At 33.7% G+C, this 48,630-nt stretch carries 53 protein-coding genes and 1 tRNA gene; 33 read left to right on the plus strand and 21 right to left on the minus strand.

Annotated elements, in window-relative coordinates; all coding sequences use genetic code 11:
- The first annotated feature begins 286 nt into the window (after positions 1-286).
- Together ACTF54_RS12390 and ACTF54_RS12395 are read left to right on the plus strand one after the other, a co-directional pair.
- Positions 287-883, plus strand: coding sequence for a hypothetical protein (locus tag ACTF54_RS12390; RefSeq protein WP_438969490.1), 597 nt, complete (start codon positions 287-289; stop codon positions 881-883).
- An 81-nt stretch (positions 884-964) separates the two neighbouring features.
- Positions 965-1,132, plus strand: a complete 168-nt coding sequence (locus ACTF54_RS12395; RefSeq protein WP_438969491.1) for a hypothetical protein — start codon at positions 965-967, stop codon at positions 1,130-1,132.
- Between the two features lie 291 nt (positions 1,133-1,423).
- Here ACTF54_RS12395 and panB read toward each other — a convergent pair whose 3' ends face one another.
- Positions 1,424-2,242: a 3-methyl-2-oxobutanoate hydroxymethyltransferase gene (panB, locus tag ACTF54_RS12400; protein WP_347197539.1), complete on the minus strand. Its 819-nt coding sequence runs from the start codon at positions 2,240-2,242 to the stop codon at positions 1,424-1,426.
- Positions 2,243-2,302: 60 nt separating this feature from the next.
- Between panB and ACTF54_RS12405 the strand changes: the two genes are divergently transcribed.
- Entirely contained in the window at positions 2,303-2,824 is a 522-nt protein-coding gene (locus tag ACTF54_RS12405; RefSeq protein WP_438969492.1) for a nuclear transport factor 2 family protein, read from the plus strand.
- A 477-nt stretch (positions 2,825-3,301) separates the two neighbouring features.
- Here the strand turns inward: ACTF54_RS12405 and ACTF54_RS12410 are convergent, their stop codons facing one another.
- The 11 genes from ACTF54_RS12410 to ACTF54_RS12460 form a co-directional block, all read right to left on the minus strand.
- Positions 3,302-4,117, minus strand: a complete 816-nt coding sequence (locus tag ACTF54_RS12410) for a prohibitin family protein (protein WP_347197537.1) — start codon at positions 4,115-4,117, stop codon at positions 3,302-3,304.
- Between the two features lie 11 nt (positions 4,118-4,128).
- Positions 4,129-6,147, minus strand: coding sequence for a hypothetical protein (locus ACTF54_RS12415; protein WP_438969493.1), 2,019 nt, complete (start codon positions 6,145-6,147; stop codon positions 4,129-4,131).
- A 15-nt stretch (positions 6,148-6,162) separates the two neighbouring features.
- On the minus strand, positions 6,163-6,909 hold the full coding sequence (gene fabG / locus ACTF54_RS12420) for a 3-oxoacyl-[acyl-carrier-protein] reductase (protein WP_347197536.1): 747 nt from the start codon (positions 6,907-6,909) through the stop codon (positions 6,163-6,165).
- Between the two features lie 70 nt (positions 6,910-6,979).
- Complete coding sequence (gene sucD, locus ACTF54_RS12425) at positions 6,980-7,852, minus strand: succinate--CoA ligase subunit alpha (protein ID WP_438969494.1); 873 nt, start codon at positions 7,850-7,852, stop codon at positions 6,980-6,982.
- 29 nt (positions 7,853-7,881) lie between these two features.
- Positions 7,882-8,256 (minus strand): nuclear transport factor 2 family protein, encoded by a 375-nt coding sequence (locus ACTF54_RS12430; RefSeq protein ID WP_347197534.1) that lies wholly within the window; start codon positions 8,254-8,256, stop codon positions 7,882-7,884.
- A gap of 90 nt (positions 8,257-8,346) precedes the next feature.
- Positions 8,347-9,285: a UDP-3-O-(3-hydroxymyristoyl)glucosamine N-acyltransferase gene (locus ACTF54_RS12435; protein WP_347197533.1), complete on the minus strand. Its 939-nt coding sequence runs from the start codon at positions 9,283-9,285 to the stop codon at positions 8,347-8,349.
- Positions 9,286-9,852, minus strand: coding sequence for an elongation factor P (gene efp, locus ACTF54_RS12440; RefSeq protein ID WP_347197532.1), 567 nt, complete (start codon positions 9,850-9,852; stop codon positions 9,286-9,288).
- A gap of 3 nt (positions 9,853-9,855) precedes the next feature.
- Entirely contained in the window at positions 9,856-10,641 is a 786-nt protein-coding gene (lpxA, locus tag ACTF54_RS12445) for an acyl-ACP--UDP-N-acetylglucosamine O-acyltransferase (protein ID WP_347197531.1), read from the minus strand.
- Complete coding sequence (locus tag ACTF54_RS12450; RefSeq protein WP_347197530.1) at positions 10,641-12,041, minus strand: bifunctional UDP-3-O-[3-hydroxymyristoyl] N-acetylglucosamine deacetylase/3-hydroxyacyl-ACP dehydratase; 1,401 nt, start codon at positions 12,039-12,041, stop codon at positions 10,641-10,643. The genes lpxA and ACTF54_RS12450 overlap by 1 nt, the downstream gene beginning before the upstream one ends.
- 6 nt (positions 12,042-12,047) lie before the next feature.
- The gene (lpxD, locus tag ACTF54_RS12455) at positions 12,048-13,061 is read right to left on the minus strand and encodes a UDP-3-O-(3-hydroxymyristoyl)glucosamine N-acyltransferase (protein WP_438969495.1); all 1,014 of its coding nucleotides are present in this window, start codon (positions 13,059-13,061) and stop codon (positions 12,048-12,050) included.
- Between the two features lie 23 nt (positions 13,062-13,084).
- Positions 13,085-14,311 (minus strand): HD domain-containing protein, encoded by a 1,227-nt coding sequence (locus ACTF54_RS12460; protein WP_347197528.1) that lies wholly within the window; start codon positions 14,309-14,311, stop codon positions 13,085-13,087.
- Positions 14,312-14,342: 31 nt separating this feature from the next.
- Here ACTF54_RS12460 and ACTF54_RS12465 point away from each other — a divergent pair, with 31 nt between their 5' ends.
- From ACTF54_RS12465 to ACTF54_RS12485, 5 genes are all read left to right on the plus strand, one after another.
- A complete protein-coding gene (locus tag ACTF54_RS12465) occupies positions 14,343-15,893 on the plus strand; it encodes a bifunctional response regulator/alkaline phosphatase family protein (protein ID WP_347197527.1) in 1,551 nt (516 codons plus the stop codon).
- Positions 15,893-16,303, plus strand: coding sequence for a tRNA (adenosine(37)-N6)-threonylcarbamoyltransferase complex ATPase subunit type 1 TsaE (gene tsaE / locus ACTF54_RS12470; RefSeq protein WP_347197526.1), 411 nt, complete (start codon positions 15,893-15,895; stop codon positions 16,301-16,303). Before ACTF54_RS12465 ends, tsaE begins: the two co-directional genes overlap by 1 nt.
- A 279-nt stretch (positions 16,304-16,582) precedes the next feature.
- Complete coding sequence (locus ACTF54_RS12475) at positions 16,583-17,137, plus strand: hypothetical protein (RefSeq protein WP_438969496.1); 555 nt, start codon at positions 16,583-16,585, stop codon at positions 17,135-17,137.
- Between the two features lie 28 nt (positions 17,138-17,165).
- Complete coding sequence (locus ACTF54_RS12480; protein ID WP_347197524.1) at positions 17,166-18,368, plus strand: alanine dehydrogenase; 1,203 nt, start codon at positions 17,166-17,168, stop codon at positions 18,366-18,368.
- Positions 18,369-18,374: 6 nt separating this feature from the next.
- Complete coding sequence (locus tag ACTF54_RS12485; RefSeq protein WP_347197523.1) at positions 18,375-18,749, plus strand: DUF4258 domain-containing protein; 375 nt, start codon at positions 18,375-18,377, stop codon at positions 18,747-18,749.
- An 11-nt stretch (positions 18,750-18,760) separates the two neighbouring features.
- On the opposite strand, the gene ACTF54_RS12490 is transcribed toward ACTF54_RS12485, so the two are convergent.
- The gene (locus ACTF54_RS12490) at positions 18,761-19,930 is read right to left on the minus strand and encodes a proline dehydrogenase family protein (RefSeq protein ID WP_347197522.1); all 1,170 of its coding nucleotides are present in this window, start codon (positions 19,928-19,930) and stop codon (positions 18,761-18,763) included.
- A gap of 137 nt (positions 19,931-20,067) precedes the next feature.
- On the opposite strand from ACTF54_RS12490, the gene aroB reads away from it, so the two are divergent.
- From aroB to ACTF54_RS12505, 3 genes are all read left to right on the plus strand, one after another.
- On the plus strand, positions 20,068-21,132 hold the full coding sequence (gene aroB, locus ACTF54_RS12495) for a 3-dehydroquinate synthase (RefSeq protein ID WP_347201978.1): 1,065 nt from the start codon (positions 20,068-20,070) through the stop codon (positions 21,130-21,132).
- 79 nt (positions 21,133-21,211) lie between these two features.
- Positions 21,212-21,559, plus strand: coding sequence for a hypothetical protein (locus tag ACTF54_RS12500; RefSeq protein ID WP_438969497.1), 348 nt, complete (start codon positions 21,212-21,214; stop codon positions 21,557-21,559).
- Between the two features lie 32 nt (positions 21,560-21,591).
- The gene (locus ACTF54_RS12505; protein WP_347197519.1) at positions 21,592-21,900 is read left to right on the plus strand and encodes a hypothetical protein; all 309 of its coding nucleotides are present in this window, start codon (positions 21,592-21,594) and stop codon (positions 21,898-21,900) included.
- Between the two features lie 395 nt (positions 21,901-22,295).
- Here ACTF54_RS12505 and sucC read toward each other — a convergent pair whose 3' ends face one another.
- On the minus strand, positions 22,296-23,489 hold the full coding sequence (sucC, locus tag ACTF54_RS12510) for an ADP-forming succinate--CoA ligase subunit beta (RefSeq protein WP_347197518.1): 1,194 nt from the start codon (positions 23,487-23,489) through the stop codon (positions 22,296-22,298).
- 202 nt (positions 23,490-23,691) lie between these two features.
- On the opposite strand from sucC, the gene lysA reads away from it, so the two are divergent.
- From lysA to ACTF54_RS12525, 3 genes are all read left to right on the plus strand, one after another.
- Entirely contained in the window at positions 23,692-24,924 is a 1,233-nt protein-coding gene (gene lysA / locus ACTF54_RS12515) for a diaminopimelate decarboxylase (RefSeq protein WP_438969498.1), read from the plus strand.
- A gap of 211 nt (positions 24,925-25,135) precedes the next feature.
- Complete coding sequence (locus tag ACTF54_RS12520; protein ID WP_438969499.1) at positions 25,136-25,786, plus strand: DsbA family oxidoreductase; 651 nt, start codon at positions 25,136-25,138, stop codon at positions 25,784-25,786.
- A 161-nt stretch (positions 25,787-25,947) separates the two neighbouring features.
- Positions 25,948-26,826 (plus strand): DUF808 domain-containing protein, encoded by an 879-nt coding sequence (locus tag ACTF54_RS12525; RefSeq protein WP_347197515.1) that lies wholly within the window; start codon positions 25,948-25,950, stop codon positions 26,824-26,826.
- 19 nt (positions 26,827-26,845) lie between these two features.
- Here ACTF54_RS12525 and ACTF54_RS12530 read toward each other — a convergent pair whose 3' ends face one another.
- Positions 26,846-28,084 carry a glycosyltransferase family 4 protein gene (locus ACTF54_RS12530; protein WP_438969500.1) on the minus strand — a complete coding sequence of 413 codons (1,239 nt, stop codon included), beginning with the start codon at positions 28,082-28,084 and terminating at the stop codon, positions 26,846-26,848.
- A 175-nt stretch (positions 28,085-28,259) separates the two neighbouring features.
- Between ACTF54_RS12530 and ACTF54_RS12535 the strand changes: the two genes are divergently transcribed.
- The 9 genes from ACTF54_RS12535 to ACTF54_RS12575 all read left to right on the plus strand — a co-directional run bounded on the left by ACTF54_RS12535 (position 28,260) and on the right by ACTF54_RS12575 (position 35,119).
- Positions 28,260-29,024 carry a ParA family protein gene (locus tag ACTF54_RS12535; protein WP_347197306.1) on the plus strand — a complete coding sequence of 255 codons (765 nt, stop codon included), beginning with the start codon at positions 28,260-28,262 and terminating at the stop codon, positions 29,022-29,024.
- A 5-nt stretch (positions 29,025-29,029) separates the two neighbouring features.
- The gene (locus ACTF54_RS12540; protein ID WP_347197307.1) at positions 29,030-29,926 is read left to right on the plus strand and encodes a ParB/RepB/Spo0J family partition protein; all 897 of its coding nucleotides are present in this window, start codon (positions 29,030-29,032) and stop codon (positions 29,924-29,926) included.
- On the plus strand, positions 29,919-30,503 hold the full coding sequence (locus ACTF54_RS12545) for a DUF5683 domain-containing protein (RefSeq protein WP_347197308.1): 585 nt from the start codon (positions 29,919-29,921) through the stop codon (positions 30,501-30,503). The genes ACTF54_RS12540 and ACTF54_RS12545 overlap by 8 nt, the downstream gene beginning before the upstream one ends.
- Before the next feature lies 1 nt (position 30,504).
- Positions 30,505-31,206 (plus strand): 4-hydroxy-tetrahydrodipicolinate reductase, encoded by a 702-nt coding sequence (dapB, locus tag ACTF54_RS12550; RefSeq protein ID WP_438969501.1) that lies wholly within the window; start codon positions 30,505-30,507, stop codon positions 31,204-31,206.
- 38 nt (positions 31,207-31,244) lie between these two features.
- Positions 31,245-32,885, plus strand: a complete 1,641-nt coding sequence (gene lepB, locus ACTF54_RS12555; protein WP_438969502.1) for a signal peptidase I — start codon at positions 31,245-31,247, stop codon at positions 32,883-32,885.
- Positions 32,886-32,890: 5 nt separating this feature from the next.
- A complete protein-coding gene (locus ACTF54_RS12560; protein WP_438969503.1) occupies positions 32,891-33,502 on the plus strand; it encodes a WbqC family protein in 612 nt (203 codons plus the stop codon).
- 5 nt (positions 33,503-33,507) lie between these two features.
- Entirely contained in the window at positions 33,508-34,359 is an 852-nt protein-coding gene (locus ACTF54_RS12565; RefSeq protein ID WP_438969504.1) for a DUF1853 family protein, read from the plus strand.
- Positions 34,360-34,494: 135 nt separating this feature from the next.
- Positions 34,495-34,623: a hypothetical protein gene (locus ACTF54_RS12570; protein WP_347197313.1), complete on the plus strand. Its 129-nt coding sequence runs from the start codon at positions 34,495-34,497 to the stop codon at positions 34,621-34,623.
- Positions 34,624-34,627: 4 nt separating this feature from the next.
- A complete protein-coding gene (locus tag ACTF54_RS12575) occupies positions 34,628-35,119 on the plus strand; it encodes a Dps family protein (protein ID WP_347201974.1) in 492 nt (163 codons plus the stop codon).
- A gap of 76 nt (positions 35,120-35,195) precedes the next feature.
- Here the strand turns inward: ACTF54_RS12575 and ACTF54_RS12580 are convergent, their stop codons facing one another.
- Both ACTF54_RS12580 and ACTF54_RS12585 read right to left on the minus strand, forming a co-directional pair.
- The gene (locus ACTF54_RS12580) at positions 35,196-35,870 is read right to left on the minus strand and encodes a DUF4290 domain-containing protein (RefSeq protein ID WP_347197662.1); all 675 of its coding nucleotides are present in this window, start codon (positions 35,868-35,870) and stop codon (positions 35,196-35,198) included.
- Between the two features lie 89 nt (positions 35,871-35,959).
- Positions 35,960-36,247: a DUF493 family protein gene (locus ACTF54_RS12585; protein WP_347197661.1), complete on the minus strand. Its 288-nt coding sequence runs from the start codon at positions 36,245-36,247 to the stop codon at positions 35,960-35,962.
- A gap of 69 nt (positions 36,248-36,316) precedes the next feature.
- Between ACTF54_RS12585 and ACTF54_RS12590 the strand changes: the two genes are divergently transcribed.
- The 5 genes from ACTF54_RS12590 to ACTF54_RS12610 all read left to right on the plus strand — a co-directional run bounded on the left by ACTF54_RS12590 (position 36,317) and on the right by ACTF54_RS12610 (position 40,825).
- Positions 36,317-36,844: an AAA family ATPase gene (locus tag ACTF54_RS12590; protein ID WP_438969505.1), complete on the plus strand. Its 528-nt coding sequence runs from the start codon at positions 36,317-36,319 to the stop codon at positions 36,842-36,844.
- 2 nt (positions 36,845-36,846) lie between these two features.
- Positions 36,847-38,733 (plus strand): RecQ family ATP-dependent DNA helicase, encoded by a 1,887-nt coding sequence (locus tag ACTF54_RS12595; protein ID WP_347201973.1) that lies wholly within the window; start codon positions 36,847-36,849, stop codon positions 38,731-38,733.
- Positions 38,726-39,679, plus strand: coding sequence for a methionyl-tRNA formyltransferase (fmt, locus tag ACTF54_RS12600; RefSeq protein WP_347203496.1), 954 nt, complete (start codon positions 38,726-38,728; stop codon positions 39,677-39,679). Before ACTF54_RS12595 ends, fmt begins: the two co-directional genes overlap by 8 nt.
- Positions 39,680-39,831: 152 nt before the next feature.
- Positions 39,832-40,104, plus strand: a complete 273-nt coding sequence (locus ACTF54_RS12605) for an HU family DNA-binding protein (protein ID WP_015363467.1) — start codon at positions 39,832-39,834, stop codon at positions 40,102-40,104.
- A gap of 160 nt (positions 40,105-40,264) precedes the next feature.
- Positions 40,265-40,825 (plus strand): YqgE/AlgH family protein, encoded by a 561-nt coding sequence (locus tag ACTF54_RS12610; protein WP_438969506.1) that lies wholly within the window; start codon positions 40,265-40,267, stop codon positions 40,823-40,825.
- Here ACTF54_RS12610 and ACTF54_RS12615 read toward each other — a convergent pair.
- Both ACTF54_RS12615 and ACTF54_RS12620 read right to left on the minus strand, forming a co-directional pair.
- The gene (locus ACTF54_RS12615) at positions 40,822-41,658 is read right to left on the minus strand and encodes an aminotransferase class IV (RefSeq protein ID WP_347197656.1); all 837 of its coding nucleotides are present in this window, start codon (positions 41,656-41,658) and stop codon (positions 40,822-40,824) included. The two genes, ACTF54_RS12610 and ACTF54_RS12615, sit on opposite strands and share 4 nt — an antisense overlap.
- A 50-nt stretch (positions 41,659-41,708) precedes the next feature.
- Positions 41,709-42,098: an START-like domain-containing protein gene (locus ACTF54_RS12620; RefSeq protein ID WP_347197664.1), complete on the minus strand. Its 390-nt coding sequence runs from the start codon at positions 42,096-42,098 to the stop codon at positions 41,709-41,711.
- A 147-nt stretch (positions 42,099-42,245) separates the two neighbouring features.
- Here ACTF54_RS12620 and ACTF54_RS12625 point away from each other — a divergent pair.
- Positions 42,246-42,319 (plus strand) — tRNA-Met (locus tag ACTF54_RS12625).
- A gap of 355 nt (positions 42,320-42,674) precedes the next feature.
- Here ACTF54_RS12625 and hisS read toward each other — a convergent pair.
- Positions 42,675-44,045 carry a histidine--tRNA ligase gene (hisS, locus tag ACTF54_RS12630; RefSeq protein ID WP_347197655.1) on the minus strand — a complete coding sequence of 457 codons (1,371 nt, stop codon included), beginning with the start codon at positions 44,043-44,045 and terminating at the stop codon, positions 42,675-42,677.
- Positions 44,046-44,168: 123 nt separating this feature from the next.
- Between hisS and ACTF54_RS12635 the strand changes: the two genes are divergently transcribed.
- A complete protein-coding gene (locus tag ACTF54_RS12635) occupies positions 44,169-45,410 on the plus strand; it encodes an ABC transporter permease (protein WP_347197654.1) in 1,242 nt (413 codons plus the stop codon).
- Positions 45,403-45,978 (plus strand): methylated-DNA--[protein]-cysteine S-methyltransferase, encoded by a 576-nt coding sequence (locus ACTF54_RS12640; RefSeq protein WP_438969507.1) that lies wholly within the window; start codon positions 45,403-45,405, stop codon positions 45,976-45,978. The genes ACTF54_RS12635 and ACTF54_RS12640 overlap by 8 nt, the downstream gene beginning before the upstream one ends.
- On the opposite strand, the gene ACTF54_RS12645 is transcribed toward ACTF54_RS12640, so the two are convergent.
- Complete coding sequence (locus ACTF54_RS12645; protein ID WP_438969508.1) at positions 45,965-46,567, minus strand: PhnA domain-containing protein; 603 nt, start codon at positions 46,565-46,567, stop codon at positions 45,965-45,967. The two genes, ACTF54_RS12640 and ACTF54_RS12645, sit on opposite strands and share 14 nt — an antisense overlap.
- Positions 46,568-46,762: 195 nt before the next feature.
- Between ACTF54_RS12645 and ACTF54_RS12650 the strand changes: the two genes are divergently transcribed.
- A complete protein-coding gene (locus ACTF54_RS12650; protein ID WP_438969509.1) occupies positions 46,763-47,296 on the plus strand; it encodes a hypothetical protein in 534 nt (177 codons plus the stop codon).
- Positions 47,297-47,347: 51 nt separating this feature from the next.
- On the plus strand, positions 47,348-48,388 hold the full coding sequence (locus ACTF54_RS12655; RefSeq protein ID WP_347197650.1) for a hypothetical protein: 1,041 nt from the start codon (positions 47,348-47,350) through the stop codon (positions 48,386-48,388).
- The last annotated feature ends 242 nt before the right edge of the window (positions 48,389-48,630 follow it).

Below are 48,630 nucleotides of genomic sequence, written 5' to 3' on the forward strand. Positions count from 1 at the left end.
TAACCTTATTCCTCTCTTTTGTTCTTTCTTATTTATATCTAAATGTAATAAGATTCAAACTTAAGACGTATATAGCTCATATCTAGCTAGTTGCTTAATCGAAGTTAAGGCATATTTGCGAGTCCGCCAAATTTTTTAATTTGGCTTATTGAGAAAAAAGGTAATAAGAAAATTAAAAAATTCGGCTCGTGCTTCATCCGAAAAGTATCGCTTACAACTGCCCTACTTTTCATATACTAGACCGTTGTAAGCAACCCTACGAACGAAAAACATAAAAACAAAACTTATGAAAAACATACTATTATCTACCGTAATGCTACTGTTATTCTCATGTAGCACTGATGATGCGCCATCACAAGAAAGCCTATTACCACCCATTACCACCACGGGCGAAAATACCTTTGGGTGTCTTGTTGATGGAAAATACTTTAGACCACGAGATGGACGTATTACTGTTAATAGTGATAATAAAGGTTTAAGGGTTTTGAGAACTGAAAATGACAATTGGGAAATACATGTTTATGATCGTAAAAGCGATAAAACAGGTTCATTGATTATACATTTAGAAGATTTAGAAATTTTAGAAGCAAGTCAATATGTTGTTTATGAGTCTAATGGATTAAGAGGAATTGATGGTGAAAATCATAATTATATTCATGGTAACTTTTTTAAAAATGGATCTTATAATGATTACTTGTCTTTTGACAATTCAGGCGAAATAATAATAACGAAAAAAGAATATGAACCTTTTCAATATCATATTTTTTCTGGACAATTTAATGCCAAATTGATTAACCGTTTAGATCCGTTGGACACTTTAAAAGTCGAATTAGGACGATTTGATCTTCAATTAGGAAGCTTACCAAATACCAACTTTGACTAACAAAAAAGACCACTGCGGCAACAGTGGTCTATAAACATTTAACAGTAAAACTTATTTATTAACCATTAAATCTTCAAACTTATGAAAAAATTACTTCTAAGTATAGGGATGCTATTATCTCTATATCAACTATCAGCACAAGAGATCACTAGTCCTCTAGATGATGCCTTGCAACAAGTAGATCAAACTAGTGTAACTAGTGGGGTTATTTATGAACGAGTAACCCAATTTGCTAACCTCTACAACTAAATAAAAACTTTTTGTCTAATTTTAAAGTGTCCTAAAAAGGGGAAGCCTACACATATCTTTGATAGTATCAAATGAGAGTATCAACATTAAAAGGATATTGCAAAATAATAGCTATCATTTGAAAGTTAGTAACTTCTATGTTAGAGAAATCAGGAGTGAAAAATAAAGTAACGTGCAGTTTGAAATGAGATCGTTTAATTTCTAAAAACTCGCTTTCGCGCAAGCGAAACTACCATACATAAAAAAACGCCTCATTTAAAGAGGCGTTTTGAAATTTATAAGTAATTCAGTTTAATACTGTTCTTCTTCATTAGGAAAATCGACTGCTTTGACGTCTTTTACAAAACTAGCAACGGCATTACCCATATCTTCATAAAGGTTTAAATAACGACGTAAAAATCGCGGATTGAACTCGTGTGTCATTCCAAACATATCATGAGAAACCAATACCTGACCATCCACACCAGCGCCTGCTCCTATTCCTATTACAGGAATCGTTAGTTGGTCGGCTACTTTTTTTGCAAGTGCTGCTGGTACTTTTTCAAGAACCAGTGCAAAACAACCCCATCGCTGTAATGCCAGAGCATCTTCAATAAGTTTTGCCGCTTCTTCTTCTTCTTTTGCCCTTACTGTATAGGTACCAAATTTATAAATGGATTGAGGTGTCAATCCTAGATGTCCCATAACTGGTATTCCTGCATGAAGAATACGTTTAATAGAATCCTTTACTTCACTTCCACCTTCTAGTTTTACAGAATGTCCACCACTTTCTTTCATGATACGTATGGCGCTGCGCAAGGCTTCCTTAGGATCACTTTGATAACTACCAAAGGGTAAATCTACCACCACAAGCGCACGATCTACAGCACGCACCACACTACTGGCATGATAAATCATCTGGTCTAACGTTATCGGTAAAGTTGTCTCATGACCAGCCATTACATTACTCGCGCTATCACCTACAAGAATGACGTCTATACCAGCACTGTCGATAATTTTTGCCATGGTGTAGTCATAAGCCGTTAACATCGATATTTTTTCATGATTACCCTTCATTTCTACAAGGGTTTTAACGGTTACTCTTTTGTATTGCTTTTTTGCGGTTGACATAAAACTTATTTTAAGTCCAGCAAAAGTACTAATATTACAGCTCAATTTAATGGATACGATATGAGACTTCTATTTACTGCTTTTTGTGTTCTCGCTTTCATTGCTTTTTCCAGCAATGAAGTTTATGCCGTGCAACGACACGGTACGAAAACTTACTCACAACAACCTATCCCGCAAGATTCTACCATTGTAACTATTGAAAAGCCTAATCCTGTGGATGCTGTAAAGACCTTTTTTAAGAATTTTCATGCACAAGATACGCTAGCCTTAAAAGAAATGATCCTGCCAGAAATCATGCTTACCTCAATGTCTATCAAAGGTGAACAACGCAGGATCAATAAAACAAAAATAGACGGTTTTTTAAAAGGAATCGCAAGTATTCCAGATAGTATTTCATTTGAAGAACGCCTTATTGAAATCAGTTATAGTAGCGATACTCAGGTAGCAACAGTTTCTACCACTTATGAATTCTATTACAATAATTTGTTATCGCATATAGGAACAAATAAATTCACGCTTTTCTTTATAGACGATAAATGGATCATCGTAGGTATTGCCGACACGCGTATTTATGGGTCTTAATTTAAATTTAAGTTGAAACTTAAGTTGAAGTTGAAAATTGCTGAGTAAACAGATTTAAGGCTTCATTACTTAAAACATTTTAAAAGCTCTTTTATAACTTTCAACAATGCGCATTGCAAATGCTCAGATAGTTCATACGCATCAAAGATGCGCTGGATATGGATAAATTAAAAAACTCCTTTCCTTAGATCCTGCATCTGACGATTGCAGCTTGCGTAATGAGAGGAATGCGCAAATGGCCAAATTGTACCGCATTGTAATTTTGCCCGGTTAGGTTGAACAATGATGTAAACTAAAAAACTCCTTTCCTTTTAAAGGAAAGGTGGGCAAATTGGAGCGCAGCGCAAATTTGGTCGGAAAGGATGGAGAATGCTATAAACCTTTCGATATTGTCAGTTCGTTATCTAGATTTCTAAAACAAAAAAACTCCTAATTCAAATCTGATTTAGGAGTTTTTTTTAATAATTGAAGTGGTATTTACTGATTACCAAGAATAATTGGTAAACCACCACTCTCGCCGCCACCTACTACGATGACTTTAGAGTTAGGAGATTCGGCTAACTTTAAAGTTGCCTCAATTCCTTTTTCAGTAAGAATTTTATCCGTTAGTGAAGCGCTCAAAATCTTGTTAGCAACCGCTTTACCTTCAGCATCAATTTTTTGTCTTTGTGCTTCCTTAGTCGCTCTAGCAAGCCTAAATTCATATTCTAATGCTTCTTGCTCTTGCTCTAATTTACGCTCGATAGCCGACTTAATTTTAGGAGGTAAAGTCACGTCTTCTACAAGAACTCTGTTTACCTGTATGTATTGAGAGGATAATTCTTTTTGAACCTCGTCTAGAATTTCGTTTTGAATAACATCACGTTTACTAGAATACAATTGTTCTGGTGTGTAACGACCTACAACGCTTCTCGCTGCCGCGCTTATTGCTGGTGCAAGAATTTGAGATTCATATTCACGACCTTTTTCTTGGTGTAAATATGGTAATTTATCATATTCTGGCTGGTACCATACCGTTCCATCAACAGTTACTTCAAGACCATTTACAGAAAGTACTCTCATTTTATCGCTAACAGAAAGTTGTCTTACTGGATAAATGATCATGTCATTCCATGGTGCAATGATATGAAAACCTTCTCCATAGGTATTTTCTCTATCCACACCATTGTCTAGTGTTTTAAATAAAACTCCAGCTTGTCCAGATTCGATAACAACTGAACTTTTGATAATAACAATAGCAAGTATTACTAAACCTATCAAGGTAAATACTGCTGCTTTAGGTAATTTTTCCATAATTTTCTTTTTTATACTAATCCGTTATACTTTCTTAAAAACCATTCTAGACCCAACAATACTAAAATAATGCCTAAAAGATATTTCCAGTCTATTAAACTACTTTGCTGAATCGTTGCTCTTTCTACCGTTTGTAGTAATGGGTCGTTATTTAATTTTTCTATTAAATTATCTGTTTGTCCTTGATAAAGAACAGTTGACTTTCCTACTAGTTTCTTCATACCTGCATCACTCGCATTGACCTGCTGTTTTTCAATATCGTATTCTAAAATACTGAAAGATCCAGAACGAGACAGTTGATCATTTTCTACTTTAACTAAAAAAGTGTAATCTCCATGTTCTAAGCCACTTAAATCAACCACATAAGAATTACCATTAAGTACAAAAGGCCTTGTTATCACTGTCTTAGTCTCTTTATTTCTTATATTCAAATTTAAGATACCGTTATCTTCAAATTCATAATTTTTATCTAAATATTGAGCATTTATTAGAATACTTTGATTCTGATAATAAAAGGTTTCATAATCAACCTCCAATCGATTACGTTTCTTATTACTGGCTAGATATTGTACCTGACTACTTACTAGGTCATCAAAATTTTTAAAATCTTTATTATTTAAAAAGCTTTGTGCTCTCCATCTCCATAGACCGCTAGCTAAAGTTACCGCGTGTTTAGAATCTGCATTTTCATAAGTGAACCATATGGGCTGTGTAGTCTTAATATTCCCTATTTTCTTATAAAAAAGAACGTTTGCGTTATTATTAAAAGTTAATTCGCCGAATGGTACAGAAACCGGAGGATAATCTTCAAAATTAAGCTCCTCTAGATTAAAGGTTGAATATGATTCATTTAATAAAGGTTGTGCCTCATCAAACTCATTATCGTTATCAATTTCAAATGCAGAATGGTTGGCATTCAAATAATTTAGATCAGGATCTGCACCTGTAATGATCCAGGTGTTTTTGTTTAATTGTGCTTTTTGGGAGTACGCTTTCGCGAAAGCGGAACTAACCCCATACATCACCACTAGATTATACTCATTCAAATCATATGCATCTGATGTATTCTTAATAGTGACTTTGCGTTGCTGATTAGATTCAATAGCTTTTTTAAGCGCACCAATATCGGGATGTAATTGATCGCTAAGAATCAAGACATTAGTCTGTTGATCAATCACCTCTACAGCAAAACTGCGGTAATTGTTCTTAGTATTCTTTTCTTCAGATAAGGTTTCAATCGTGGCAATCATAGACTGTGTTCCCACAGCCGTGCTAGTAATATTAAAACTAGCAATAGCAGATTTCTTATTATCATCAAAGGAAAAAGACTCTTTATACAAAGTATTCTTGCCTTGCGTTACTCTAAAACTGCGATTGACGCTTTCAGATCCTTGATACGAAATAAAAACTTCTACTGGAAATTCATTATTCAGATAGCTGTAGCGATTGACATTTATATTGGTAATCTGTAAGTCTGAATATTGCGTGGTATCACCGTAAATAAGAGGATAAAGACTCGTTTTATCATCTAATTTTGAGTAGTTGTAACTGTTACCTGTAGTTTGATTACCATCTGTAAGCACAACAATAGCTTTATTTCTATTTTTAAAAAGCTCCTGTGGCTCCATGATAGCTTTACTTAGATCTGTATCTGTTTTATTAAAACCAAGAGAATCTATAGGTTTGATCTGGTCTGAAAATTGAAAAGTTTGAATTTCGAATTTTGAATTCAAATTTTCATTTTCTAATAATAATTGCAAATCGTTTTGTAGTGTTTCTGTTGATTCTAAATAATCAATAGACTTAGAATCATCTACCATTATCACTAATTGAGGTAATAGTGATTCATATGATTTTGATTCAAAACGTGGAGCAACAAATAGAAGTAAAATACAAAAAACCGTGAGAAAGCGTAATAACGCAAACCACGGTTTTTTTTTGATATTCTTAGATGTATCTAAATAACCGTATTGAAAAAGAGCTATTAACGCAGCGACAGCAGCAGCAATAATCATCAAAATTACGGTCATCAATCTTTAGTTTTACTAGGTTAGCATTCCGCCATCCACATTAAGTGTCTGTCCTGTCACATAGGTTGAAAGATCGCTAGCAAGAAATACACAAGCGTTTGCCACATCTTCTGGCGTACCACCACGTTTCAATGGAATAGCGTCTCTCCATCCTTGAACTGTAGCTTCATTAAGTGCTCCTGTCATTTCAGTTTCTATAAAACCTGGTGCTATAGAATTGCAACGTATGTTACGAGAACCTAGTTCTAGTGCTACGGATTTACTGAAACCTATAATACCAGCCTTACTTGCTGCATAATTAGTCTGACCTGCATTTCCTTTAACACCTACAACACTACTCATGTTGATAATACTACCACTGCGTTGTTTTAACATCGTGCGTTGTACCGCTTTTGTCATGTTAAAAACAGACTTTAAATTTACCTCAATAACTTTATCAAAATCTTCTTCACTAATTCTCATCAAAAGGTTGTCTTTTGTGATACCAGCGTTATTGATTAAAACATCAATGCTGTCAAAGTCTTTGCTTACCTGGTCAATTAATTCTTGAGATTGCTTAAAATCTGCTGCATTACTTTTATAAGCTTTGGCCTTAACGCCTAAAGCCATAAGTTCTTTCTCTAATTCTAGAGCTGGACCTTCAGAGCTAGCATAAGTAAATGCAACATTTGCACCATGTTTTGCAAAAACCTCTGCAATTCCTTTACCTATCCCACGGCTACCACCAGTAATGATGACATTTTTACCTTCTAATAATTTCATAAGTAGTTGGTTTATATAAAAAACCAGAATAAGCACTTATGAAAAAGCACTTATTCTGGTTTGAAAAAATTTATCCTAAAACTTCAGCAACTTTTTTACCGATTTCAGCTGGAGAGTCCACAACGTGAATCCCGCATTCTTTCATGATTGCTTTTTTAGCTTGAGCAGTATCTTCAGTTCCACCAACGATTGCACCTGCGTGACCCATTGTACGACCAGCTGGAGCAGTTTCACCTGCGATAAAACCTATTACAGGTTTTTTGTTTCCAGTTTCTTGAATCCATTTTGCAGCATCTGCTTCTAACTGACCACCTATTTCTCCTATCATAACGATAGCTTCAGTTTCTGGATCATTCATGAAAAGCTCTACCGCTTCTTTAGTGGTTGTTCCTATGATTGGGTCACCACCTATTCCTATTGCTGTAGAAATACCATAACCTTGCTTAACCACTTGGTCAGAAGCCTCATAAGTAAGTGTTCCAGATTTAGAAACGATACCTACTTTTCCTTTTTTGAATACAAAACCTGGCATGATACCTACTTTTGCTTCACCTGGAGTAATCACACCTGGACAGTTAGGACCTACGAGACGGCAATCTTTATATTTAATATAATCTGCAGCTTTAACCATGTCTGCAACTGGAATACCTTCTGTAATAGTAATAATTACTTTGATTCCTGCATCTGCAGCTTCCTTTATTGCATCTGCAGCAAATGCTGGTGGCACAAAAATGATAGTTACATCTGCACCTGCTTTTTCTACTGCTTCTTGTACTGTATTAAAAACTGGTTTTCCTAAATGCTCCTGACCACCTTTTCCTGGAGTAACACCACCTACCACATTTGTACCGTAGTCGATCATTTGACTTGCATGGAAGGTACCTTCACTACCGGTAAAACCTTGTACTATAATTTTAGAATCTTTGTTTACTAAAACGCTCATTGTTTATTATTTATATGAAGTATTCTTAATTAATCTTGTGATGGATGGCTAGATTGATGAACTTCAATAATCTTATCATCCTGTATTTTAAATATGGAAATAAAGTATCCTACTGGTACTTCTTCTCTTGGGTTTTCATTAGTTCTTACATAAACTGTAAATCTAGCTGCAACCTCTTTTTTGTCACTTATGATATGAGTAACGTCCGTCCTCATACTTTCATATGAAGCAGCTGTAGATTGACACAATCTACGATAGTCTTCAAAGCTAAATTCCCTATAACCGGAACTTGCATGCCAATGCATTTTTAAATCCTTATGGAGGTAGTTTTCAAACTCTTGCAAGTTCACAAACACGTCTGAATCTAAAAAACCTTTTACTATTTTCTTTGCTGATAAGGACATTTATACTCTTATTAAATCTTTTGCTAAACTAGGTAAGAATCAAACGTTAACCTAGAATTAAAATCTATCTTTTCGTTAAAATATTAACTTTTACTTATTTGTATTTTTAAGAAGTTCTAGAACTTCTGGAATTCGTTTAATAGCCGCAATTTCCTTGTACTTACTTCTAAAATCATCTGCTGGTATCCCAAAATAATGTTTATTACCTTCTAATGATTTACTGACACCAGACTTAGCAGAAATTATGGCTTTTTCCCCAATGGTAATTCCGCTGGTGATTCCTACTTGTCCCCAAATAGTAACCTCATCTTTAACAATTACACAGCCTGCAATACCTGTTTGACTCGCAATAAGTACATGTTTACCCAAAACAGTATCATGTCCTATCTGTACTTGATTATCCAGCTTACTGCCGTAACCTATTCTTGTATCTCCAGTCACACCACGGTCAATAGTAGCATTACATCCTATTTCTACATGATCTTCAATGACTACACGTCCACCGCTCAATAATTTATCATAACCTTCAGGTCTTCTTTTGTAATAAAAAGCATCACCACCTAAAACGGCTCCAGAATTGATAATTACGTTATTACCTACAATACATCTATCTCCTATAGAAACATTTGCATGGATAATCGTATTACTTCCTATTTCAACATCTTTACCAATTACAGCACTAGGATGAATGTGTGTATTCTCACCCATGCTTATAGGAGATTCCGCTTTCGCGAAAGCGGAAAAAGGGTTAAAAAAATTCGTCAATTTATTGAAATCCCTAAACGGATCATCAGAAATTAATAGCGCTTTTCCTTCTGGGCAATCAACTTCCTTATTGATCAATACAATGGTGGCAGCACTTTCCAGTGCCTTATCATAATACTTAGGGTGATCAACAAATACAATATCACCTGAAGTTACCACGTGAATCTCATTCATTCCTGTTACTGGAAACGAGTCATCACCTACATATTTTGCACTGATGATTTCTGCAATTTCGGAAAGTGGATATGTTCTAGGAAATTTCAATTATTGTTTCATTCTTTCGTGATAATTCCCTTTCTCTGTATCGATTCTGATGATATCACCTTCATTTATAAAAAGTGGTACCATTACTTCTGCACCAGTTTCTACCGTTGCAGGTTTTGTAGCGTTAGTTGCTGTATTTCCTTTAACACCAGGCTCTGTTGCCGTTACTTCAAGCACAACATATTGAGGCATATCTACCGATAATGGTGAATCATCTTCTGTATTGATTTGTATCTTCACAACCTCGCCTTCTTTTAACAATCCAGGCGCATCAAGAACAGACTCTTGCAAGCGTATTTGCTCATAAGATTCTGTATTCATAAAGTGGTATCCATCAGGATCTTGATATAAAAACTGAAACGCTTGTGTCTCTACACGAATGTCATCAATTTTATGTCCTGCAGAAAAAGTATTATCGATTACTTTTCCAGTCGTTACCGATTTTAATTTAGTTCTTACAAAAGCAGGTCCTTTACCTGGTTTTACGTGTAAAAATTCTATGATTTTAAATATATCGTGATTGTAACGTATACATAATCCTTTTCTAATGTCGCTTGTATTTGCCATATCTTATAATTTACTGATGTATCCTCTCATGATACCTCTCTTAGTATTTTTAATAAACTCTAATATTTCGTCACGCTCTGGTGTTGCGCTCATTTCTGCTTCAATAATTTCTACACCTTGAGATACGTTATAATTCTTTTGATAAAGAATACGGTAGATATCCTGAATTTCTCTAATCTTCTCCAGCTCAAAACCTCTTCTGCGTAAACCTACAGAGTTGATACCGACATAACTCAACGGCTCACGACCAGCTTTTACAAATGGAGGAACGTCTTTACGAACCAAAGATCCACCAGAAACAAATGCATGGCTTCCTATCTGGCAAAACTGCTGAACTGCTGCCATACCAGCAAGTACTACATGATCTCCTACTGTAATATGGCCTGCAAGCGTGCTATTATTTGAAAAAATACAATTATCACCTACAATACAATCATGTGCAATATGGCAATAAGCCATAATCCAACAGTTTTTACCTATTACGGTTTTCATTCTATCAGATGTACCGCGATTAATGGTAACACATTCTCTAATCGTGGTATTATCACCTATTATTGTTACTGTGTCTTCATCTTCAAACTTTTTGTCTTGAGGAATAGCGCTAATTACAGCACCTGGAAAAATACTCACATTTTTCCCAATTCGTGCACCTTCCATTATGGTAACGTTTGATCCTATCCATGTTCCTTCACCTATAACCACATCGTTATGAATGGTTGTAAAAGGTTCTATAACTACATTTTTTGCAACTTTTGCGCCTGGATGGACGTATGCTAGTGGTTGATTCATTATTTAACTTTTGAAATTTGAGCCATCAACTCAGCCTCGGCACAAAGAATACCATTTGCATAAGCATAAGCTTGCATGTGACAAATACCTCTTCTAATAGGAGATATCAGGTCACATTTAAATATTAATGTATCTCCAGGAGATACTTTTCTTTTAAACTTCACATTATCCATTTTCATGAAAAATGTCAAATAATTTTCTGGATCTGGAACGGTACTCAAAACCAAAATACCTCCAGTTTGCGCCATAGCTTCTACGATAAGAACACCTGGCATTACTGGTTGACCAGGAAAGTGTCCCACAAAGAATGGCTCGTTCATGGTTACATTTTTCAAACCTACCACGTGAGAATCTGATAGTTCAAAAATCTTATCTATTAATAGGAAAGGTGGCCTGTGTGGTAAGACATCCATTATTTGCATAACATCCATCAATGGTTCTCGATGAATATCTACTTGTGGCACATTATCCTTTATGTCTTTCTTTATAATTTTGGACATTTTCTTTGCAAATTGTGTATTTACAAAGTGACCAGGTTTTGTAGCGATAACTTTACCTCTTATTCTGTAGCCTATAAGAGCAAGATCTCCTATCACATCTAATAGTTTGTGACGGGCCGCTTCATTAGGGTGGTGCAACTCTAGATTATCTAGAATACCATTAGGTCTAATAGTAATATTATCTTTATTGAAAGCCTTTTTAAGACTCTCAGTTGTTTTCTCTGACAATTCCTTATCGACATAAACGATAGCGTTATTTAAATCACCACCTTTTATAAGACCGTGTTCTAAAAGCATTTCTATTTCATGAAGAAAACTGAAGGTTCTTGCATTAGAAATCTCGTCTTTAAAGTCTGAAATTTTATTTAAAGTCGCGTTTTGTGTACCTAATACCATAGTGCCAAAATCTACCATAGTAGTAATTTGGTAGGAGTCTGCTGGCATTAACATAATTTCACTGCCAGTCTCTTCATCTTTATAAGAGATGATTTCTTTAACTACGTATTCTTCTCTAAATTGATCTTGTTCTATTTTACCTGCCTTTTCTAAAGCCTCAATAAAGAATTTTGAAGATCCATCCATTATAGGAGGCTCGCTACTATCTATTTCTATCAAGCAGTTATCTATCTCTAGACCTACCAAAGCTGCAAGAACATGCTCGCAAGTGTTGATTTGAACACCTCTTTTATCTAAAGTTGTACCTCTTTTAGTATCTGTTACATAGTTTGCCGATGCTTCAATAATCGGACTACCTTCTAGATCTATCCTTTGAAAAGCATATCCATGATTTTCTGGAGCTGGTTTAAATACTAAAGTAACTTTTTTACCGGTATGTAAACCGACACCTGAAAGTGTTACCTCTTCTTTTATGGTTGTTTGCTTAAATTCTGTTGCCGTCATTTAACCCTAGTTTTTCTCAAGATCAGTAATTCTTGATTCGATTTTTCTTAAATTTTTAAATAATACATAGCTCCTATTCCAATCTCCAAAATCAAATGCGGGAGAACCCTGCACTATCGAGCCACTTTTTAATTTTCTACCTATACCGCTTTGAGCCTGTACACCTACATTATCTTCTATTTCAATATGTCCAGCAATTCCTACCTGACCACCGATTCTACAATATTTACCAATCTTTGCAGAACCTGCAATACCTGTTTGCGCGGCTATCACGGTATGCTCTCCTATTTCAACATTATGAGCTACCTGAATCTGATTATCTAATTTAGCTCCTTTTTTTATAATAGTACTTCCTAAAGTAGCTTTATCGATAGTTGTTAAAGCACCGATGTTAACGTTATCTTCTATGATTACATTACCTGTTTGTGGAATCTTTGTATAAGAGCCATCTTTATTAGGTGCATAGCCAAAACCATCTGCTCCAATAACGGATCCAGAATTGATGACGACGTGATTTCCGATAACCGTATCTGACATAATATGAACACCAGACTGTAAAATACAATTATCACCGATGGTAACATTATCTGCGATATTCACGTTGGAAAATATTTTAACGTTATTTCCTATTTTCACATTTTCACCTATATAACTGAAAGCTGCCAAAAATAAATCATCACCATAAGAAGCTGTTTCATGAATAAAACTAGGTTGCTCGATACCTTGCTTGTTCATTTTGGTCATTTGATAAAACTCAAGCAATTTAGTAAAAGCTAGATAAGCGTCTTCTACACGTATCAAGGCACAATTTATAGCTTGTTCTGCTACAAAATCTTTGTTGACTATAACCGCACTAGCTTTTGTCTTATATATATAAGGAGTGTATTTATCATTAGAAAGAAAGCTTAAACTACCTTCTTCTCCTTCTTCAATTTTTGACAATTTGCTTACTTCAATATTAGGGTCACCATCAATGGCTCCTTCAAGAATTTCGGCAATTTGTTTTATGTTAAATTTCATTATAGCAAAAGTACTAATTTATATCAATCTTGTAGCTTAGGATAGCAACAGTAATATTTTTTCACTTCCTTCAGTAATGCGTTAAAGCTATCTTCTTTACCAGCTTTGATTAATTCTGTTAGTTTACCTCTCTTGTTCAGTATTTTAATGGGTTTCGCTTTCGCGTAAGCGAGATTAACAACAACACCTGAAAAGACAAAATAAGAAGCTTCATGCTTTGTCAAATTACGATTAGTCATTAATCTCTTCAAATGTTTATCTACTTTATTTTGAGAAATAGGCTTATTTGACATTTTAATTTTAAGCAGCTGTCTATTTAAGATCATTTTACAAAGTTCACTTAAAACAAAATCTTTGTGATCGCTTCCTAACTTTAAAGTTGTCATAACGTCAGCATCATCTAAAGAAGCAAAACGATTTAAATCAGTAGAATTAGAACTAAAATCTGGGTTTTTATTTCTAATAAAATAATTCAAATGTTTAGGCAACTCTACATCAACACCTTTTTCAATAAGCTCCTTAATACGTTTGATGACGGATTGCAATAAATGCTCTGCTCCAATTCCTGTTTTATGAAGATATACTTGCCAATACATTAACCTGCGACCAGAAAGGAAGTTTTCTACGCTATAGAGTCCCTTTTCTTCTACTACCAGTTGATCATCGACCACATTTAACATGGTGATCAATCGCTGACTATTGATATTACCTTCTGCAACACCTGTATAAAAACTATCCCTTTTGAGGTAATCGAGTCTGTCCATGTCTAACTGGCTAGATATCAATTCTAACATAAACGGACGGTGGTATTCACCTTTGAAAATTTGAATAGCAAGCGTTAAACTGCCGTTAAATTCTGCATTCAAACTATTCATAAAATGACTTGATAATTGTTCATGAGTCACCTTATTAATAATTTGATACTCTAATGCGTGAGAAAAAGGGCCGTGACCTATATCATGAAGCAAGATGGCTTTATATAAGGCATCTTCTTCCTGATCAGATATTTCAACAGACTTAGACCTAAGCACTTGTACTGCTTTTTGCATTAGGTGCATACATCCTAAGGCATGATGAAATCTTGTATGGTGCGCGCCTGGATAAACCAGGTAGCTCAAACCCATTTGAGTTATTCTACGCAAACGCTGAAAGTGTGGATGCTCTACTATTTTAAAGATCTCTTCTGAAGGAATCGAAATAAAACCGTAAATAGGATCGTTTAATATTTTAAGTTTGTTCTGTTGTTTCAAAAGAGCAGCTTTTTAATACAAATATACTGATATGGCAGAGATCAAAATACTATGGGTAGACGATGAAGTGGATTTATTAAAACCACACATTATATTTCTTGAGAATAAAGGATACTCTATTGACACTAGAGTAAGTGGGACAGAAGCTCTAGAGGCAATAGAAGAAACGAGATACGATTTGATATTTCTAGACGAGAATATGCCTGGCCTTACAGGATTAGAAACACTTCACGAAATCAAGGAGAAACAGGCGCAACTTCCTGTCATCATGATTACTAAGAGTGAGGAAGAGTATATTATGGAAGAAGCTATAGGTTCTAAAATTGCAGATTACCTAATTAAACCTGTTAATCCTCACCAAATTCTACTTGCTGTAAAGAAAAATTTAGATCACTCTAGACTTGTTAATGAGAAGACAACTAGTGATTACCAAAGAGAGTTTCGGAAGATTGCTATGGATATGTCTATGATCAATAGTTATGAAGAATGGGCTCAATTATACCAAAAGCTTATTTATTGGGAAATTGAATTAGAAGAAGTAGACGATTCTGGTATGTTTGAAATATTAACTGCCCAGAAAAATGAGGCTAACCAACAATTCTTTAAGTTTATTGATAAGAATTATACCGATTGGTTTGATGGTCATGACAGTAATCCAACTTTAAGTCATGATTTATTTAAAAAAAGAATTGCACCACACCTCAATCAAAAAGATCCTGTATTACTTGTGGTTATAGACAACCTGCGTTATGATCAATTTAGAGTTTTTGAGAACTTAATTAATAATCATTATAAAAAATTAGAAGAGGAAACCTATTGTTCCATTTTACCAACTGCGACGCAATATGCTAGAAACGCCATTTTTTCTGGATTGATGCCCGAAGATATGAAAAAGAGACATCCAGATTTATGGCTAGACGATACTGACGAAGGTGGTAAAAACATGCATGAAAATGAATTTTTAATCGCACAATTAAAAAGATTAAACCTAAATATTACACATCAGTATCATAAAATAACTAACGAAAGTAGCGGTCGTAAACTGGCTGATAATTTCAAGTCCCAAAAGGATAATGATCTTACGGTAGTGGTGTATAATTTTGTGGATATGCTTTCACATTCCAAAACAGAAATGGAAGTAATTAAAGAACTTGCCAGCACTGATAAGAGTTATAGGTCACTTACGTTAAGCTGGTTTAAAAACTCACCTCTTTTTGATATTATTCAACGTGGACAAGAACTGGGTTTCAAATTAATATTAACTACTGATCATGGAACTATAAATGTAACATCACCTAGTAAAGTTATAGGTGATAAAAACACCAGTTCTAATTTAAGATATAAAACAGGTCGAAGTCTTTCTTATGAGGATAAAGACGTTCTTGCAGCAACTGATCCCAGTACTATCAAACTACCTAAAATCAACATGAGTAGTAGCTTCATTTTTGCAAAAGGAGATTTATTTTTTGCTTACCCTAATAATTACAATCATTATGTTAGCTATTATAGGAATACCTATCAACACGGTGGTGTTTCTCTAGAAGAAATGTTAATCCCTTTTGCAATTTACGAGCCTAGATAATGGAAAAAAGTTACACATTAAAAGATGTTGATGCTGTTGCTCAATTATTAATTGAAAGATTTGAATCAAAAGTCATTTTATTTGAAGCCCCTATGGGAGCAGGGAAAACTACCTTAATTAAGTCCATATGTAAACATTTAGGTGTTGAAGAAGAAATTACATCACCCACATTTAGTCTGGTTAATGAATACAAAGGTAGTTTCATTGATATTATGCACTTTGATTTATATCGTTTAGAAAATGAGCATCAATTATACGATATAGGTTTTGAAGAGTATGTAGACCGTGCTTCATATGTTTTTATCGAGTGGCCAGATATTGCTATTCCATTCTTGTCAAATTTTCAAACTATAAAAATTGAGATAACAGATGAATATCGTAGATTTATTAAATTAATTGATGTTAGTTAATTTACATATACCACAGAAATATGTTCATTGTAGAATAAATGTATAATTATGGTAATCTAAATATTTAAATATTTTATACTCCAGACATAATTAACATAAAAACTTTAATTATACATCACAATAGAATCAAGACTTTAGCTTTAATAACTATTTGTAGTGTATCCATTGCTGGAGCAGCAATACAATTTCAACAAAAAACTGTAAACGAAACAAAAAGTACAATATATTAGAAAAAGTTGTTGGTAAAATATTTACCACTCACAACTGGATAAATTTAATTTGGTTATTATAGAAAAAGCTCACTACATTCGTGGTAGTGTGGTTTTAATTTTCACACTTTTTATGAGTGCAAAAAGAATAAATTCAAATAAAGATATGGTTTTAAGGACAGGAACAGTGATTCCTGTTATTACGGCTATTCTGCCTTATGCTTTTTATTATTATGAAGCGCCATCTGATCGGTTGTGGGGAGCATATTTATTCAAATCTCTTTCAAATTCTTTTAACGATAATAAATTAAAGGCTTCATGGGGTTTAATTCAAAAACTAGTTCCACTCATACTTTTACTAATTTGGTTTTTTACTGCCATACATTGGTGGTATCATACTATTATGATTCCTATAAGTTTATATGCTTTTCAACTATATAATTTATTCGATTTTTCAGCAATTTATGTTTACTTAGGTGAACTATATTTCACTATGCCTGTTGTTATTATTTCTTTATCATTAGCATATCTGGTCCAAATTAAGGTCTTTGATAAAATACATGGTATAGATATCAGTGAAATTGAAGTTGGTATCAAAAAGCCTAGCGATTGCTGGTTTAAATAAAAATATTTAATTTTTAAACATTCTTGAAATGTCCTCTACTATATCCACTCCTTTTACTAAAGATCAATTAATACCTCAGGAAGAAAGGCTGGAGATCACTAGAACAAAACAGGAATTATTTATAGGAATTCCCAAAGAAACGCAACATCAAGAAAAACGAATTTGTTTAACACCAGATGCTGTTGCCGCAGTTTGTGCTCATGGACATCGCATTCTGATTGAAAAGGGTGCAGGAATAGCAAGCAATTTTACTGATAAAGATTATACAGCCGCAGGAGCAGAACTTACTACTGATAAAACAAAGGTTTTCTCATGCCCTACTATTTTAAAAGTGGCGCCTCCTAGCCTTGATGAAATTCAAATGATGAAACCTCAATCGGTTTTAATTTCTGCCCTACAATTAAAAACTAGAGATCAAAACTATTTCAATAAATTATCTGAAAAAAAAATAACTGCTTTAGCTTACGAATTTATTACTGATGATGAAGGTAGGTTTACTGCAGTGAATGCTTTGAGTGAAATATCTGGAGTTGCCTCTATTTTAATTGCAGCAGAACTACTTTCAAACGGCGATAATAGGACAGGACATTTATTTGGTAACATTACAGGAGTACCACCTGTGGATGTCGTTATTCTAGGGGCTGGCGTCATTGGTGAGTTTGCAGCGAGAACGGCTCTAGGATTAGGTGCCACAGTAAAAATATTTGATAACTCTATTTCAAAGTTGCGTAACATACAAAATAATGTAAGTCAACAATTATACACATCTACCATACAGCCTAAGTATCTTTCTAAAGCCCTAAGGCGTTGTGATGTAGCAATAGGCGCGTTAACCGGAGAAAATAGGACGCCAGTTGTCGTTTCTCAACCTATGGTAGAGAATATGAAAAAGGGTGCTGTAATAATAGATGTAAGTATTGATATGGGTGGTTGTTTTGAAACAAGCGAGATAACGAGTCATGATCAACCTACTTACAGTAAACTAGGTGTCACGCATTACTGTGTACCTAATATTCCTGCTCGATACTCAAAAACAGCTAGTGTAGCTTTAAGCAATATATTCACACCTTATATACTTAATATTGCAAATGACGGTGGTATTGAGCATGCTATCAGAATGGATCAAGGGCTTAAATGCGGTATTTATCTTTACCATGGTATAGTAACTAATAAATCAGTCGGTGAATGGTATAATTTACCCTATAGCGATGTAAATTTGCTCATCTTTTAGCAGCCTATGAAATTTATAAAAAGACTTGGTTTTTACGGTGGTGGTTTTGCCATTGGAACTGTTTTTCTAATCTTCTTCCTAACTGGAAAAAGAACTCAATGTACCTGGTTACCTGAAGACCGTGTCATCAACGATATAGGTAGAAAAAACTATGTTAGGTTTTCCCCAGAAGTACGCACGATGCTAGAAAATCGTCAAATAGACACATTAGACATTCAGCTAATTTTGAAATATGGATCAGTAGATTTTTCAAAATCTAATACAGATACTATTCCTTGTAACTTCTACCACATTTCTGGTAGAAAAGAATTGGAAAAAACGTCCTTATGGGTTAGAAATTGCGATCGTTTCACTCGTGTAGAAAAAGTTCTTAGTCAATAAGAACAAGGTTATTAAATCCCTCTACGTTTCATTTCCTGTTTAATAAGAGTAAGTTCTCTACCTGTCTGTCCAGCTACAGAAGTATTTTCCTGCGCTCTTCTTATTAAATAAGGCATCACATCTTCAATAGGACCAAAAGGTAAGATCTTAAACGTATTATGACCTAAAGCGGCTAAGTTAAAGGTAAGGTTATCACTCATACCATACAATTGTCCGAACCATACGTCGCCCGTATTGGGTTCAATATCATGAGCTAATAAATAGTTCATTGCCTCTAATGTACTCGCTTCATTATGAGTGCCTACACAAAGTTTTATGGTATCTAATCGATCAAGAATATAATTCATGACATGGTCATACATTTCATCTGTAGCTTTTTTATCCTTACAAATAGGACTAGGATAATTATAAGCTTGAGCACGTTCTCGTTCCTTTTCCATATAAGCACCACGTACAATCTTTGCTCCTATGATATATCCATTTGCTTTAGCATCCTCATAAAGCTCCATGATATAATCTAATCGATCGTGTCGATAACATTGCACCGTATTATATATGTACGCTTTTCCAATGTTATATTTTTGCATCATCTCTTGGATCAAATCGTCTGCTGCATCTTGCATCCAGGTTTCTTCTCCATCAAAAAGCAAGGCTATATCATTATCAACAGCTGTTTTACAAAGAAGATCTACTCTATTATAGATACGTTCCCATTCTAATTCTTCTGGCGGTGTAAGTGCTTTTTTCTCAGTAATTTTTTGCCAAATATAAAAACGGCCTATTCCGGTAGGTTTAACCACTTCAAAAGGTAACGCATTGTTCTCGCTAGCCATATGAATTAAAGTAAGCTTCTTCCCTACTACAGCGTCAAAATCTGCCTCATTTTCTTTACCTTCTACAGAATAATCTAAAATAGAACTTACGCCTTTCTCAAACATTTTTTCCACCAGTGGCATGCATTCTTCATCTGTGGTACCACCACAAAACTGGCTGAAAATAGTATCCTTGATAATTCCTTTAACTGGCAACTTCCAGTTCAGTGCTAACATGGTCGCTTTAGACCCTAAATTTACTAGCCATGGCATGGACATAGAACTGAATATAAAATGTGCTTTCTTAAGATCTTTATCAGACTTTAAAGAAAAAGCATTGGCCGTATTATTAAAAGGATTCTCATTCATACTACAAATATATTGCGTAATCGTTTTAGTTGAGCATATAGACGCTACTTTTGGTAAATCATAACATTTATAAATTATTTTTGCGATCTCGCTTTCGCGAAAGCGTTACAAACACAAACACTTCACTATAACAACAAATGGATTCAATTTCAAATACCAATTACCACATACACTTTCAACAGGAATCTTACACTCAATTAAATAAATTTATAGCCTCAAAACAACCTAGTTGTATATTCATTCTTGTAGATGAAAATACCATGCAACATTGCTATCCAGTTTTTATGCCGCAATTAGAAACTGATGCACGTATAGAGGTTATTGAAATCGATGCAGGTGAAGAGTTTAAGAACATTGAAACATGCTCTGGAGTATGGAGCGTGCTGGTAGAATTGGGCTGTGATCGCAATAGTATAATGATCAATTTAGGTGGTGGCGTTATTACAGATTTAGGAGGTTTTGTGGCCTCTACTATTAAAAGAGGTATATCTTTTATTCATATTCCAACAACTGTTTTAGGTATGGTAGATGCAGCTATTGGCGGAAAAAATGGTGTCGATATAGGACATCTCAAAAATCAAATAGGTGTTATTATACCGCCAGAAATGACTTTAATTGACTCTGGATATTTACGTACACTCGACAAAAGACAACTTTTAAACGGTTCTATAGAAATGTTTAAACATGGCTTGATTAAAAGTAGAGATTACTGGCAGGAAATGAATCAAATAGGTGACGATTATTTTTCTGACGAATTTGAAAAGTTAATTTATGAAAGTGTAGTCATTAAAAATAATGTAGTGCGTAGTGATCCTTTTGAAAACGGACCACGTAAAGCATTGAACTATGGTCATACGATAGGACATGCTATAGAATCCTTTTGCTTATCAAGTGAAAGTCATGAATCATTATTGCATGGTGAAGCGATTGCAGCTGGACTCTATCTAGAATCATATTTAAGTCATTTACATACAGGATTAAGCACAGCTGACTTTCAAGAAATAGAAAATTGGTTTAAAAAACTAGAAATGAAATTATCGTTTTCAGAATCTGATGTAAAAAATATGCTAGAGTTAATGACTCATGATAAGAAAAATGTAAACGGTGAAATACGTTTTGTCTTACTAGAATCAATAGGTTCATTTTTGACAGATCAAACTGTTCCAGAAATAGATGTAATAAAGAGTTTTAGCATGCTTTAAAAGGATGAAATTAATTCAAAAACAACTTTGAAATAACTTTAAAAAAATATAATTTCGATTAGTTATTACTAATGTTATTATGAATAAAACTTTTTATATATTGATACTGTTTTTACTAGTATCTGGATTTAGTCGGGCGCAAAACGTCTTAGATAATATTTCTATTGAGACCAATAAATGCGTCACTTCTACCTATGAAACCATAGACACAAATGACTTTTTACAAGTTTCTATGGTAAAAGAATGCATCGAGTCTGCTGCCGAAAAGGATATGGAAGAATTACTTAAATATTATGAAATCAAATCTATTAAAGAGTTTGATCTTAAGGAATTTTGCATTGAAATCATTCCCTATTTAATTAAGCATTCTAACCTCACTCAAAACCAATTGAACATTATTTTTGAAGACATTATAGATACAGAGTAAAGGACTATTTTTAAAAATTAAAAAACTTGCTAATGAGAAATGTTATAGTTGACTATAAAAAACTTACACCAGAGGTACTTGCTATGTTAGTAGCAAAATATCCAGACGGTTATGGTGATGACGATGTCATTACCTTCAAAAACCACAAATATGAAACTATTGAAGCAGTAGAAGTTATTACTGAGGATACTAAATACCTCGTAAAAATATCCAAGCGCTTATCCATGCAGATGGAATCTTTTGATGAAGATGACTACACTGATAAAGAAATGAGCGATCCAGATGCTCTTCCAGAAATTACAGTAGAAGATCTCAAGAAAGCTGAGGAAGATGAGGATTAGAACCCAATGATTAAAATTTGACGAGTAAATAAAGTGGTAATATTTGTAAAACTTTAAGTATTATGAAAAATAACAGTCACAAGTTACTCATGATAATCATTGCAACAACCTTCATTATTGCTGGCTTGTTTTATTTGAGTGACATCAATTTCCAGTTAGATCGATTTATATGGAGAAACTTTATAGCTACATTAACAATGATAATACTACCTGTTACTTTAAGCACTGTTGTAACGATGTGTATGAGCCGCAAAGCTCTAAAGAGTAGATCTAAGGATGACTCATTCTGATGAAAATAAATGATAAGCTCAATTCATATTTAGGAAAACAAAAAAACCACGCTATCGCGTGGTTTTTTCATCCTTCACAATTACTATGAATTGCAAAACTATTAATTAAGCTATTACAGCCTGCACTTTATCAGCAGCTTCTTGAAATTCTACCGCACTTTGTACGTCCATTCCGCTGTTGTCGATCAGCTCCTTTGCAATCTCTGCATTAGTACCTTGTAGTCTTACGATCAATGGCACATTCATAGCGTCACCCATACTTTTCTTAGCATCGATAATTCCTTGCGCCACACGGTCACATCTTACGATACCACCAAATATATTCACTAAGATAGCCTTAACACCTTTATCCTTCAAGATAATTTTAAAGGCCTCTTCTACTCTTTTAGCATCTGCTGTACCACCTACATCTAGGAAGTTTGCAGGAGATCCACCAGCTTGTTTAATAAGATCCATAGTTGCCATTGCGAGACCAGCACCATTTACCATACAACCAACATTTCCATCTAGATCTACATAATTAAGACCTACGGCCTTTGCTTCTACTTCTGTTGCATTTTCTTCTCTAGTATCTCTTAATTCTTCAAGATCTTTATGACGGAACAATGCGTTTTCATCTAAAGTGATTTTACAATCTACAGCTATGATCGTATTGTTAGAAGCTTTTAAGACTGGATTGATTTCAAATAAAGCACTATCAGATCCTACATATGCGTTGTACAAAGAGTTTACAAACTTTGTCATTTCTTTAAACGCTTTACCGCTTAAACCTAGATTAAAAGCAATACGTCTAGCTTGAAAACCTTGCAATCCATGAGCGGGATCAATCGTTTCAGTAAAAATTAAATGTGGGGTTTCTTCAGCAACAGTCTCTATGTCCATTCCACCTTCTGTAGAATACATGATCATGTTTTTACCTTGTGCACGATCAAGAAGTACTGACATGTAAAATTCTTCAATTTCAGCTTCTCCAGGCTCATAAACATCCTCGGCAATAAGAACTTGGTGTACTCTCTTACCTTCTGCAGTTGTTTGAGGTGTTACTAAATCCATTCCTATAATCTGACCAGAAATTTCTTTTACTTGATCAAGGTTTTTAGCAAGTTTAACACCACCACCTTTTCCACGTCCACCTGCGTGTACTTGTGCTTTGATGACGTGCCATCCTGTTCCTGTTTCTTCAGTTAGCGCTTTTGCCGCAGCTACTGCCTCGTCAGAAGTGGTTGCTACCTTTCCTCTTTGTATAGTTACACCATAACTAGCGAGAATTTCTTTTCCTTGATATTCGTGAAGATTCATAAATGTTCTTTAAAGTTCCATATTAAGTCCAGCAAAAATAAGAAAGTGAAACTTCAATTTGAAACTATTCTATCTAAAAGAATCGTTTATTTATACAATTCAAGTTTATCGCTTACCACAACGATATCAGGTTTTAAATTTTATGATTTTCTTTACTTTTATTTCTTTTTGTCTAGTACTTTTGTAGGCTTAATTTTTTATCATGAATAATCAAGATTTATTAAACATAGCCCGCGAACACGGTAGTCCGGTCTATGTCTATGATGCAGAGGTCATTGTAGCGCAGTATGAACGTTTAGTTTCCGCTTTCGCGAAAGCAAAAAACTTAAGAATTCATTACGCTGTAAAAGCACTTTCTAACATTTCTATCTTGAAACTTTTTAAACAGCTAGGCGCTGGACTCGATACCGTGAGTCTACAAGAAGTAGAATTGGGACTGGCAGCTGGAGTAGATCCTAAGAAAATCATCTTTACTCCTAACGGCGTTTCTCTAGAAGAAATAGAGAATGTAGCGGCAAAAGGTGTGCAAATAAATATTGATAACCTGTCGATTTTAGAACAATTTGGTTCTAAACATCCTAAAACACCTGTTTGCATCAGGATCAATCCGCACGTAATGGCTGGAGGAAATGCAAACATTTCTGTAGGACACATCGATAGTAAATTTGGTATTTCCATACATCAAATTCCACATATATTAAGAATTGTAGAAAACACAGGGATGACCGTGAATGGTGTGCACATGCATACTGGTAGCGACATTTTAGATATAGGTGTTTTTCTTTATGCTACAGAAATTCTTTTTGAAACGGCGGCAAAATTTAAAAACCTAGAATTTATCGATTTCGGTAGTGGTTTTAAAGTACCCTATAAAGAAGGAGATGTATCTACAGACATTGAGGATCTAGGCGAACAATTATGTGAACGATTTAATCAGTTTTGTAAAAACTACGGTCGTGAAATTACCATGGCATTTGAACCTGGAAAGTTTCTTGTAAGTGAATCTGGACAATTTTTAGCACAGGTTAATGTTGTTAAACAGACTACTTCTACAGTTTTTGCTGGTGTAGACTCTGGTTTTAATCATTTGATACGTCCTATGCTATATGGTTCTTATCATGGTATTAAAAACATTTCAAATCCAGATGGTAAAAACAGATTTTACAGCGTTGTAGGTTATATATGTGAAACAGACACCTTTGCAAACAACCGTCAGATAGCAGAAATTACAGAAGGTGATATCCTTTCTTTCTCTAACGCTGGGGCTTATTGTTTTTCTATGGCCAGTAATTATAATTCTCGTTACCGACCTGCTGAAGTCCTTTGGTACAATGGAAAATCCCACCTGATTAGAGAACGAGAAACGATGAAAGATATTTTAAAAGGGCAACATGCAGTAGAGCTTCAGTTCAAAGAAGATGCTGTAGAAGTTTAACCTTTCTTCACCATTTAACTATTTTTATGGTTACCAAAGTCTTAGCATATTGTGTTGAGACTTTTTGTTTGACCTTGATGTAAAATACTACCGCAGTTTTATATAGGATTCTTTATAAAACTACATTTCCCATAATTCCCTTAAAGAGTAAGTTGTTGCAAAAGGCTTTTTATAATTTCGCTTTCGCGAAAGCAGGATTAAAACGAATCATATGAAACCTAAATTAAAGATTGATATGGTATCTGACGTGGTTTGCCCGTGGTGTACCATAGGTTACAAACGTTTAGAAAAAGCTATTACAGACCTAGGAATCTCAGACCAAATAGAAATAGAATGGCAACCATTTGAGCTGAATCCTAACATGCCAGCTGAAGGTCAAAATTTACAAGAACATCTTGCAGAAAAATACGGTGCTGGACCAGAACAACATCAACAAATGCAAAATCAAATGAAAGCCGTTGGTGAAGAAGTAGATTTTGTTTTTAATTATAATGATGACATGAAAATGTCCAATACTTTTGAAGCTCATATTTTATTAGAATATGCAAAAGAGTTCAATAAACAGACAGATCTCAAAATGATATTAATGAAAGCTTTTTTTACAGATAATAAAGATGTGTCTGATCGAGAAGTTTTAAGACAATCGCTGCAAGAAGCTGGGTTAAATGTAGAGGATGCGATTAATAGATTAGGTAATAAGGAAGCTCAAAAAGAAATAAGAGATCAACAGAATTATTGGAAAAATATGGGCGTGAATTCTGTACCTACTATAGTTTTTAATAGAAAAAGTGCTGTTACTGGCGCTCAACCAGTGGATATATTTAAAAAGGTGCTAGAAGAAGCCATGAATGAAAGAGAGTAATTTTATTTTAAGTAGGAATAAAATGCTTGCTTAAGTGCTTTGTAAGAACTAAAAAATATTTGATTTCTAAAGTTATGAATCATCATGTTATTCTTAACATGGATTTTCCTTTCAAACGTGTTTAAAAAAAGTACTTTTACCTTCTTAAATGAAATAATTACATGGCTTCTGGATTTTTTGCTTTATTAGATGATATAGGTGTTCTTATGGATGACGTTGCTTCTATGAGTAAAGTAGCAACAAAGAAAACAGCAGGTATCTTAGGTGATGATCTTGCTGTAAATGCAGAGAAAGCTTCTGGATTTGTATCTTCTAGAGAAATCCCAGTGTTATGGGCCATAACTAAAGGATCTTTTTTAAATAAATTAATCATCCTTCCTATTGCATTTCTATTAAGTGCTTTTTTACCAATAGCTATCACTATTATTCTACTATTAGGAGCTATTTATCTAGCTTTTGAAGGTGCTGAAAAGATTTACGAATGGATTTTTCCTCATGAAAAGCCCGACACAACCATAGCAGCAAAAGAACTTACTGAAGAAGAAATTCTTGCGTTAGAAAAGGATAAAATTAAATCTGCAATTGTTACCGACTTTATACTTTCTGTAGAGATAGTGATTATCGCTTTAAGTTCTGTAGTAGTAGAATCAATTTTAAATCAGATTTTAGTAGTTTCTGTTGTAGCGATTATAGCTACTGTTGGAGTTTATGGAATCGTGGCTGGAATTGTAAGAATGGATGATCTAGGTGCCCGATTGATTAGATTAAGTAAAGACAAAAAAGGAATTTCCTATTCCGTAGGGTCTGTTCTTGTAAAAGCCTTACCATGGATTATTAAAAGTCTTTCTATAATAGGGACTATTGCCCTTTTATTAGTTGCTGGTGGTATTTTTCTTCATAATATACACTGGATAGAAGAACTGCTTCACTCCTGGCCTTCTATCATTGCTGAATTTGCTACAGGCCTAATAGTCGGTATTATATCACTGGTTATTTTTAAATTATTTAGACTTCTCTTTATCAAGAAGAAAGCAGTTTAATATACTATTGAAATTTTCACTACGCCTGATTAGAATTTTTCAATGCAATCCACTTGCTTAGGTATTTAAATCTAGCGTTAGAATGATAATTTAACATTTTTAGGTTAAAGTGTTCTAATGGCGATTGTTGTTCTTCTGATTTGATATCTATTTTTGAAATTTGAAGTAGTAACGCTTTCGCGAAAGCGGATCTATCATAATTACTTTTAAGAATTTCTAGATGTTTGCCGCTTACTTCATTCCATTGTTCTTTTGACTGATACAATTCTACACAGTAAGTTGCATAACTGATCATTTCATCTTCAATAAAACCAAATGGTGCAGAATTAACGAACATGGCTTCTGCCGCGATAGAAGTCATGGCTACTGGTGTCGCCGTATGTAACGCATCAAATATTTTACCTTTCAATCCTGCACCAAACCTTAGTGGAGCGAGCAATATTCTATAATTGGCTAAAGTTTCATAAGCATCTGATGCAAAGCCTTTTATTAGGAATCCATCTTTTTTATTGTGAAGTTGTGTGATTTTATCGCTTTGATAAGCGCCATAAATATGCACTTCAACTTGCGGAAGCGTTTTTCTAATTAGCGGCCAGATCTCTTTTTTCATATAAAGAATAGCGTCATAATTAGGCTCGTGCAAGGAATTACCTATCATCACAAAATTTGATCTTTTCTGAAAAGAATTTTGATTAAAAGTTAACTTCTCTCTTTTAGCATCGCTGTATAAAAATGGAATGTAAACTAATTTTGATTTAGGAATTTCAAAATCCTTTTGCAATAAATCAAACTCTATAGTAGAAATTATCATACTTAAATCACATCTACTTATTGAGGCGATTTCTCGCATAGCGACTTCATTGTAAAGATTTAATGGTTGCTTTTTCTTAAGAACGACTTCCCTAGCTTTTCTTAAAAAGTGAAGATCTTCTGTATCTAAAATATGAATACATGTAGAACTGTTCTCTCTAACTCTCCAGCTATATTGCTCTTCGGTCATAAAACGATCGTACAAAACAATATCTGGTTGCAAATTTTGAATATAAGTATCAAAACTATCATCATTTAGAAAAACCGTTTGTTCTTTGATTCCAATAGATTCTAAATCAAATGAATACTTTGATTTTTGGGTAGCACTGCAAAAATGAACTGAATAAGAATTCTCTTTAAAGATCTCTAATAACTGCAACATCCTATATCCAGCTGCTGTAGTTTTAGGCTCTGGCCAGTTTTTACCTATTACTAATAGTTTTTTCATGAGGCAAAGTTACTACTTACCAAAGAACATAAACCACCTATCATCGGCTACTCAAAATCAGGTAAATAGACAAATTCATTCTTTTACTTATAAAAGGTTGTTAACTGAATTCTAGAAATGGCTGTAAAATGAGCTGTAAAATATTTACTTTAGCGTTTTAAACTGAATGATCTCCATGGGTAAAATAATTGCTATAGCAAATCAAAAAGGTGGTGTAGGAAAAACGACGACAGCTGTTAATCTTGCTGCATGTTTGGGTGTTTTGGAAAAGAAAGTTTTACTTATTGATGCAGATCCACAGGCTAATGCAACATCTGGATTAGGTATAGATGTGGAAGCGATTGAACAAGGTACTTATCAACTAATAGAAAATTCTGTTACAGCCGAAGAACTGATAATTAAAACAGAATCTCCTAATGTAGATATTATTCCAGCGCATATTGATCTGGTAGCTATTGAAATAGAACTAGTTGATAAAGACAAGCGCGAGTATATGATGAAGACTTCTTTAGAAGCAGTTAAAGGTTTATACGACTACATTATTATCGATTGTGCTCCATCACTAGGTTTGCTAACTTTAAATGCACTTACGGCAAGTAATTCGGTTTTAATTCCTATACAGTGTGAATATTTTGCTCTTGAAGGTCTAGGAAAGTTATTGAATACTGTAAAAAGTGTTCAAAAAATACATAATCCTGATCTAGACATTGAAGGTTTATTGCTAACGATGTATGATAGTCGTTTGAGATTATCAAATCAAGTAGTAGAAGAAGTAAATAAACATTTTGAAGGACTTACATTTAAGACAATCATTCAACGCAATGTGCGTTTAAGTGAAGCGCCGTCTTATGGTGAGAGTATTATTAACTATGACGCATCTAGTAAAGGCTCTGAAAATTATTTGAGCCTTGCTAATGAACTTATACAGAAAAACGCTTAAGCAACATGGCAAAAGCAACTAAAAAACAAGCACTAGGAAGAGGATTATCTGCTCTATTAAAAGATCCTAGCAACGATATCAAATCTGCAGAAGATAAAAATGCTGATCAGATTGTAGGAAACGTAATCGATTTACCTTTAAAGGATATTGAAATGAATCCTTTTCAACCTAGAACTAGTTTTAATGAAGAGCATCTTAGAGAACTAGCATCTTCTATTAAAGAATTAGGCGTTATACAGCCTATAACCGTTCGCAAGAAAGGTTATGGAAAGTACGAATTGGTTTCTGGAGAACGTAGATGTCGTGCTTCAAAGCTTTTGGGAATAGATACTATTCCTGCTTATGTGCGCATCGCAAACGATCAGGAATCTCTTGAAATGGCACTAGTAGAGAATATACAGCGCCAAGATTTAGACCCTATAGAGATCGCTCTTTCTTATCAAAGGTTGATTGAAGAAATTGATCTTACTCAAGAGCAAATGAGCGAGCGAGTTGGGAAATCACGTAGTGCAATTGCTAACTATTTACGTCTTTTAAAATTGGACCCTATCATTCAAACAGGAATGAGAGATGGATTTATTTCTATGGGACATGGTCGTGCTTTAATCAATTTAGAAAGCCTAGAGCAACAACTAGATATCTATCAAAAAATACTAGCAGACAGTCTTTCTGTAAGAGATACAGAGAAACTGGTTAAGGAATTAAAAAGCGGTACGCTTTCGCGAAAGCAAATTAAAACCAACACTTTACCAGAGAACATCGTTCAACAAACAAAAGAACTCAATACACTGTTAGACACTAAAGTAACCACTACTATATCAAGCAGTGGTAAAGGTAAAATAACTATTTCTTATGCTTCTAAAGCCGACTTTGAACGTATTGTAAAGTTGATCAATGAGTAAATATTTATTTTTCATATTGCTTCTTGTGGGTGCTCTAGGGTTTGGACAAAAGGATCCCAACACAACACTCGATCTCAATGATATTATTGTTGCCCAGGACAGTATTTCAAGAGTTTATGATGCTAATAGACCTGCAAAAGCTGCTTTTTATAGCGCTGTTATTCCTGGATTAGGTCAGGCGTACAATAAAAAATATTGGAAGATTCCACTTGCTGTTGCCGCTGTTGGTATACCTATTTACGTTTATACTGTTAATGATAGGGAATACAACAGACTTAGAGACGCATTTAGAATACGTCTAGCAGGTGGTACTGATGACGAGTTTTCAAATGAAGATGGAACACCATTCATTACTACACAAGGACTAGAGAGAGCGCAACGCAATTCTCAAAGAAATAAAGAGTTAAGCATCTTGATTACAGCTGCTCTTTATGTTTTACAAATCATTGATGCTAATGTAGATGGACATTTGAGTCAGTTTAATGTGGATCGTAATTTGACTGTTTTACCGTATATGGATTACAATACTCTTTCCATAGGAAGTACTTACGGTTTTAATTTAAGCTATAATTTTTAATATGAAAATAGCATTATTAGGATATGGTAAAATGGGTAAAACCATTGAGAAAACAGCATTACGGCGTGGTCACACTATCGTAGCAAAAATAGGTCGTAACGACTCTTTAGAAAATGTCTCAAAGGCAGATGTTATTATAGAGTTTACAAGTCCTGAAAGCGTTTTAAGTAACTTAAATCATTTGATTCCAACACAAATTCCAATTGTTTGTGGTACTACTGGATGGAACGATCATCTTTCTGAAATTACTGCATCTGTAGCAGAAAATAAGTCAAGTATGGTTTATGCGTCCAACTTTAGTCTAGGAGTCAATATCTTTTTTGAGCTTAATAAAAAACTTGCTGACATGATGAGCAATTTCAAGGAGTATAGCGTTTCTATGGAGGAAATACATCATATTGAGAAAAAAGATGCACCTAGCGGGACTGCTATTACCTTATTTGAAGGGCTTAATGAAAAGGCTGGAAAAGAAAACTGGCATTTAGGTTCTGAGATAAAAGAAAACTCAATATCTATCAATGCTTTGCGTGAGGAAGATGTAAAAGGAACTCATAGCGTTACCTATCAAAATGAAATTGATAGTATAGAAATCACTCACACAGCACATACACGTGAAGGATTTGCATTAGGAAGTGTTATTGCTGCAGAGTGGATTATTAATAAAAAAGGAATTTACACCATGAAAGATGTACTAGGGTTGTAACACATTTCTCTAAAATCTTTCATCTACAAAATTATCATATGAACTGGACAGAATGGTTAATCGTATTTATAGTAATACAACTTATTCATGGGTTAGGAACTTGGAAAATGTATATCGCAGCTGGAAACAAAGCGTGGCAAGCATTTGTTCCTGTTTATAACGCGATCACCTTAATGAAAATAATGAACAGACCATGGTGGTGGACCATTTTGTTATTTCTTCCTGTTGTTAATATTATGATGTTTATCGTCGTATGGGTGGACACATTAAGATCATTTGGTTACAATAAGCCTAAGGATACTGCTTTGGTTATACTGACTCTAGGTTTGTACATTTACTATGTCAATTATACTCAGCCTTTAGTGCATGTAAAAGAAAGAGATTTAAATCCTCGCACCGCCGCAGGAGAATGGACCAATTCTATTTTGTTTGCGGTAATCGCTGCGACTATAGTGCATACTTATGTCATGCAACCTTTTATTATCCCTACTTCTTCACTAGAAAAGACTTTGCTAACCGGTGATTTCTTGTTTGTTAGTAAATTTCATTACGGTGCAAGATTACCTATGACACCTATCGCTGCTCCTATGGTTCACGACACGATCCCTGTGGCAGGTATCAAGAGTTATCTGGCAAGACCTCAATTACCATACACGCGTATTCCTGGTTTTCAAAAGATAGAGCGCAATGATATTGTAGTATTTAATTATCCGACTGATACCATTAATTCTTATCCTAATGATGACGGTAAGTATCATTATAAACCTATTGATAAAAAATCTAATTATGTGAAACGATGTGTTGCCATTGCCGGTGATAAAATGTCTATGAAAGATGGAGATATTTTTATCAATGGAGAAAAACTAATTCTTCCAGAAAGAGCAAGGCCGCAGCATAAATATCAAGCAAAAGCAAATAGACTTGACATTATGGGCGATCGTCCTTACATGATAGAAAAATATGATATCACTGAAGAGATTTATCAAACCGATAGAGATACAGATCCTAGCCTAGTAGAGTTTACTGCTACAGAACAAGCTATTGAACAACTTAAAGCAGATGGTGTTATCACAGAATACACTATGCGTAATCAAACCTTACCAGCACCATTTAGAAAAGACTTAAGAGATCGCAATGATTATTCGACCGTTTATAATGCTTTAAATACCTTTCCTTACGACGCACGACTATCTAACAATAATGATGATCGCGATGAGTTTTTAATTCCAGCAGCTGGAATGACAATTGACATAGATTATAAAAACATTCCATACTTCAAAAGAATCATTGAAGTGTATGAAGGAAGTGAGATGCAAATCTTTAATAATGTTACCGTAAATGGTACTAAGGTGATGTTAAATGGATCACCACTTACCTCATATACTTTCAAGCAAGACTATTACTGGCTTATGGGAGATAATCGTGATAATAGCCTTGATAGTAGGTACTGGGGTTATGTTCCATTCAATCATGTAGTAGGAAAGCCAGTTTTTGTATGGATGAGTTATGATGGTAATAAATCATTTTTAAATGCTTTTAGATTTGAAAGAATGTTCACAACAGTGAATGGTTCTGGACAGCCTACTTCCTATTTAGTCTATTTCCTAGTGCTATTAGGTGGTTATTTTGTGGTGAGTAAAATACTGAAGAATAAAAAGAAAAAGAAAGAGAAATCATAAGGTATATGAATGAATTAATAATTCATCCCTCCTATTTTGTGGATGTCATATCACTCATTCATATCCATAAGGCAAAACACTTGTTAATAGAAACACAAGACAGTTATGTCAAGCAGACGTACAGAAACAGAACATATATCGCGGCTGCAAACGGAAAATTAGCCCTAAACATTCCTGTCGTTCACCAAAAGAAAGGTCATTCTGTATCGTACAATAGTATAGAAATAGATCATTCACAGAATTGGGATGCAACGCATTTAAAAAGCATTAAAAGTGCTTATTACAGTAGCCCATATTTTGAATATTATCAAGATGATTTGGAACTGCTCTTTCAAAATATTCCGACATTACTTATCGATTGGAATCTAAAAACGTTCGACTTTTTATTAGAGCATTTAAAATTGGATAAGGATTTGCAAAACACAACAAATTATCAAAATGATCCTCTAGCGCATAGGCTTATTACAGCAAAAGGAAATCCATTGATGATATTGGACTCATATATTCAGGTTTTTCAAGAGAAACATGGTTTTTTACAACCTTTAAGCGGTCTCGATTTATTATTTAATTTAGGGCCAGCGGCAGGTAGCTATTTAAAAAGCCAATATAACAAGTAAAAAAAATGACTAGTAATTACGCACGTTTTAAAGCATTCTATAAAACGGCAAGCTTGTGGTCTGGAGAATTACTAGGGCTGGAACAATTTTACCTATCTAACTTTAATTTTGATCATCTAGATAACGAAGAGTCATTAGAGTTACCTGTAATACCACAAGGAACTGTTTTAGGTAAAAGAGCCGAATACTTTTTCAAATTTTGTGTAGAAAAATCTAATAATTATAAATTATTACTCTCTAACATACAGATTTTTAAAGGCAAAATTACCATCGGAGAATTAGACTATATTATAAAACATAAAAGGACGAACACCGTTATTCATATAGAATTGGTTTATAAATTTTATATCTACCAACCTAAAATAGAAGCTGATCAATTTTCTGAAATACATCAAGAGCTTTTCAAATATAAAGGCCCTAATGGAAGAGATAATTTAGTAAAAAAACTCAAACATCTTAAAGAACATCAGTTACCACTTCTCTATTCAGAAGAAGCTAGAGAAACTTTAGAGTCGCATCAAATTGATATTTCAAAAGTAAAGCAGCAAGTTTGCTATTTGGCCCATGTTTTTATTCCACAGCATTTATGGCCGCATAAATTTGAATACATAAATAAAAATAGTATTGTAGGTTATTACTTTAATTATTCCGCTTTCGCGAAAGCGGAAACCGACAACCTTTACTTCCTACCAGAAAAATATGCTTGGAAAATGTCACCTCAAGAATTGCCAGTGTCTTATACCTACAAAAAGGTTTTAGAATTAACAGAAGAAAGTCTGGAAAGAGGATTTGCACCATTAATATGGATGCTTGTTTCAAGTACCAATAGTTTTGAAAGATTCTTTGTTGTTAAATAATTAGAGATTTTATAAAGATTCCTTCATTTAAAGAAGATTGTATTCATAATTTAAGGTTTTCTAAACATAGTTTAACTCAAATTTCAAAATACTAAGAGCTATCCCTTAGTATCTTTAAGAAAAATAATTAAAGCCATGGAAAGAAAATTTGAAAGAAAGACAAAAGAACAACCTTTAACAAAATTTGGTGATACAACAACCAAAAACAGAGATTTAAACATCGATAGCACAACAATTAAAGACAAACAAGAAAAATCTAAATAAACGAATGAATTACTTAAATTTTGACATAGAAAAAGCAAAAGATACTAGTAAAGAGCTTAATATTCTTTTAGCAGACTATCATTTATATTACCAAAAAATTAGAAATTACCACTGGAATATTGTTGGTCGTTCTTTCTTTGATTTGCACGTTAAATTTGAAGAAATGTATGATGATGCAGCAATAAAAATTGATGAGATAGCAGAACGTATTTTAACATTAAGATACCAGCCTACTTCTAATTATAGCGATTATTTAAAATTATCAAATTTAAAAGAATCAAAATCAGAGCTGTCTGACACTGATATGGTGAAAAACCTTATTGATGATCATGGCACGATTTTATCACAAATGTCCAAAGTGGTTAAAACCGCAGGAGAATGTGAAGATGAAGGTACAATAGACCTAATAGGTGCTTACATAAGAGAATTAGAAACCACTACATGGATGTTAGACGCATGGAGAATGAATACTGAGGAAACGCGTAAAGCGATCTAGTACTATAGAGAATCAAAAAAAAGTCCCATTTCATAATTGAAATGGGACTTTTTTTTAGTCTAGATTAAATAGAAAATTAGTTCTTTCTGCGTCTATTATTATTAGTAGTTCTAGTGTTTTTCTTACCGTGATTACGTTTATTACTGGTATGATTTGATTTGGACCTATTGGTATTTGTATTGCGATAGATCAACGCTTTAGACTCTAATAGATCTTCTTCTTTTGCAGCAAGGTTGATCTCTCCATCACTCAATTCAAACAAGTGCTTGAAAATTACAGCATCATCTACGGTATCCTTATTCCAATTAAGGAATGATTTTTTCATGTGATTTGCAATAATATAAGCTAAAGCTTCTCTCTTTTCTCCTCTTTCCCAGCCTAGTGCTACATTAATCATACCTTGAATGTTGTTCCCATAAAACCTGTAACGCGGTCTTTTTTGAGGATAAGCCATTCTTTTAGGACGTGCCGCTAGCTCTTCTTTATTAGGAATAGGGTATGGTGAATCTACATCAAGATCAAAATCTGCAATGACAAATAATTGATCCCATAGTTTATGTTGAAAATCTGCCACATCTCTTAAATGCGGATTCAAATTTCCCATAACGCCTATAATAGCCGTTGCCATACGATTGCGTTCCTCCTTAGTTTCAAGGGTTCTACAATGCTCTACAAGTTTTTGAATATGTCTACCGTATTCTGGTATGACAAGATGGTTGCGTTCTGTATTATATTCTAATGATGATATCAAATTGAAATGGTATTACTTAATGTGAAGTGCTGCAAAATACACAAAATAGCCTAAATAAAATGTTATTGTAATTATTATCTAGATAGAACTTAAAGTGATATAACACCTTCTACTTTGCTTATCTCCATATACTTTTCAATAACCGCATCTGGGTTTTTCATTTTAACTAATATAGAAACACTTGTATACTTTCCTTTACTAGATTCTTTAGTATTGATAACGGCTCCTGTGTTGTCAAACACTTTTTCTATCTCCTTAATTTGTGTTCCCTGTGTAGGAACGATAAATTTATACATATACTTAGACGGCCAGATACTGGTATCAGCTAACTGGGTTTTAAGTTTTGCATAAAATTCTTCTGAATTGTTGTTTTCCATAATAAGAATGCAAATATAATTCATGATACGCACGATTGCTATCTATAGATTTAGTTATTTTGTAGTTATATGGAAAAACTGAAAAGAATCTTAATAATAGGCGGACCAGGATCTGGAAAAACCAGTGTCATAAACTCTATTGAAGATGGCGGCTACAACGTGCATCATGAAATCTCTAGAGAGGTAACTGCAAAGGCTCAAGAACAAGGAATTGAACAATTGTTCCTTACAGATCCATTTGCTTTTAGCAATCAATTATTAGCTGGACGTATAGCCCAGTTCAAAAATGCTATAGAAGGTATTCATTTCTATGATAGAGGTATTCCTGACGTTCCTGCTTATCATATTTTTACAGGAGATCACATACCAGACGATTATATAGAAGCTAGCAACATGTACCGATATGATCAAGTATTCTTTTTACCACCTTGGGAAGAAATATATAAAAGTGACAGCGAGCGCTACGAGAGCTATGAACAAGCCGTAGTTCTGGGAGATATCTTGAAAAACTTTTATACAAAGATGGGATACACTCCTATTACTGTACCACGTATAGATATAGAAAATAGATTTCAATTCATAAAAGATCATTTATAATATTGCTGGAAAGATCTAGAGACATATTAAAAAACGTGTACGGTTTTGAAAATTTCCGTCCTTTACAGCAAGAGATCATCTTTCATGTACTCAAAGGAAAGGATACCGTCGCTTTATTGCCTACTGGCGGTGGAAAATCTATTTGTTATCAAATTCCTGGAATACAATTAAAAGGCATTTGTATTGTAATTTCTCCTTTAGTCGCTTTAATTAAGGATCAAGTAGATCAACTTAAAAAGAGAAATATTAAAGCAGTAGGAATAACTGGTGGCATTTCTTATCGAGAACTAGATGATGTCCTGGACAATTGTATTTATGGAAATTATGATTTTTTGTACTTAAGCCCAGAGCGTTTACAACAAGACCTAGTTCAAGAGCGTCTATTAAAAATGAATGTAAATCTAATTGCTATTGATGAAGCACATTGCATAAGTGAATGGGGACACGATTTTAGACCTGCCTATCGTCAGATAAGTATTTTGAAAGGATTACATCCTAGAGTGCCTATAATTGCCCTAACTGCGACAGCAACCCATGCTGTTCAGAAAGATATATTAAACGTATTAGAGCTGAAGAATTTTAAAGTCTTTAAGTCTAGTTATGAAAGAGCAAACATTCATTACACAATTGAAAAAACTGGTGATAAAAGACAATCATTTGTAGATTTTTATAAAAACAATCCAGGCAGTAGTATCACCTATGTCCGTAGTAGAAAGAACGCTGTAGAATTTACACTCATTTTACATCAGTCTGATATTACGGCTGGCTTTTATCATGGTGGTTTAAACAATAAGTTACGAGAACTTGCTGCACAATCATGGATGAAGAATGATATGCAAGTAATGGTGGCGACAAACGCATTTGGTATGGGAATAGATAAGCCAGATGTACGCAGCGTGGTGCATATGCAATTGCCTGATAGCATAGAAAGTTTTTATCAAGAAACAGGAAGAGCTGGCCGTGATAATCGTGATAGTATCGCCCACTTTATTTATAATCGCAATGATATTGAGCATGCTTATAACCAGTTTGTTAAATCACAACCTACTCCTGAATATTTAAAGTTTATTTATAAAAAATTATCTAACTATTTGAGAATAGCAATAGGCGAAGGTGAAGAAATCACACATTCCCTTTCCTTTTCAAAATTCTGTAATACCTATCAATTAAATGGAATGCAGGCCTACAGTGCATTAAATGCATTAGATCGCTTTAGTGTAATCAGTCTTGCACAAGGTTACCATAGACGTTCTAGTGTACGCTTTCGCGAAAGCGGAACAAGAATCATCCATTTTGCACAAAACAGACCAGTAGTAAATGCTATAATCCAGGCTATGCTACGTACTTATGGTAGCAGTCAACACCATGATTTACAAATAAACACTGCTTTGATTGCTACGAGAAGTAACACTAGTGAAGATCAAGTAAATGAAACATTACAATTATTACATGAACAAGAACTAGTTGAAGCTACCATTACAAATACAGATTTACAAATTACCTATTTAGTGCCCAGAGATGATGATAGAACAATTAATAGATTCTCTCGAGAGCTTGAAAATCAAAACTCACTCCGATTAGAAAAATTAAAATCTCTAGTCAAATTAGTTACCAATACTGATACCTGTATCAATAGAATGATTCTAGAATATTTTGATGAAAAAACAGATCAGGACTGCGGTCATTGTAGTAATTGTCATTCAGGTAAAATGATGGCTACTACTCCACAACAAATAACAAACGCACTACAAAAACAGCCTTTAAGTTATAAGGAAATACTGGAGTTTTTACCTGAAAAAAAAGAGCGTATTGTAGCACATTTAAAAATGCTATTAGAAGAAGGAAAAATCTCCTTAACTACAAATAATAAATACAAAATCAATGAATAAATCATTACGAATAATATTTTTTGGTACACCAGAATTTGCAACTGGTGTTCTAGATACCATACATCGATCACATCATGAAATCGTTGCTGTTGTTACTGCACCAGATAAACCTGCAGGTCGAGGAAGAAAAATAAATGAAAGTGACGTTAAAAAGTACGCGGTTGAAAATAAGATCCCGACATTACAACCTACTAATCTAAAATCGGAAGAGTTCTTAAAAGAATTGTCTTCATTTAAAGCAGACCTTCAAGTGATTGTTGCTTTTAGGATGTTACCACAAGCAGTATGGAAAATGCCGCATTTAGGAACGTTTAACCTGCATGCAAGCTTGTTGCCACAATATAGAGGTGCTGCACCCATTAACTGGGCTATTATTAATCAGGAAAAAATTACCGGTGTGACTACTTTCTTTATCGATGATAAAATTGATACAGGCGCTATCATTGCAAATAAAGAAACTTCTATAGAGCCTTTTGAAACCGTCGGGACACTTTATAAAAGATTGATGAGCATGGGTGCTATTTTAAGCCTAGAGACCGTGAATAGCATTGCTCAAGGGTCTATCGCTACCACTATCCAAAAAGATAATGTAAATTTAAAAGAAGCACCAAAATTAAATAATCAGAATACACGTATCGATTTCACCCAAGATGCTAGTGCTATAGATGCGCTGGTTAGAGGTTTATATCCATACCCAGTAGCAAAAGCTTTGTTTTTCAATAAAGAAAAGATGATTGCTAAGGTTCATAAAACTAAAGTTGTTGAAAAGAATCATAAAATGCAACCTGGAAGTTTTGTGATGGAAGATGGAAAAATGTTAGTTGCTTGTGGCATCAATATGATAGAAATAGAAGAACTTCAATTGCCCAATAAAAAAAGAATGAAAATTAAAGATTTGTTAAATGGATACTCTTTTGATAGCGATGCTAGATTTGACGTGGGCTAAGAAGAAATCTCTATGAAAGCATATACTTATTAACATTTTATTAGTTTTATTAACATTTTAATGATATTTAGCCTGTAATCCTTGTGTGGTCGCATAATCCGTATAAATTTGTTTCACGTTTTAGTTTAATCAACATTAATTTAAATTCAATTATGAACAAAACAGATTTAATCGAAGGAATGGCAGAGCATGCTGGAATTTCAAAAGCAGCGGCAAAAAAGGCATTAGAATCTTTCTTAGGAAATGTAGAAGGTTCACTTAAAAAAGGTGATAGAGTTTCTCTTGTAGGATTTGGATCTTTCTCAGTTTCTAAAAGAGCTGCACGTGAAGGTAGAAACCCACAAACTGGTAAAACTATCAAAATTGCTGCAAAGAAAGTTGTAAAATTCAAAGCAGGTAGCGATTTACAAAAGGCTGTAAACTAATTAAAATTAGTTAACACATTTAAAAGTTCCAACTTAACTAGTTTAAGGTTGGAACTTTTTTTATTTTTTTTCATAATTACTTTTTAAATCTAAGCTATTATAAAAATACTAGTGTGATATCCATAATTTTTTATTAAGTTTAATTGTCTAATTGATTTATATGAAAAATATCGCACCAGAAAGAGGTAATCTATTAGTTTCTGAGCCTTCTATTATAGGTGACGATTCCTTCTCAAGATCCGTAGTTTTATTAACTGAGTATAATACAGAAGGCGTTGTGGGTTTTATTCTTAACAAACCACTGGATTTTACGCTGGATGAATTAATACCTGGGATATCTTTAAAATTAGAGGTCTATAAAGGAGGTCCTGTAGAAACAGATAATTTATATTTTCTTCATAATATACCAGACCTTATCCCAGATTCACATTTAATTGAAAATGATATTTATTGGGGTGGCGATTTTCATTCTGTGAGCAAACTACTTCATGAAGGTGATATAACTAGTGACCAGATTAAATTCTTTTTAGGATATTCTGGTTGGGACCGTAACCAACTAGAAAATGAACTTGATTCAAAATCTTGGGTGGTTGTCGAAAATAAAGATAGTAAAAATCTTCTATCTGATAACATGCATGATATTTGGAAAAAAGAAATGAAAAATCTAGGTGGTGAATACGAACTATGGTCTAATGCTCCAGAAAATCCATCGTATAATTAATCAAAAAAAGTATCATTCAGTATATCAATTAATTCATTTGCAGCATCTGAATTGTATTGCTTTTTACGATATTTTGTAACACTTTGTATACCGCGTACCATATTAGTAACAAAAATCTCATCTGCTCTTTGAAGTTCGAATGGAGTTATTGTTTCTTCTAAAAGATTATAATTGAGCATCTTTTTAAGCTGTTTGATCATATGATTTCTCATAATCCCATTCAGACAGCCGTCTGAAATAGGAGGCGTTTTAATAACATCACCTTTCCGTAAAAAAATATTTCCAGAAATCGCTTCTACCACCATTTTATCCTGATTAAGTAATAGTAAATCATCATAACCATTCTCACTAGCATAAATTCCTGCAAGAATGTTTACTGCTTTATTGGTAGTCTTTAGATTACTGATCATAGAACCATAAATAAAATGATCTTTAAAAAGATCAATCTCTTTCCTGTCTATATTTGAAAATTTAGATTCTAATTTTGCAGTAGAGATGGAATAGTTCACTGATAAATCTTCAGGCGTATAGAAACCACCTGATTTTCTCCACACTGTTATTCTTACCCTAGCGTGATTTTTATCTAGTTTTTGTTTTTGTAATAAATCAAGAATACTATCTTCAAAAAATTCTGGGGTGAAGAACTGAGGTATTTCCATGCGTAAAATACGCATGCTTGACATTAATCTAAAGTAGTGCTCTTCAAATAATAAGGCTTTACCATTATAACATCTTAAGGTTTCAAAGACACCGTCACCATAAAACGTACCTCTATTATCAAAAGGTATTACCGCTGTTTGTTCTTCTAAAAATTCTTGATTGATTATTACCATAAAAAAAAGCTCTGAAGTTCAGAGCTCAAAATTAATTCTTAATTACTGGATTATCTAGATCCTAATACCTTTTTTAACGCACTAATTTGGTTTTCCCAAAACATTTTTTGTTCTTCTACTTCATCATCATCATCACCAAAATCAGATATCATTAAAGAAACATCTTTGGTAATTTCATCTACTTGAATTCTAAGTTCAAAATACTTTTTAGTATCCTCGTCATAATCCCATTGAAAACGGGCTTTTTCTCCTGATACACGTTTCAATATTTTTGCTTTCTCTTCCTGTCCATCCCAAATAAATTTAAAATATTCTCCACGACTATTTACATTATCTGCAAACCATTCAGACATTCCAGAAGGAGTAGCTATATGCGTATATAATAAGGTAGGCGATGCTTGAATGGGAAATTCAAGGTCAAATTTGATTGGTTCTTGCATTAAAATAACATTTGCGGCAATATAAGGTATAAATTCTATCTTCAAAAAAGAAAATTAATCAAAATTAATAATGACTAACGTTTGGATTAGAAAAATAAATAGATGTATATTTGCAGCCGCTTAAAACAACAATGTTTTAAATGAGATGGCGTGGTAGCTCAGTTGGTTAGAGCGCAGCACTCATAATGCTGAGGTCGGCGGATCGTGCCCGCCCCACGCTACTTAACCCTTACTTTTATTAGTAAGGGTTTTTTTATGGTATTCATCTATGAATTCCTTTAAATTATATCTTTAACTGGGTAGATACGAGAAAATAAAAATTTTAGTACTCTAAATTTACGATGCTATTACATTCAAATAGTCTAACAGAATTAATATTGATTATAACATCACTAAAATCAAGAGAAGCACTAAAAAAGTACTTAAAGACAAAACAAAAGACTTTTAGTAACTACAAAACATAATGAGCAGTCTGCTTTCTTAAAGTTAACTAGTTCATTCTATTATTTAAAAATAGGTTTCATAAAAAAGCCTCTGAAAAATTTCAGAGGCTTTTGAGAAAATAAAATTAATCCTTTAGGAAAGTTTAGAAATAACCTCTTCTGGCGTAAGCAGTGATTGCTCACCACTCGCCATATTTTTAAGATTTAATTTGCCAGCGGCTATTTCATCTTCACCGACTAGAATGACATAAGGAATAGCATTACGATCTGCATAACTCATTTGCTTCTTCATTTTTGCAGCATCTGGATAGAGCTCTGTTTTAATTCCGCTTTCGCGAAAGCGAGACAACATTCCAGCACAATACGCAGCTTCTTTTTCTCCAAAGTTGATAAAAAGCACCTCTACTCCTGCTCTCACTGTATCAGGAAAAAGATCTAATTGTTCAATAACTAAATAAATACGATCTAGTCCAAAACTAATCCCAACGCCACTTACATTTTTTAGTCCAAAGATTCCTGTTAGATCGTCATAACGGCCGCCACCACCTATACTTCCCATAGCAACACCATCTGGTGCAGCCACTTCAAAAATACAACCAGTGTAATAATTAAGACCGCGAGCAAGAGTGATATCTAAATCTAAAACGGCACTCTTCAAAGGCATTTGAGTAATAAATCTATTGATAAACTCTAATTCTTCAATTCCTTTTAAACCTATAATAGAATCTTTGAGCAATACTTTCATGCTTGCAATCTTATCAGAATAACTACCAGAAAGTGAAAAAACAGGATCTAACAAATGAATCGCCTCTTGTTCGATTCCTTTAGAGAGCATTTCCTCTTGCACTTTTTCTTTACCTATTTTATCTAGCTTATCTAATGCAACAGTAAAATCAATCAATTTATCTTCTGCTCCTATCACCTCAGCGATACCAGCAAGAATTTTACGATTATTGATTTTAATAGTACATGCTGTTAAATTCAAATCGGTAAAAACCGTATCATATAATTGTACGAGTTCTACTTCTTGAAGAAGTGAATCGCTTCCCACTACATCTGCATCACACTGTGTAAATTCTCTGAAACGTCCTTTCTGTGGTCGATCTGCTCTCCATACATTTTGCATTTGAAAACGCTTGAATGGAAACGTAATGTCATTTTGATTTTGTACCACATATCGTGCAAAAGGAACTGTTAGATCATAACGCAATGCTTTTTCAGATATTTGAGAGGTCAGTTGACTTTCTTTTCCAGTCTGTAAATAGCTAGAATCTGCTTTTTTTAAATATTCTCCACTATTGAGAATCTTAAAAATCAAACGATCTCCTTCTTCCCCATACTTTCCCATTAAGGTATCAGAGTTCTCAAAACTAGGTGTTTCTATAGGCATAAAACCATACAGCTCAAAATGATGCTGGATCTTATTCATAATGAACTGCCTGCGCTGTACTTCTAGCGGGCTAAAATCTCTTGTACCTTTGGGAATTGATGGTTTCTGTGCCATAATATAATTTAAGTTTGCAAATATAAACAGTTCATGCGGGCTTGTTCATAAAGTAAATTTAATTCAACTGAAAATTCTAACGATAACTTGTAACTTTCTTCAAATTTCTAAGTCTTACTTAACATGTTAGGATTATTACGTCAAAATTTCAGTATCGCGCAACAAAGCATTAAAGGGCAATTATTGCGCACCATACTTACCGTTGTTATTATTGCCATAGGAATAACTGCATTAGTTGGAATTCTAAGTGCCGTAAATGCGCTTTCTTCCACTTTAAACAATGGGTTTTCTGGAATAGGAACTAATACTTTTTATGTGCAACGGTATGCTATGAGTTTTCAAAGTCGTGGTGGTGGAAAAAGAAATATGGTAAATCCTATTATCAATTATAGACAGGTAAAAGAATTTGAAGAACAATATAAAACACCCTTAACTCAAGTAGGTGTCTCATTTCAAGCCACAAGTCAAGCAGAAATAAAAACAGAAGATCGTAAAACAAAACCTAACGTTATTGTTGCTGGTGTAAATGAACATTATGCAGAAAATGCTGGAATAAAATTGAGTCAAGGACGCATGTTTTCTTCATTGGACATTTCTAATAATTCAAAAGTATGTCTTATAGGAAGTGATATGGAAGAAGAACTGTTTCAAGGCTTCAACCCTATAGGAAAAACTCTAAGTATACGTGGTAATAAGTTTAATGTTATAGGAATTCTAGAAGAAAAGGGCTCTACATTTGGTAATAGTGTCGATTTGAGAGTATTGATTCCTATGGATGCAGCACGCGGTATTTATACAAGAGCAAATATCAATTACGATCTTAGTGTCAAGGTCTTTGATAAAAATTTCATGGACAGCTCTAAAGATGAAGCCGTTATATTAATGCGCAATATAAGAGGTCTTTCACCGGTAGAAGAAGATAACTTTGGGATAGTACAAAGTGATCAATTGATGTCATCAGTAAATGAGATCAGTGGTGCGCTTAATATTGCAGCTATACTGATAAGCTTAATTACCATCTTTGGTTCTTCTATTGCGTTAATGAATATTATGCTAGTTTCTGTAACAGAACGAACTAGAGAAATAGGTGTAAGAAAGGCTTTAGGAGCAAAAAGAAGCACTATTTCTTGGCAGTTTTTTATTGAAACTTTTTTAATAAGTCAGTATGGTAGTATTGTAGGAATCTTATTAGGTATGCTCATAGGTTATGGCGTTTCTGCTGGATTTGAGATTCCTTTTGAAATACCTTGGACAGCTATTATTGCTGCCACTATAGTTTCTATTGTGATTGCTTTTGCGTCTGGTGTGATTCCTGCAGTAAAAGCTGCAAAACTCGATCCTATCGAGGCATTGCGCTATGAGTAATATTATAACGAGTTATTATAAAAGTCCGGTAGGAGAGTTAATTTTAGGCGTTTTTAATGATCAATTATGTCTGGCAGACTGGCGCTATAGAAAACAACGTGATCGGATAGATCATAAAATTCAAAAGAATCTTGAAAGTGTTTTTAAAGTGGGAAATCATCCACTTATTTCCAAAACTAAATTACAATTAAAAGGCTATTTTCAAGGTACTCTCAAAAAGTTTGATCTTCCTATTTTATTAATTGGAACAGATTTTCAAAAAAGCGTTTGGCAAGAGTTGCAAACTATTCCTTATGGAGAAAGTTGGAGTTATATCTCGCTTTCGCGAAAGCTGAAAAATGAAAAAGCTATAAGAGCAGTAGCAAGTGCTAATGGTGCTAATGCTATCTCTATTATTATACCGTGACATAGAGTAATAGGCGCAAACGGATCATTAACTGGATATGCAGGAGGATTGCAAGCAAAGAAAAAACTACTTCAATTAGAAGGAACTGATGTGACAAATGGACAACAAAGTCTATTTGATAAATTAACTTCCAGAAATTTGTATTCGACTATTCTTCTTTAGAGGTTTTCTTTACAAATTGAGTAAGCAAAACAACTTGCGTAGGTCCTACTCTACCTTCAATCTGATTTGCATTATCACGTACTAATGAAATATTGCGCACTGGAGTACCGCGTTTTGCTACAAGACTTGATCCCTTGACATCTAAATCCTTAATGATAACCACACTATCGCCACGTTGCAAAATATTACCATTAACGTCTTTATGAATGATTTGTGGACCGCGCTGTATGCCATCTTCTGCCCATTGTTTTGTATCTTCTTCCATGTATATCATTTCTATAAGATCTACTGGCCAGCCTTCACCACGCAATTGGTCTAACATACGGTACACAACAACTTGAACCGCTGGAACTGGACTCCACATAGAATCGTTGAGTGCACGCCAGTGATTAGGATCTACTTTATCTGGATCCTCTAATTGTGTTCTACAGGTTTCACATGCTAGAATGGTGGTATCTTTTACATTCTTTGGAGAATCTGGTACTTCATATATATCAAGATGTACTTTAATTTCAAGAGAGTCTGTCGCTGCGCAAAGTTCGCAAGTGTTACCTGATCTATCTTCTAATTGTTTATGTAAATCTGACATAGTTGAATTTTAATTTTTGCAATATTACCTATTCTCACAAAGGTTACGAACTTAATAGTTATTTATATTCCATTAAAATTAAATTAGAATCAATGAAGAATCATCCAGAACGAGAGTTCAAAAAATAAAAACAATCTTTTAAAGATTAGCTTTATGTGCTTTTATATCTTGTAACTCTCAAATTTATTTTAGCTTATGGGGTGGTTATTCTTGTTTGTACTAGTTTCTCTTTTCACAATTGTAAGTATCGTTTTGCTGGTTTATGGAGTTATAACTAAACAGAAAATTGTTTTAAAAACGGTACTGTTTTTTTGGTTAGGAATTTTTGCTTTTTACCTAATAGCAACCGTTTTGCATACAATCAACTCAAAAGTAGTACTTAAAAAAGAGGACTTTTATGGGTTGTATGTGGTTGATCGCAGCTATTTTCCTGGCAAACAAGCAGACTGGCAATACAACAATTTTAGATTTGAAATAAAAGAGAATGATTCCATCTATTTTTATGTGACTGATGGACTAGAAATCAATAAAACATATAAAGGGAAAATTTCTACACGCGCACCTTTTTCATCTGCGAGGCTCGTTATATATATGGAAAATCCAAAACACCATATTTTAAATACTAATCCTACTATTTACAGAGAAAGTTGGAGTTTTATGATGGTTTTTAATTCACCTAAATTTCATAACGTCTATTTTAAAAAAGGAAAATGGAAAGATATAGAATAATAAGAATTGCAGTATTAACTTTGTCAGTATCAATAACAAATTAAAAAAGAAATGGATTTTTTAAAATTATCAGTATTCCTATTTATCTTAAGCCAACCAGCCTATGCACAGTTTGCGCTTAATAACTTAGATTTAAAATTAAAAAATCCACCAACAGGAAATTATACTATTACTCAAAAAGAAGATGGTGAAATAAAAAAAATAGTTCAATTCAATGATGATGGAAAAATAATTTTTGAATATAGAGAAACTGAAATCCCTACTATTTTTCAATGGAAAGAGCCACATCGTTTTATTTATGCTTTTGAATATGACTCTAATGGTCGAATAATAAAAAAATATGATTTTAATTCAAATGCAGGTCTTTCAATATATACTTATGAATATGGAATGAATCCCTCTAAAAAAACTTCATTTGAGCAAAAATATATCGATAAAGAAGAGGTCGCAAAAAATTCAAATGCCTATGCCTTTATTTCAAAATTTAAAAATTTTAAACAATTAAAAGATTCAGAATTAGTAGCAACCATCAATCAATCTTCTAAAGAAAAGGGTTTTACAGAAAAACTCAATTCTAATGGTTTACCTATTGAAAGAGAAGAATATAGTGATATTTATAAAGACACTATTGTTACTTCCATTCAATATCATTTGAATGGTAAAGAACTTTTTAGACGAGTAATTAGTAAAAATTCTGGCGAAGTTAGGAAAGAGATAATGGTTCAATACAGGGCTAATTCTGAATTCAAAGATATTACCAACTTTAAAAATGGTAATCAATCCACTTCTTATAAATTTGCCAAAGCGCTGAATGCTAAAAGTAAATCTTTTGTAGAATATGCAGAAAATAAAGGCTTTTTAACAATTCGTAGTTACATTTATAAAGATGATTATTTAGATAGAGTTTCAGTATTTCAATCAAAATTTGAAGGGGAACTTATAGTGCCTATCACAAAAAGAACAATGAAAACAGCAGAAATTTCATATAAGTATAATGATGATGGACTTTTAGAAAAAGAAACTATGAGAAATTATCGCAATGGTAAGAAAGAAAGCAGAAAATATAAATATAATATTGAAACATCAAATTAGGTGTAGTAATTTGTGCAAGTATCTTTTGTTTTAATTGACACTATCTCGTAATCTGTGTAAGTTAAAACAGCTTGGGTTTGACTTTAAATTAATTAATAGTTGAATCCTTTTTTATAAATGGTCCGTTTTTGATGAGCATAGACCATTTTTTAGTCGCTTCCCTTACTGCCCATTATACAGATTTCATAACAGAATCATCTGTGGGAAAGGATAATTTGTTTTTGGTGTATTTTCTGATTTCT

Origin of the sequence: Nonlabens sp., from assembly GCF_965657255.1 — a bacterium.
Taxonomy (GTDB): Bacteria; Bacteroidota; Bacteroidia; order Flavobacteriales; family Flavobacteriaceae; genus Nonlabens.

What these genes read in the sequence shown, in the direction of transcription:
- ACTF54_RS12390 (WP_438969490.1), top strand. Translation starts at nt 287, where the DNA reads ATGAAAAACATACTATTATCTACCGTAATGCTACTGTTATTCTCATGT.
- ACTF54_RS12395 (WP_438969491.1), top strand. Translation starts at nt 965, where the DNA reads ATGAAAAAATTACTTCTAAGTATAGGGATGCTATTATCTCTATATCAA.
- panB (WP_347197539.1), bottom strand. Translation starts at nt 2,242, where the DNA reads ATGTCAACCGCAAAAAAGCAATACAAAAGAGTAACCGTTAAAACCCTT.
- ACTF54_RS12405 (WP_438969492.1), top strand. Translation starts at nt 2,303, where the DNA reads ATGAGACTTCTATTTACTGCTTTTTGTGTTCTCGCTTTCATTGCTTTT.
- ACTF54_RS12410 (WP_347197537.1), bottom strand. Translation starts at nt 4,117, where the DNA reads ATGGAAAAATTACCTAAAGCAGCAGTATTTACCTTGATAGGTTTAGTA.
- ACTF54_RS12415 (WP_438969493.1), bottom strand. Translation starts at nt 6,147, where the DNA reads ATGACCGTAATTTTGATGATTATTGCTGCTGCTGTCGCTGCGTTAATA.
- fabG (WP_347197536.1), bottom strand. Translation starts at nt 6,909, where the DNA reads ATGAAATTATTAGAAGGTAAAAATGTCATCATTACTGGTGGTAGCCGT.
- sucD (WP_438969494.1), bottom strand. Translation starts at nt 7,852, where the DNA reads ATGAGCGTTTTAGTAAACAAAGATTCTAAAATTATAGTACAAGGTTTT.
- ACTF54_RS12430 (WP_347197534.1), bottom strand. Translation starts at nt 8,256, where the DNA reads ATGTCCTTATCAGCAAAGAAAATAGTAAAAGGTTTTTTAGATTCAGAC.
- efp (WP_347197532.1), bottom strand. Translation starts at nt 9,852, where the DNA reads ATGGCAAATACAAGCGACATTAGAAAAGGATTATGTATACGTTACAAT.
- lpxA (WP_347197531.1), bottom strand. Translation starts at nt 10,641, where the DNA reads ATGAATCAACCACTAGCATACGTCCATCCAGGCGCAAAAGTTGCAAAA.
- ACTF54_RS12450 (WP_347197530.1), bottom strand. Translation starts at nt 12,041, where the DNA reads ATGACGGCAACAGAATTTAAGCAAACAACCATAAAAGAAGAGGTAACA.
- lpxD (WP_438969495.1), bottom strand. Translation starts at nt 13,061, where the DNA reads ATGAAATTTAACATAAAACAAATTGCCGAAATTCTTGAAGGAGCCATT.
- ACTF54_RS12465 (WP_347197527.1), top strand. Translation starts at nt 14,343, where the DNA reads ATGGCAGAGATCAAAATACTATGGGTAGACGATGAAGTGGATTTATTA.
- tsaE (WP_347197526.1), top strand. Translation starts at nt 15,893, where the DNA reads ATGGAAAAAAGTTACACATTAAAAGATGTTGATGCTGTTGCTCAATTA.
- ACTF54_RS12480 (WP_347197524.1), top strand. Translation starts at nt 17,166, where the DNA reads ATGTCCTCTACTATATCCACTCCTTTTACTAAAGATCAATTAATACCT.
- ACTF54_RS12485 (WP_347197523.1), top strand. Translation starts at nt 18,375, where the DNA reads ATGAAATTTATAAAAAGACTTGGTTTTTACGGTGGTGGTTTTGCCATT.
- ACTF54_RS12490 (WP_347197522.1), bottom strand. Translation starts at nt 19,930, where the DNA reads ATGAATGAGAATCCTTTTAATAATACGGCCAATGCTTTTTCTTTAAAG.
- aroB (WP_347201978.1), top strand. Translation starts at nt 20,068, where the DNA reads ATGGATTCAATTTCAAATACCAATTACCACATACACTTTCAACAGGAA.
- ACTF54_RS12500 (WP_438969497.1), top strand. Translation starts at nt 21,212, where the DNA reads ATGAATAAAACTTTTTATATATTGATACTGTTTTTACTAGTATCTGGA.
- ACTF54_RS12505 (WP_347197519.1), top strand. Translation starts at nt 21,592, where the DNA reads ATGAGAAATGTTATAGTTGACTATAAAAAACTTACACCAGAGGTACTT.
- sucC (WP_347197518.1), bottom strand. Translation starts at nt 23,489, where the DNA reads ATGAATCTTCACGAATATCAAGGAAAAGAAATTCTCGCTAGTTATGGT.
- lysA (WP_438969498.1), top strand. Translation starts at nt 23,692, where the DNA reads ATGAATAATCAAGATTTATTAAACATAGCCCGCGAACACGGTAGTCCG.
- ACTF54_RS12520 (WP_438969499.1), top strand. Translation starts at nt 25,136, where the DNA reads ATGAAACCTAAATTAAAGATTGATATGGTATCTGACGTGGTTTGCCCG.
- ACTF54_RS12525 (WP_347197515.1), top strand. Translation starts at nt 25,948, where the DNA reads ATGGCTTCTGGATTTTTTGCTTTATTAGATGATATAGGTGTTCTTATG.
- ACTF54_RS12530 (WP_438969500.1), bottom strand. Translation starts at nt 28,084, where the DNA reads ATGAAAAAACTATTAGTAATAGGTAAAAACTGGCCAGAGCCTAAAACT.
- ACTF54_RS12535 (WP_347197306.1), top strand. Translation starts at nt 28,260, where the DNA reads ATGGGTAAAATAATTGCTATAGCAAATCAAAAAGGTGGTGTAGGAAAA.
- ACTF54_RS12540 (WP_347197307.1), top strand. Translation starts at nt 29,030, where the DNA reads ATGGCAAAAGCAACTAAAAAACAAGCACTAGGAAGAGGATTATCTGCT.
- ACTF54_RS12545 (WP_347197308.1), top strand. Translation starts at nt 29,919, where the DNA reads ATGAGTAAATATTTATTTTTCATATTGCTTCTTGTGGGTGCTCTAGGG.
- dapB (WP_438969501.1), top strand. Translation starts at nt 30,505, where the DNA reads ATGAAAATAGCATTATTAGGATATGGTAAAATGGGTAAAACCATTGAG.
- lepB (WP_438969502.1), top strand. Translation starts at nt 31,245, where the DNA reads ATGAACTGGACAGAATGGTTAATCGTATTTATAGTAATACAACTTATT.
- ACTF54_RS12560 (WP_438969503.1), top strand. Translation starts at nt 32,891, where the DNA reads ATGAATGAATTAATAATTCATCCCTCCTATTTTGTGGATGTCATATCA.
- ACTF54_RS12565 (WP_438969504.1), top strand. Translation starts at nt 33,508, where the DNA reads ATGACTAGTAATTACGCACGTTTTAAAGCATTCTATAAAACGGCAAGC.
- ACTF54_RS12570 (WP_347197313.1), top strand. Translation starts at nt 34,495, where the DNA reads ATGGAAAGAAAATTTGAAAGAAAGACAAAAGAACAACCTTTAACAAAA.
- ACTF54_RS12575 (WP_347201974.1), top strand. Translation starts at nt 34,628, where the DNA reads ATGAATTACTTAAATTTTGACATAGAAAAAGCAAAAGATACTAGTAAA.
- ACTF54_RS12585 (WP_347197661.1), bottom strand. Translation starts at nt 36,247, where the DNA reads ATGGAAAACAACAATTCAGAAGAATTTTATGCAAAACTTAAAACCCAG.
- ACTF54_RS12590 (WP_438969505.1), top strand. Translation starts at nt 36,317, where the DNA reads ATGGAAAAACTGAAAAGAATCTTAATAATAGGCGGACCAGGATCTGGA.
- fmt (WP_347203496.1), top strand. Translation starts at nt 38,726, where the DNA reads ATGAATAAATCATTACGAATAATATTTTTTGGTACACCAGAATTTGCA.
- ACTF54_RS12605 (WP_015363467.1), top strand. Translation starts at nt 39,832, where the DNA reads ATGAACAAAACAGATTTAATCGAAGGAATGGCAGAGCATGCTGGAATT.
- ACTF54_RS12610 (WP_438969506.1), top strand. Translation starts at nt 40,265, where the DNA reads ATGAAAAATATCGCACCAGAAAGAGGTAATCTATTAGTTTCTGAGCCT.
- ACTF54_RS12615 (WP_347197656.1), bottom strand. Translation starts at nt 41,658, where the DNA reads ATGGTAATAATCAATCAAGAATTTTTAGAAGAACAAACAGCGGTAATA.
- ACTF54_RS12620 (WP_347197664.1), bottom strand. Translation starts at nt 42,098, where the DNA reads ATGCAAGAACCAATCAAATTTGACCTTGAATTTCCCATTCAAGCATCG.
- hisS (WP_347197655.1), bottom strand. Translation starts at nt 44,045, where the DNA reads ATGGCACAGAAACCATCAATTCCCAAAGGTACAAGAGATTTTAGCCCG.
- ACTF54_RS12635 (WP_347197654.1), top strand. Translation starts at nt 44,169, where the DNA reads ATGTTAGGATTATTACGTCAAAATTTCAGTATCGCGCAACAAAGCATT.
- ACTF54_RS12645 (WP_438969508.1), bottom strand. Translation starts at nt 46,567, where the DNA reads ATGTCAGATTTACATAAACAATTAGAAGATAGATCAGGTAACACTTGC.
- ACTF54_RS12650 (WP_438969509.1), top strand. Translation starts at nt 46,763, where the DNA reads ATGGGGTGGTTATTCTTGTTTGTACTAGTTTCTCTTTTCACAATTGTA.
- ACTF54_RS12655 (WP_347197650.1), top strand. Translation starts at nt 47,348, where the DNA reads ATGGATTTTTTAAAATTATCAGTATTCCTATTTATCTTAAGCCAACCA.